General features: G+C 29.0%; 61 protein-coding genes, 1 tRNA gene and 1 pseudogene (1 of these 63 running past the window's edge). 24 read left to right on the top strand and 39 right to left on the bottom strand.

The window, feature by feature from the left end:
* Window positions 1–5 precede the first annotated feature (5 nt).
* Window positions 6–875 carry a restriction endonuclease gene (locus AMO19_RS04155; RefSeq protein WP_075507444.1) on the top strand — a complete coding sequence of 290 codons (870 nt, stop codon included), beginning with the start codon at window positions 6–8 and terminating at the stop codon, window positions 873–875.
* A gap of 5 nt (window positions 876–880) precedes the next feature.
* Here the strand turns inward: AMO19_RS04155 and AMO19_RS04150 are convergent, their stop codons facing one another.
* Window positions 881–1,285, bottom strand: coding sequence for an MAPEG family protein (locus AMO19_RS04150; protein WP_011818542.1), 405 nt, complete (start codon window positions 1,283–1,285; stop codon window positions 881–883).
* 375 nt (window positions 1,286–1,660) lie between these two features.
* Between AMO19_RS04150 and AMO19_RS04145 the strand changes: the two genes are divergently transcribed.
* The gene (locus AMO19_RS04145; protein ID WP_025962451.1) at window positions 1,661–1,954 is read left to right on the top strand and encodes a hypothetical protein; all 294 of its coding nucleotides are present in this window, start codon (window positions 1,661–1,663) and stop codon (window positions 1,952–1,954) included.
* Between the two features lie 9 nt (window positions 1,955–1,963).
* Here the strand turns inward: AMO19_RS04145 and AMO19_RS08840 are convergent, their stop codons facing one another.
* Together AMO19_RS08840 and AMO19_RS04140 are read right to left on the bottom strand one after the other, a co-directional pair.
* Window positions 1,964–2,125 carry a PAP/fibrillin family protein gene (locus tag AMO19_RS08840; RefSeq protein WP_306452417.1) on the bottom strand — a complete coding sequence of 54 codons (162 nt, stop codon included), beginning with the start codon at window positions 2,123–2,125 and terminating at the stop codon, window positions 1,964–1,966.
* Window positions 2,106–2,504 carry a hypothetical protein gene (locus tag AMO19_RS04140; protein ID WP_306452416.1) on the bottom strand — a complete coding sequence of 133 codons (399 nt, stop codon included), beginning with the start codon at window positions 2,502–2,504 and terminating at the stop codon, window positions 2,106–2,108. The genes AMO19_RS08840 and AMO19_RS04140 overlap by 20 nt, the downstream gene beginning before the upstream one ends.
* 79 nt (window positions 2,505–2,583) lie before the next feature.
* Between AMO19_RS04140 and AMO19_RS04135 the strand changes: the two genes are divergently transcribed.
* On the top strand, window positions 2,584–2,868 hold the full coding sequence (locus AMO19_RS04135; protein ID WP_011376579.1) for a DUF1330 domain-containing protein: 285 nt from the start codon (window positions 2,584–2,586) through the stop codon (window positions 2,866–2,868).
* 136 nt (window positions 2,869–3,004) lie between these two features.
* Window positions 3,005–3,184: a hypothetical protein gene (locus AMO19_RS04130; protein ID WP_011863071.1), complete on the top strand. Its 180-nt coding sequence runs from the start codon at window positions 3,005–3,007 to the stop codon at window positions 3,182–3,184.
* A 4-nt stretch (window positions 3,185–3,188) separates the two neighbouring features.
* Here the strand turns inward: AMO19_RS04130 and AMO19_RS04125 are convergent, their stop codons facing one another.
* Both AMO19_RS04125 and AMO19_RS04120 read right to left on the bottom strand, forming a co-directional pair.
* The gene (locus tag AMO19_RS04125) at window positions 3,189–3,368 is read right to left on the bottom strand and encodes a hypothetical protein (RefSeq protein ID WP_011818547.1); all 180 of its coding nucleotides are present in this window, start codon (window positions 3,366–3,368) and stop codon (window positions 3,189–3,191) included.
* Between the two features lie 7 nt (window positions 3,369–3,375).
* Window positions 3,376–4,116 (bottom strand): annotated as a pseudogene (locus tag AMO19_RS04120) (tRNA dihydrouridine synthase); the annotation flags it as partial.
* Window positions 4,117–4,288: 172 nt separating this feature from the next.
* Between AMO19_RS04120 and AMO19_RS04115 the strand changes: the two are divergent.
* The gene (locus AMO19_RS04115) at window positions 4,289–4,681 is read left to right on the top strand and encodes a hypothetical protein (RefSeq protein ID WP_075507452.1); all 393 of its coding nucleotides are present in this window, start codon (window positions 4,289–4,291) and stop codon (window positions 4,679–4,681) included.
* Window positions 4,682–4,728: 47 nt separating this feature from the next.
* The gene (locus AMO19_RS04110) at window positions 4,729–5,196 is read left to right on the top strand and encodes a hypothetical protein (RefSeq protein WP_075507443.1); all 468 of its coding nucleotides are present in this window, start codon (window positions 4,729–4,731) and stop codon (window positions 5,194–5,196) included.
* A 136-nt stretch (window positions 5,197–5,332) separates the two neighbouring features.
* Here the strand turns inward: AMO19_RS04110 and AMO19_RS04105 are convergent, their stop codons facing one another.
* Complete coding sequence (locus tag AMO19_RS04105) at window positions 5,333–5,812, bottom strand: glutathione peroxidase (protein ID WP_075507442.1); 480 nt, start codon at window positions 5,810–5,812, stop codon at window positions 5,333–5,335.
* A gap of 144 nt (window positions 5,813–5,956) precedes the next feature.
* Here AMO19_RS04105 and AMO19_RS04100 point away from each other — a divergent pair, with 144 nt between their 5' ends.
* The 3 genes from AMO19_RS04100 to AMO19_RS04090 all read left to right on the top strand — a co-directional run bounded on the left by AMO19_RS04100 (window position 5,957) and on the right by AMO19_RS04090 (window position 7,680).
* Window positions 5,957–6,199 (top strand): lectin subunit alpha, encoded by a 243-nt coding sequence (locus tag AMO19_RS04100; RefSeq protein WP_075507441.1) that lies wholly within the window; start codon window positions 5,957–5,959, stop codon window positions 6,197–6,199.
* 11 nt (window positions 6,200–6,210) lie between these two features.
* The gene (gene purT, locus AMO19_RS04095) at window positions 6,211–7,386 is read left to right on the top strand and encodes a formate-dependent phosphoribosylglycinamide formyltransferase (protein WP_075507440.1); all 1,176 of its coding nucleotides are present in this window, start codon (window positions 6,211–6,213) and stop codon (window positions 7,384–7,386) included.
* A gap of 93 nt (window positions 7,387–7,479) precedes the next feature.
* A complete protein-coding gene (locus AMO19_RS04090; RefSeq protein WP_075507439.1) occupies window positions 7,480–7,680 on the top strand; it encodes a hypothetical protein in 201 nt (66 codons plus the stop codon).
* Window positions 7,681–7,694: 14 nt separating this feature from the next.
* Here the strand turns inward: AMO19_RS04090 and AMO19_RS04085 are convergent, their stop codons facing one another.
* The 7 genes from AMO19_RS04085 to AMO19_RS04050 all read right to left on the bottom strand — a co-directional run bounded on the left by AMO19_RS04085 (window position 7,695) and on the right by AMO19_RS04050 (window position 13,156).
* Window positions 7,695–7,856, bottom strand: coding sequence for a hypothetical protein (locus tag AMO19_RS04085; RefSeq protein ID WP_025933616.1), 162 nt, complete (start codon window positions 7,854–7,856; stop codon window positions 7,695–7,697).
* 403 nt (window positions 7,857–8,259) lie between these two features.
* Window positions 8,260–10,866 (bottom strand): aminopeptidase N, encoded by a 2,607-nt coding sequence (gene pepN, locus AMO19_RS04075; protein WP_075507437.1) that lies wholly within the window; start codon window positions 10,864–10,866, stop codon window positions 8,260–8,262.
* A 50-nt stretch (window positions 10,867–10,916) separates the two neighbouring features.
* The gene (locus tag AMO19_RS04070) at window positions 10,917–11,198 is read right to left on the bottom strand and encodes a hypothetical protein (RefSeq protein WP_257008953.1); all 282 of its coding nucleotides are present in this window, start codon (window positions 11,196–11,198) and stop codon (window positions 10,917–10,919) included.
* A 154-nt stretch (window positions 11,199–11,352) separates the two neighbouring features.
* Window positions 11,353–12,069, bottom strand: coding sequence for an MBL fold metallo-hydrolase (locus AMO19_RS04065; RefSeq protein WP_075507435.1), 717 nt, complete (start codon window positions 12,067–12,069; stop codon window positions 11,353–11,355).
* 66 nt (window positions 12,070–12,135) lie between these two features.
* On the bottom strand, window positions 12,136–12,438 hold the full coding sequence (locus tag AMO19_RS04060) for a hypothetical protein (protein WP_075507434.1): 303 nt from the start codon (window positions 12,436–12,438) through the stop codon (window positions 12,136–12,138).
* Window positions 12,439–12,482: 44 nt separating this feature from the next.
* Window positions 12,483–12,668 carry a hypothetical protein gene (locus tag AMO19_RS04055; protein ID WP_011818521.1) on the bottom strand — a complete coding sequence of 62 codons (186 nt, stop codon included), beginning with the start codon at window positions 12,666–12,668 and terminating at the stop codon, window positions 12,483–12,485.
* A gap of 107 nt (window positions 12,669–12,775) precedes the next feature.
* Complete coding sequence (locus AMO19_RS04050; RefSeq protein ID WP_075507433.1) at window positions 12,776–13,156, bottom strand: DCC1-like thiol-disulfide oxidoreductase family protein; 381 nt, start codon at window positions 13,154–13,156, stop codon at window positions 12,776–12,778.
* A gap of 200 nt (window positions 13,157–13,356) precedes the next feature.
* Here AMO19_RS04050 and AMO19_RS04045 point away from each other — a divergent pair, with 200 nt between their 5' ends.
* Together AMO19_RS04045 and AMO19_RS08835 are read left to right on the top strand one after the other, a co-directional pair.
* Window positions 13,357–13,494, top strand: coding sequence for a hypothetical protein (locus AMO19_RS04045; protein WP_002806597.1), 138 nt, complete (start codon window positions 13,357–13,359; stop codon window positions 13,492–13,494).
* 164 nt (window positions 13,495–13,658) lie between these two features.
* Window positions 13,659–13,868 carry a hypothetical protein gene (locus AMO19_RS08835; protein ID WP_306452419.1) on the top strand — a complete coding sequence of 70 codons (210 nt, stop codon included), beginning with the start codon at window positions 13,659–13,661 and terminating at the stop codon, window positions 13,866–13,868.
* Between the two features lie 422 nt (window positions 13,869–14,290).
* On the opposite strand, the gene AMO19_RS04030 is transcribed toward AMO19_RS08835, so the two are convergent.
* The 3 genes from AMO19_RS04030 to AMO19_RS04020 form a co-directional block, all read right to left on the bottom strand.
* Window positions 14,291–14,608 carry a DUF3303 domain-containing protein gene (locus AMO19_RS04030; protein ID WP_025923271.1) on the bottom strand — a complete coding sequence of 106 codons (318 nt, stop codon included), beginning with the start codon at window positions 14,606–14,608 and terminating at the stop codon, window positions 14,291–14,293.
* 92 nt (window positions 14,609–14,700) lie between these two features.
* The gene (locus AMO19_RS08525) at window positions 14,701–14,850 is read right to left on the bottom strand and encodes a hypothetical protein (protein ID WP_167315823.1); all 150 of its coding nucleotides are present in this window, start codon (window positions 14,848–14,850) and stop codon (window positions 14,701–14,703) included.
* Between the two features lie 441 nt (window positions 14,851–15,291).
* Window positions 15,292–15,762 (bottom strand): GNAT family N-acetyltransferase, encoded by a 471-nt coding sequence (locus tag AMO19_RS04020; protein ID WP_075507429.1) that lies wholly within the window; start codon window positions 15,760–15,762, stop codon window positions 15,292–15,294.
* A gap of 20 nt (window positions 15,763–15,782) precedes the next feature.
* Between AMO19_RS04020 and AMO19_RS04015 the strand changes: the two genes are divergently transcribed.
* Window positions 15,783–16,463: a Type 1 glutamine amidotransferase-like domain-containing protein gene (locus AMO19_RS04015; protein ID WP_075507428.1), complete on the top strand. Its 681-nt coding sequence runs from the start codon at window positions 15,783–15,785 to the stop codon at window positions 16,461–16,463.
* A 22-nt stretch (window positions 16,464–16,485) separates the two neighbouring features.
* Here AMO19_RS04015 and AMO19_RS04010 read toward each other — a convergent pair whose 3' ends face one another.
* On the bottom strand, window positions 16,486–16,890 hold the full coding sequence (locus AMO19_RS04010) for a hypothetical protein (RefSeq protein ID WP_075507427.1): 405 nt from the start codon (window positions 16,888–16,890) through the stop codon (window positions 16,486–16,488).
* Window positions 16,891–17,331: 441 nt separating this feature from the next.
* Between AMO19_RS04010 and AMO19_RS04000 the strand changes: the two genes are divergently transcribed.
* The gene (locus AMO19_RS04000; protein ID WP_075507425.1) at window positions 17,332–18,135 is read left to right on the top strand and encodes a hypothetical protein; all 804 of its coding nucleotides are present in this window, start codon (window positions 17,332–17,334) and stop codon (window positions 18,133–18,135) included.
* 20 nt (window positions 18,136–18,155) lie between these two features.
* Window positions 18,156–19,322: an NAD(P)-binding protein gene (locus tag AMO19_RS03995; RefSeq protein WP_075507424.1), complete on the top strand. Its 1,167-nt coding sequence runs from the start codon at window positions 18,156–18,158 to the stop codon at window positions 19,320–19,322.
* Here the strand turns inward: AMO19_RS03995 and AMO19_RS03990 are convergent.
* Window positions 19,311–19,907 (bottom strand): uridine kinase family protein, encoded by a 597-nt coding sequence (locus tag AMO19_RS03990; protein WP_075507423.1) that lies wholly within the window; start codon window positions 19,905–19,907, stop codon window positions 19,311–19,313. The genes AMO19_RS03995 and AMO19_RS03990 overlap by 12 nt on opposite strands.
* A gap of 265 nt (window positions 19,908–20,172) precedes the next feature.
* Between AMO19_RS03990 and AMO19_RS03985 the strand changes: the two genes are divergently transcribed.
* Window positions 20,173–20,499, top strand: a complete 327-nt coding sequence (locus AMO19_RS03985; protein WP_075507422.1) for a helix-hairpin-helix domain-containing protein — start codon at window positions 20,173–20,175, stop codon at window positions 20,497–20,499.
* A gap of 76 nt (window positions 20,500–20,575) precedes the next feature.
* Here the strand turns inward: AMO19_RS03985 and rpsU are convergent, their stop codons facing one another.
* The 7 genes from rpsU to AMO19_RS03950 all read right to left on the bottom strand — a co-directional run bounded on the left by rpsU (window position 20,576) and on the right by AMO19_RS03950 (window position 23,146).
* Window positions 20,576–20,752: a 30S ribosomal protein S21 gene (gene rpsU, locus AMO19_RS03980; protein WP_002806486.1), complete on the bottom strand. Its 177-nt coding sequence runs from the start codon at window positions 20,750–20,752 to the stop codon at window positions 20,576–20,578.
* Window positions 20,753–20,838: 86 nt separating this feature from the next.
* Window positions 20,839–21,297, bottom strand: coding sequence for a nucleoside 2-deoxyribosyltransferase (locus AMO19_RS03975; protein ID WP_075507421.1), 459 nt, complete (start codon window positions 21,295–21,297; stop codon window positions 20,839–20,841).
* Window positions 21,294–21,689 carry a phosphoribosyltransferase gene (locus tag AMO19_RS03970; protein ID WP_082302701.1) on the bottom strand — a complete coding sequence of 132 codons (396 nt, stop codon included), beginning with the start codon at window positions 21,687–21,689 and terminating at the stop codon, window positions 21,294–21,296. Before AMO19_RS03970 ends, AMO19_RS03975 begins: the two co-directional genes overlap by 4 nt.
* Window position 21,690: 1 nt before the next feature.
* A complete protein-coding gene (locus AMO19_RS03965) occupies window positions 21,691–21,876 on the bottom strand; it encodes a hypothetical protein (RefSeq protein ID WP_075507450.1) in 186 nt (61 codons plus the stop codon).
* A gap of 74 nt (window positions 21,877–21,950) precedes the next feature.
* Window positions 21,951–22,454 (bottom strand): josephin, encoded by a 504-nt coding sequence (locus AMO19_RS03960; RefSeq protein WP_075507420.1) that lies wholly within the window; start codon window positions 22,452–22,454, stop codon window positions 21,951–21,953.
* A 224-nt stretch (window positions 22,455–22,678) separates the two neighbouring features.
* Window positions 22,679–22,903 (bottom strand): hypothetical protein, encoded by a 225-nt coding sequence (locus AMO19_RS03955; RefSeq protein WP_075507419.1) that lies wholly within the window; start codon window positions 22,901–22,903, stop codon window positions 22,679–22,681.
* Window positions 22,904–22,939: 36 nt separating this feature from the next.
* Window positions 22,940–23,146 carry a hypothetical protein gene (locus AMO19_RS03950; RefSeq protein WP_233119215.1) on the bottom strand — a complete coding sequence of 69 codons (207 nt, stop codon included), beginning with the start codon at window positions 23,144–23,146 and terminating at the stop codon, window positions 22,940–22,942.
* 182 nt (window positions 23,147–23,328) lie between these two features.
* Here AMO19_RS03950 and AMO19_RS03945 point away from each other — a divergent pair, with 182 nt between their 5' ends.
* Window positions 23,329–23,727, top strand: a complete 399-nt coding sequence (locus tag AMO19_RS03945) for a hypothetical protein (protein WP_075507417.1) — start codon at window positions 23,329–23,331, stop codon at window positions 23,725–23,727.
* A 9-nt stretch (window positions 23,728–23,736) separates the two neighbouring features.
* Window positions 23,737–23,931 (top strand): hypothetical protein, encoded by a 195-nt coding sequence (locus tag AMO19_RS03940; RefSeq protein WP_075507416.1) that lies wholly within the window; start codon window positions 23,737–23,739, stop codon window positions 23,929–23,931.
* An 87-nt stretch (window positions 23,932–24,018) separates the two neighbouring features.
* On the opposite strand, the gene AMO19_RS03935 is transcribed toward AMO19_RS03940, so the two are convergent.
* Window positions 24,019–24,360 (bottom strand): HNH endonuclease, encoded by a 342-nt coding sequence (locus AMO19_RS03935; protein WP_075440182.1) that lies wholly within the window; start codon window positions 24,358–24,360, stop codon window positions 24,019–24,021.
* Between the two features lie 141 nt (window positions 24,361–24,501).
* Here AMO19_RS03935 and AMO19_RS03930 point away from each other — a divergent pair, with 141 nt between their 5' ends.
* The 3 genes from AMO19_RS03930 to AMO19_RS03920 all read left to right on the top strand — a co-directional run bounded on the left by AMO19_RS03930 (window position 24,502) and on the right by AMO19_RS03920 (window position 26,236).
* A complete protein-coding gene (locus tag AMO19_RS03930) occupies window positions 24,502–25,314 on the top strand; it encodes a sulfite exporter TauE/SafE family protein (protein WP_075507415.1) in 813 nt (270 codons plus the stop codon).
* 428 nt (window positions 25,315–25,742) lie between these two features.
* Complete coding sequence (locus AMO19_RS03925) at window positions 25,743–25,970, top strand: hypothetical protein (RefSeq protein ID WP_025931952.1); 228 nt, start codon at window positions 25,743–25,745, stop codon at window positions 25,968–25,970.
* The gene (locus AMO19_RS03920) at window positions 25,970–26,236 is read left to right on the top strand and encodes a hypothetical protein (protein WP_075507414.1); all 267 of its coding nucleotides are present in this window, start codon (window positions 25,970–25,972) and stop codon (window positions 26,234–26,236) included. The genes AMO19_RS03925 and AMO19_RS03920 overlap by 1 nt, the downstream gene beginning before the upstream one ends.
* A 3-nt stretch (window positions 26,237–26,239) precedes the next feature.
* Here the strand turns inward: AMO19_RS03920 and AMO19_RS03915 are convergent, their stop codons facing one another.
* From AMO19_RS03915 to AMO19_RS03875, 10 genes are all read right to left on the bottom strand, one after another.
* Window positions 26,240–27,034: an ABC transporter permease gene (locus tag AMO19_RS03915; RefSeq protein ID WP_075507413.1), complete on the bottom strand. Its 795-nt coding sequence runs from the start codon at window positions 27,032–27,034 to the stop codon at window positions 26,240–26,242.
* Window positions 27,031–27,825, bottom strand: a complete 795-nt coding sequence (locus tag AMO19_RS03910) for an ABC transporter permease (protein ID WP_075507412.1) — start codon at window positions 27,823–27,825, stop codon at window positions 27,031–27,033. Before AMO19_RS03910 ends, AMO19_RS03915 begins: the two co-directional genes overlap by 4 nt.
* Entirely contained in the window at window positions 27,815–28,810 is a 996-nt protein-coding gene (locus AMO19_RS03905; protein ID WP_075507411.1) for an ABC transporter ATP-binding protein, read from the bottom strand. Before AMO19_RS03905 ends, AMO19_RS03910 begins: the two co-directional genes overlap by 11 nt.
* Before the next feature lie 78 nt (window positions 28,811–28,888).
* Window positions 28,889–29,278, bottom strand: coding sequence for a cytochrome b6-f complex subunit PetP (petP, locus tag AMO19_RS03900; protein WP_075507410.1), 390 nt, complete (start codon window positions 29,276–29,278; stop codon window positions 28,889–28,891).
* A gap of 70 nt (window positions 29,279–29,348) precedes the next feature.
* A complete protein-coding gene (locus AMO19_RS08520; RefSeq protein ID WP_179850506.1) occupies window positions 29,349–29,495 on the bottom strand; it encodes a hypothetical protein in 147 nt (48 codons plus the stop codon).
* A gap of 354 nt (window positions 29,496–29,849) precedes the next feature.
* A tRNA-Met gene (locus tag AMO19_RS03895) sits at window positions 29,850–29,926 on the bottom strand.
* Window positions 29,927–29,970: 44 nt separating this feature from the next.
* Entirely contained in the window at window positions 29,971–30,936 is a 966-nt protein-coding gene (locus tag AMO19_RS03890; RefSeq protein ID WP_075507409.1) for an asparaginase, read from the bottom strand.
* The gene (locus AMO19_RS03885) at window positions 30,937–31,431 is read right to left on the bottom strand and encodes a CGLD27 family protein (RefSeq protein WP_075507408.1); all 495 of its coding nucleotides are present in this window, start codon (window positions 31,429–31,431) and stop codon (window positions 30,937–30,939) included.
* 9 nt (window positions 31,432–31,440) lie between these two features.
* Window positions 31,441–31,785 (bottom strand): ribosome silencing factor, encoded by a 345-nt coding sequence (rsfS, locus tag AMO19_RS03880; protein WP_075507449.1) that lies wholly within the window; start codon window positions 31,783–31,785, stop codon window positions 31,441–31,443.
* Window positions 31,775–32,413 carry a DUF3318 domain-containing protein gene (locus AMO19_RS03875; protein ID WP_075507407.1) on the bottom strand — a complete coding sequence of 213 codons (639 nt, stop codon included), beginning with the start codon at window positions 32,411–32,413 and terminating at the stop codon, window positions 31,775–31,777. Before AMO19_RS03875 ends, rsfS begins: the two co-directional genes overlap by 11 nt.
* Window positions 32,414–32,520: 107 nt before the next feature.
* On the opposite strand from AMO19_RS03875, the gene carB reads away from it, so the two are divergent.
* A complete protein-coding gene (gene carB / locus AMO19_RS03870) occupies window positions 32,521–35,817 on the top strand; it encodes a carbamoyl-phosphate synthase large subunit (RefSeq protein WP_075507406.1) in 3,297 nt (1,098 codons plus the stop codon).
* Window positions 35,818–35,821: 4 nt separating this feature from the next.
* On the opposite strand, the gene AMO19_RS03865 is transcribed toward carB, so the two are convergent.
* Both AMO19_RS03865 and AMO19_RS03860 read right to left on the bottom strand, forming a co-directional pair.
* Complete coding sequence (locus AMO19_RS03865) at window positions 35,822–36,040, bottom strand: DUF6447 family protein (protein WP_075507405.1); 219 nt, start codon at window positions 36,038–36,040, stop codon at window positions 35,822–35,824.
* Between the two features lie 29 nt (window positions 36,041–36,069).
* On the bottom strand, window positions 36,070–37,716 hold the full coding sequence (locus tag AMO19_RS03860; RefSeq protein WP_257008954.1) for an ABC transporter ATP-binding protein: 1,647 nt from the start codon (window positions 37,714–37,716) through the stop codon (window positions 36,070–36,072).
* Between the two features lie 118 nt (window positions 37,717–37,834).
* Between AMO19_RS03860 and AMO19_RS03855 the strand changes: the two genes are divergently transcribed.
* The 3 genes from AMO19_RS03855 to folP are packed head-to-tail and all read left to right on the top strand — an operon-like array spanning window position 37,835 to window position 39,618.
* Complete coding sequence (locus tag AMO19_RS03855; RefSeq protein WP_002807913.1) at window positions 37,835–38,011, top strand: RNA-binding S4 domain-containing protein; 177 nt, start codon at window positions 37,835–37,837, stop codon at window positions 38,009–38,011.
* A 52-nt stretch (window positions 38,012–38,063) separates the two neighbouring features.
* The gene (gene tpiA / locus AMO19_RS03850) at window positions 38,064–38,789 is read left to right on the top strand and encodes a triose-phosphate isomerase (protein WP_075507448.1); all 726 of its coding nucleotides are present in this window, start codon (window positions 38,064–38,066) and stop codon (window positions 38,787–38,789) included.
* A complete protein-coding gene (folP, locus tag AMO19_RS03845; RefSeq protein ID WP_075507403.1) occupies window positions 38,773–39,618 on the top strand; it encodes a dihydropteroate synthase in 846 nt (281 codons plus the stop codon). Before tpiA ends, folP begins: the two co-directional genes overlap by 17 nt.
* Before the next feature lie 8 nt (window positions 39,619–39,626).
* On the opposite strand, the gene AMO19_RS03840 is transcribed toward folP, so the two are convergent.
* Window positions 39,627–42,251: the 3' portion of a magnesium chelatase subunit H gene (locus tag AMO19_RS03840; RefSeq protein ID WP_075507402.1), read on the bottom strand. It continues 1,386 nt past the right edge of the window; the window shows 2,625 of its 4,011 coding nt (coding positions 1,387–4,011); its start codon lies off the right edge, out of view — the gene reads right to left on this strand; the stop codon is at window positions 39,627–39,629.

The following is a 42,251-nucleotide window of genomic DNA, read 5'->3' as shown; positions in this document are numbered from 1 at the left end:
CGTTAATGAAAAATTTTTTTATTTTAATTATTTTTATCATTTTTTTAATTTTTATAATTATAAGAGATTATCAAATTAAGAAGAAAAAGTTAAAATTAAACAATGCCTTAAATTCCAATTTCTTTATTCAAACAATTAATAAATTGATTGACGAGAACAAATACAATTTGTTGGAGGAGAGGATCAGATTAAGGGAAATAGATGCTTACGGTAACGAGGATTATAAAAAATGGATTGGCAATCCACCTCTTGATGAAAAAGCCATTGAGAAAAATATATTTAATGGATCTAAGCAATTTAAAGAGGGTATACCATACTTCTATGAAAAAGTAATTTTAAAAGAATTTGGCAGTACGGAATTATTTTTCGAAAAGTGGAGATCCTATTGTAATGAAAATCCTACTATTGATGATGAGATAATTGGATCTATTAGAAAGCTCGAGACTGAAGATTGGTTTGTTTTCATAGCAAGTCAAATTGAGAAATCATGCTTGAACCTAATAGAAAAAAGCTACTCAAGTAAAAAAAAGGGAAACTACAAAAAAGGTATTAGATTTGAAAATCATTGTATGGAAATTCTCAAACAAAACGGCTGGGAAGTAAAAGAAACTCCTATTACAGGAGATCAAGGGGTTGACTTAATTGCTTCAATAAATGATTTGAGAATATGTATACAATGCAAAGATCATGAAAAAGCCATTGGGAATAAAGCAGTTCAGGAAATTTCAGCTGGTAAATTATTTTGGAAAGGTACACATGCAATAATAGTCTCAAAATCTGGCTTTACAAAGTCTGCTCATCAACTAGCAAAATCAAATAAAGTGGAACTAATCAATGAATATCAATTAAAAGATTTAGAAAAGTTTATTGTTTAAAAAGTTTATATCAATTGAGTTAAGCCCTCTTTATAAAGTAAAAGTGTTGTAAAAATTCCTGAGGCCCACATTAAACCTCTAGCTGTGGGGATATTAAATATATATGCACCAATATATAAAAAACGAAAAATAGGATGAATCAATGCTGCAATTATTGCAATATTAGAGTCAGTTAAACTAATCAAACAAAGAAGACATGCGGGTGCATGTAAAGAAATACTTTCCCAACAATTTTGATGACACCAAACTGCTCTTTTTCCAAAAGATGGTAATTCATCGAATAAAGCCCTTGGAGCAGACATATTTTCAACAGAATATCCCGCTTTAACCCTCCCTATAGTTAGTGGAATAATTGATAGTAAAACAACACCAACTGAAAGACAAAGGCTCCAGGCAAAAGCTACTTGCATTATGATTTAAATAATATTATTAGCTTAATAATTGAAGCTCGTTATCGCGATAAATGAAAAATCATTACCATAGATAAAACTTTGCAAAAAATGCTGTAATTTATAAAAAAAATCATTTATGGATATTTCAAAGATAGTTTTAATTTTTGGCATAAGTTTACTAATATATTTTGCTTTTCTGTTTTTAGGATTTTTTCTTAAGAATAAAAATCTAAAGGCACAGAATCTAAACAAAGAAGAATAGATTATTAATGCCACGAAAATTTACTATTTTCTCAATATTTTTATATCTTTTTGAATATATTTAATGGAAATAAAATTTGATCCAAATAATAATAAGGGATATTTGAAATTAAATAAGACAGTTGCTGGTATATGAAAAAATTTTATAAATTTCTTAAAAGTTTTCTATTTATATCACTATGGCTTATTTTATCCTCATTTTTAACCCAATATTGGAATACCTTTCATTGGGAATATGTTTACTTAAACTTCAGAATTATATTTGATAAAGAATTTTGGTTTGTTGTAGAAAAAATTCTTTTAGGATTTGATATTGGTTACTGGTTAGAAGAAGCACTAAAATTCTTAAGTTATGAAATACCTAAAGAATCATTTAAATATTTACCAATTTATTTCGTATTAAAGTCTATTTGGATAAAGAATTAATTTCTATTTTTAATAGATTTTAATAAATTCCTTGAAATTCTTGAATAAAGTCGGTGAATGTATTTTTCTTAAAACAAATAAAGTTCCTTTATCACCTCTACAGATTCTAAGCTTATTGCTTAAATAAGTTATCTCTAACCACCCTAATTGTTCATTTTTTATTTCTTGCATAGCCTTTATAATTTTTTTCCAAATTTAGGACCAATAACACCAGCATGTGTAAATTTGACCCCAATTTTTTTTCATTAACGTAATTAAGTCTTATTAAAATGCCAGTGCCAATAATTGATTTTATTCCTCTAGGTTTAAGTAAATTAAGACCATTAAAATTTAGGGGATCAAGAATTTGAAGGTTATCAATAAAAGGAGAATATTTTAAAAAAGGACTATTAGAACTACTCCACCTAAGCTCCCAAACACCCTGCAAATCATTTCTATCTTTGCTAAAGGAAAAATTATGATCAATTTCAAGTTGTTCGGCGATATTACGTATACTCTGTGAATTTGGAGATTTAAGAAGTGAATTTAATAAATCATTTTCGGTTTCCATTTAATCAAGGCTGGAGTATATAGCTAAGGATAAATACTTACCTCCATGTGCTATATTCTACCCAGAATATGTTGATTTGATGACAAAGAGCTATTGGCTAAAGAAAATTTCAATTCCAAATGCTGATTTATTTCTGGAATATATAAGGACAGTATTGCCTTGGATTAAATCTGTGGGAGGAGTAATAGTAAAAAGAGATTTAATACAAGAATCAACCTCAAATGAATGGGATGGAGGGCAGCTTGGATTAGTAATTGAATTCGAATCAAAATTTGCTGCTAAAAAAGCATTTTATTCTGAAGTATTTCAAAAATATCTGCAGTCCAGAGACTTAATGGAACTAGTTACTATAAGTACTCTTTAAAAAATCAACCAATAGCGATTTCACACAAACAATTTATAAGTATTTATTCCTATTAAATTATTTATGTAATATTTATAACTTCACTAGCAATAGCATATTTTGCAAAATTTAATTGTAAAAGTAATCCGTTAATCAAATGAACTATTCAACAGAAAAGGACGATTATTTGATGACAACTCCATATACAAAAAAAATTCAGCAAAAATTTGAAAAGGTTAAATCTTTTTTAGAGCAAAATGGATTTAATCCTTCATCAGAGAGCTTAATGCAAGATATAGTTAGCTCAGAAGAATATATTGCTAAAAATGGATTATAAAATATCAGAATATATTCAGAGTCCTTAAATAATAAAAACCGCCTATTAGAAAAGGTAATAATATTCCAATAAATAAAAATATGGATTTTTTTGATTCGCCTTCTGATATCGGGTTAATTTCTGGTTCAATTGCAAAACCATTTTGTCTACCACCGCTTTCGGTTGTATAACCTTTTTTATTCATAAGAAAAATAATCTATTTCTCCAATTTTCCATGGGGATCCTAAAATTCCTCGTCCAATCATTACACCATCAGCATTTGTTGTTTTTAAACAATTAAGAGCATCATCTGGATTTTTGATATCTCCATTAGCAATTACTGGAATTTCCAACAACTTTTTAAGTCTCCCGATCATTTCCCAATCTGACTTGCCTGAAAAACCCTGTTTTCTAGTTCTTCCATGAAGTGTGATCATCGTTGCTCCAGCATCTTGAAGTTTAAATAAGAAATCCTCTATATTTTCTTCTTTACTATCCCATCCGAGTCGTGTTTTTACTGTTACTGGAACCCTAACAGCTTTTACAACATTTTTGACTAATTCTATAGCAAGTTTTCGGTCTTTAATTAAAGCACTGCCTCCACCTTTCTTTGCAATTTTTTTTACTGGACATCCCATATTTATATCAATTAAGAAAGCTCCAGAGTCCTCAGCTTGTTTCGCAGCTTCAGAAACAGCATATGGCCTATTATCAAATATTTGTACTCCAATTGGACCTTCTTCTAAATCTATTTGATTGATTTTTTGTGTGCCATATCCTTTTTTAAGACTTGTGGCATTTATCATTTCTGTAAAAAGTAAAGAGTTTGGTGCCCATTTACGTACAAGTCGTCTAAAAATGTTATCTGTAACACCTGCTAATGGCGATAGCATGACCTTACTAGTAATTATCCTGTTAACTCCCCTTCCTTTTAGACTTATATTTGAAGACATATAATTTTAAATTTATTTAATCTTTCTTTATTATAAATTCAGATATGGAGCTGATTTTATGTTTTTTATTTATTTCTTAATTTATAATAAGAGCTTTTTCTTAAATAGGCCTAATTGATTACTTTTTTTGCTAGTTTATGTTGAGTTAAAATTTAAAAAGGAAATTTTTTTCTTGTTTATATTAGTATCTATTTTTCTTCCAATAATTATTTTTATTGCACCAATAAATGTAAATGCTATTCAAGGTAATTTAGATTTATCAAGTGCTCAAACTTCTGTAGGCAAAAGATTTGCTAAAGTTTTTTGTGATGCTAAGAGGGAAGGTTTAGATTCTGATTTTGCTAGTGAATATGCTTTGAATAATACATATTTGAAATTTGTAGCATTTCCAGATGATGACGAATATTTGGCTGATTTATGGAATTTCACCCATAAAAATATATTAGATAATTGTGGTGAATTTGTAGATATAAATGATCTAAAAGACCTAGAGATTTTTTTTAAAGAAGAAGGTTTAATTGCATCAAATAGGGAACTCTATTTACCAACTTTTGAGAATAATTAGATTAAATTTTTAGCATGTACTAAAATATAAATAGAATATGAAATTTTATGAAACTATTAGGTTTAAATTCACCTGAAATATTCATAATATTAGTAATTTTGCTTTCAATTTTAGGTCCAAAAAGAATTGAAAAAGGTTTATTATTATTCAAAAAACTATTAAAGTTCCTCTTAAGTAAAGATGAAGATCAAAGCTCAGTAAATTCAAAATTAAAACAAGAGGAAGCAGAAGAAAGTGAAGTGAAAGAAGAAATAGTAGAGCCAGAAGTTAAGGCAGAGGAAGCAGAAGAAAGTGAAGTGAAAGAAGAAATAGTAGAGCCAGAAGTTAAGGCAGAGGAAGAAGAAGAAAGTGAAGATAAAGAAGAAATAGTAGAGCCAGAAGTTAAGGCAGAGGAAGAAGAAGAAAGTGAAGATAAAGAAGAAATAGTAGATACAGAAGTAAAATCAATTAAACCTAAAAAAAGAACTGTTAAAGATGAAATAATAGACGTAAAAGTTGATTCTGATAATAAATAAGATTTAAAAAAAATAAAAGAATACTAGACAAATTTGAATCCTAAAAAAAGGAAATTTTAAGATAATTTGCTTATTTTTTAATTAAATATAAAAAGTCTTTATTTTTAATAATTTAATTTGAATTATAAGAAGGTTTTTATGAATCTAAAGCTACTTCTATAGCTGCTATTAAGTTTTCGTCAAACGGTTTAACACCTGGCTTGAATCTTGCAATTACTTTACTGTCTTTCCCTATCAGAAACTTCTCGAAATTCCATTCAACATCTCCTTCGGGTTCAACTTTGTTAAGGGTTGTGTATGGTTCTGTGGTGTTGCCTTTGGCATGAACTTTTTCATAGATTTCAAACTTAACTCCATATTTTGTTGTGCAAAAATCTTTTATTTCTGAAAGAGAGTCGGGTTCTTGTTTTCCAAAATCATTACAAGGGAATGCAAGTATTCTTAGGCCTTTGCTTGAATATAAATCATGTAGCTTTTGAAGATCCTCATACTGAGCTGTATTTCCACAATAACTAGCTACATTAACAACTAAAATGACCTCCCCTGAATATTCACCTAGTTTTATGGATGATCCGTCTGCGGAAAGAACAGCAGTATTTTGTACGTCAACTTGCATGTCAAAAAAAAATCACCCTTTGAAGATAGCATTGTATAGACTTTATTGTGTTTAATTTATATGGTAGTTTTGGTTATTCTTTTATAAGTTTTAATTTTTCATCTATTAAACCATTTATAATTAATATTATTAATCAGTTTAAATTTGGACCCTTTAGACCCACTTACTGAAATTATATATTCCGGTCAAGGCTTTTCACCCGCAATTGCTTTAGAAAGAATTATTTGGGCAATGATTGGAATCTTTTTTTTAGGAGCAATTTCAAGATCAATTACTAATAGCATTCGAAGTCGAAATTGGTATGGTAGAAATTTTTTATTTAGTTATTCTAAACATAAAAAAATTATAGATGATACATCTTCACAACCTTCTGGTGATGAGGAATAAGTTTTATATATATGAAAGAATCAATTTTTTCTAAAAAGAGAATTTTATTACTTGGTAGTGGCGAACTTGGCAAAGAATTAGTAATAGAATCCAAAAGATTAGGATTAGAAGTTATTGCAATTGATCGATATGAAAAAGCTCCTGCAATGCAAGTTGCTGATTATTCAAGAGTAATTGATATGGGAGATAAAAATATTTTAAAAAATGTTATAAAAGAATTTAAGCCTGATTATGTTGTCCCAGAAATAGAGGCACTTTCTATTGAAGCCCTAAAAGAACTCGAGCATGAAGGATTCAATATTGTTCCCAACGCAAGAACTGTAGAAATTACAATGAATAGAGATAAAATTAGAGACTTAGCTTCTAAAGATTTAAAAATTAAAACTGCAAAGTTTGAATATATTTTTGAATTTGACGATTTAGAAAAAAAGGCAGATGAAATTGGATTCCCACTTTTACTTAAACCTTTAATGAGCTCTTCAGGAAAAGGGCAGAGTTTGGTTGAAACAAAAAATGATTTACAAAATGCTTGGAAACAGGCACAAGCAAATTCAAGAGGAAAGGTTAAAGGTGTAATTATTGAAGAATTTATTAATTTTGATTTTGAGTTTACTCTTTTAACTGTAAGAACAGAAAATGGTGAAAATATTTTTTGTTTACCAATTGGACATCTGCAATCTAATGGAGACTATCAATGTAGTTGGCAACCTTTAGAGATCAAAGAATCCTTAATTATTGAAGCTAAGAGAATGACAAGTAGAATATTAAATAACCTTAATGGAGCTGGATTATACGGAGTAGAATTTTTCATAAGAGGAGGTGAGGTTATATTTTCAGAATTATCTCCAAGACCACACGACACTGGTATGGTTACATTAGTTAGTCAAAATATTAATGAATTTGAATTACATTTAAGGGCTTTTTTAAATTTACCAATACCACGTATAGATCTAATAGAGCCCTCTGCAACCAGAGTTATACTTTCTAATCAAGAGTATCCTAATCCTATTTATGAGGGTCTTAATAAAGCATTAGAATTTGAAAAGACCAAAGTGCTCATATTTGGCAAACCATTTTCCAGAAAAGGCAGAAGAATGGGTGTTGTTCTCTCATCAAATTCTGACATTAATTTGGCTAGAAAAAATGCAGATGAAGCTGCTCTTAAAATAAAAGTCAGTACTACATAAATGTTAAATAAAAATAACGAAAAAAATACTTATTTCCTTTGTTTTTGTTAAGTGTCTCTCAGAGTATTATTTGAGTATGTACTCTTTTTCTCAATGATAGAAAATTATAAAGGTTGGGATATAACTTTAAATTGGGATAATAAAGATTATCTCGAGAGGGATACCTCTAAAAATAATTTTTTTACTCAAAAGGAGAAATGGATTGGGGTTCACTTAAATGGTGAAAAAATCTATGGCTCTTCTCTGAAAGAAATTAGGCATATTATTGATTATCCTAGCTTGCATGCAAAGTAGGTTAAAAGATTTTTTTAATTATCCTGATTATTTTCATTATCTTCAATTAGTTCATTAGCAAGTTTTCTTAAATCTCCCTTAATCGAGACCCATGTAAAGGCTATGATAAAAATTGAAGCAGATATTGCAACAGTGATTTTTTCGACAGGGGACATTCCAAGTGCTATAGCAAACATTTCAAACCAAATAATAATTTTTTATTATATTGAAGTTTTTTAAATAGTTAGAAACTTTTTTTTTTTTTTGCAATGATATTTAATTAATCAAAATATAATAAATAAAATCTAAATTACTTATTTAATTTTTTGTTTTTGATTTCAATTTTATTCAGTAGGATTAAATTATGGAAAAAAAAAAGTGCCCCCAATGTAAAAATTTAATTTTAAAAACTTCTCCAACATGTTTATATTGTGGTAGACCTAATAAATTTATAACTAAGGAATACGTAAATAAAAAGTGGAATAAAGATAATAAAAAAAATGTATTTGATTATATTTTTATCAATAAGTATATTGTTTTTATTTTATTATTAATGTTTATAATCTTTATTATTAAATTTAGTTAAATATTATTAAAAAATCAATCTAATATTGAATCTAAAACTTCTTTAGTATTTTTTGATAGTTTATTTTTTTTAATATGCTTTATTGTTTCTATCATATTACTTTTGTAAGGTTCTGAATAATAATTATATCTACTAAATATTTTTACAAAACGGGAAATTACTATTGGATTTAATTTATCAAATTCAATTATCTTTTTTGCAATATATTTATAACCAGAACCATTAATTGCATGAAAAGTACTATTTCTTGTTACGAATGTATTTAATATAGCTCTTAAAGTGTTTGGTGATTTTGAATCAAAAAACTTATTTTCAAATAATTTTTCAATGTTGCTTGTTTTTTCATCAATTTCTATAGATGCATTAAATGAGAACCAACTATCCAAAACGACACTATTATTCTTCCATTTATTGAAGAATATATTTGAAATGATTTTTCTTTCAGGACAATTAATTCTACTGAAAGAATTCATTGCAGCTTTTGCTAGCGTCATCGAATTACTATCGACATAATTAATTATTTTGCCTTTAATTTCCCTATCATCACTGCTTAAGAGTAGTTTCCAAATAGTTTCGATTAGTTTTCTTTCGTTTTTACCTTCTGGCCAAACTTTATCTAGATTTTTCTCTATTTCTTGGAGCTTAAAATATAATTCTTCTTTTAATTTGGTACCGAATAAATGATTTAATTCGTCAATAGTTTTATATATCTTTAAAGGGTCTATATTTTCTATCTCCGATTCAATTTCAGCAAATGTCGGAATACTTAGTAATTCTGATAATAAGGATAAATTAATACCTTTATTTTTTATAAATGATATTAAGGTGCTTATTAATTTATTTTCAATTTTATGAGCAGGTTTTTCATCTAATCTGCATAAAATAATTTTTTTATAAAATACTTTTACAGTATTAGTTAGTGTAAAAAAATCTTTTTCATATTTTAAAATTAAAAATTTTTCATCCAAGGTAGTGTCTGATTCCCACTCAACAGGTGAAGAGAATTCGCGAAAATAAGTTACTAAAGGAATTTGGATGTGAGATCTTACATTTCTAAAAATGAATTCTTGTTTTTTTGTTTTTAAAACAACTGTTTTTTCTATCGTTTTATTATCACCGCAAAATATAGCCAGATTTATAGGAATTATTAGAGGTAAATCATTATATGGGTTCTTCTTTATTGGATTACTTTGAGAGGCTTCAATTGTAAGTTTTTTGCCTGTTTGATCCCAGATTCTATTGAATTTAATTTTTGGGGTCCCATTTTGCCTGTACCAGATCTTAAACTTTTCAGGATCTATTTCCTTATTGTGCTCTAAAATTTTATCGACAAATTGGTCTATTGTTGCTGCCTTTCCATCATATTCTGAGATGTAATTACTAAATCCTCTATAGAAATTTTCATCTTTTACAAGCTTATTAAGCATTCTAATTATTTCTGCTCCTTTCTCGTAAATCGTGGTCGTGTAGAAATTGTCTATTTCTTGGTATCTCTCTGGCATTACAGGATGTGATGTTGGACCAGAATCCTCTCTAAATTGATTTCTTCTAAGAAATTTGGCATCATCAAGTCTCTTGATTTCACGATTATGAACGTCTGCAGTGAATTGTTGATCTCTGAATACTGTTAAGCCCTCTTTTAGAGATAGTTGAAACCAATCCCTACAAGTTACTCTATTCCCTGTCCAATTATGGAAGTATTCATGGGCGATGACACCCTCTATTCTTTCTAATTCTTCATCAGTTGTTGTTTCAGAATTAGCGAGTATTAGTTTTGAGTTGAAAATATTGAGACTTTTATTTTCCATTGCTCCCATATTAAAGTGCCTGACTGCAACAATATTGAACAATGACAAATCGTATTCAAGGTTATATTTATCCTCGTCCCACTTCATAGATTTCTGTAATGAAGTTATTGCATGTTGAACATATTTTTCATCGCCATACTCAACATAAATATTTATTTTTACTTTTTTATTCGATTTTGTTATGAAATTGTCTTTTACACAATTAAGTTTCCCTGCTACCAATGCAAATAAATATGAAGGTTTCGGGTATGGGTCTTCCCAAATTATTTCATGTCGATTATTTTCAAGATTATTTTCTTTTACGACGTTACCATTTGAAAGTAAGACAGGGTAATCATTCTTGTCTGCCTCAATTCTCACGGTGTATTTGCTTAGAATATCAGGCCTATCAGAGTGAAAACTTATTCTTCTAAATCCCTCCGCCTCACATTGCGTAGTTATAATTCCATTGCTCTCATACATTCCTAAAAGGGATGTATTTTCCTTCGGTTTAATTATTCCTTCTATTTTTAATAAAAAATTATCTTTGTTTATATTTTCAATTTTTAAGTTATGTTTTTGCTGTTTGTAGTATTCCTTTCCCAGTAGTGAGTCATCTATAAATATTTTTTTTATTAATATATCCGTACCATCTAGAATTAGATTTCTGGTATTCTTATTTTTTTTTACCAATTTTAGTTTGGTCGTAACATTTACAATATTTTTCTTAATTACGAAGTCCAAAAAGATTTCTGGAATTTCATAATCAAAAACTTTGTAATCTTTAAGTTTCACATATCTTGAAATATTATTTTGGGTTTTTGGATTGTTCATCTCTACAAAGAAGTTCAGAAGTTAAAAGATCTAGAATACTTATTTTGAAACTATAAGTTTGGCTTATTATCATCTGTTTCACAAAAATGTGTTTTAATCTCCCCAGAAGGGAGTAGTTCGTATAGAGAAGGATTATTAATATCAGGCGAACCGTCCTTGTGAAATTGGTACCTCCAGTCCCATTTTTTATCTGTAAAGGAAATATAATCTTTTCTTAGAGAATATGGAAGCATAAGCGTTTTTTTATTCCAATTAATATTTATAAATGCTCCTGGCTTTAACTCAGATATCTCTTCTACTATGGAAAAGTCACCATTAATATTATTTCTCATCACAAGATTAAGTTTTGAATTTTCACATACATAGCTACTATTTAAAACTAATAAAAGTATTGAGGTAATAAAAAATGAATGAATTTTTTGGGCTCCTTTAAAGTAGATTTACTTTCAAGCTAAATGACTTAATTAAAGATCTTTTTGGATCAATTTAAATCATAATAGATTGCATACTCTTTAGATCTAGAAGATTACAATCTAATTCCTCTTCATAATCCTGAACTGAAATAAAATTATTTAAAAAACCTGAATATTTTGCATCTCCGCCTATGGTGCTTGAAAGTATATATTTTGGATTGAATTTGTTAATCAATTTAGGGATTACATCAGCACCTTTTACAAAAGAACCAACTATGGGTAATTCTAAATTTTTTGTAGGAGTAATGACTGCATCAAGGCTTTGTTTGCTTAAATTTTCATCAAGATATCCATGGGGTTCAATATAAAACCCATTATCTTGATCGTCTTTAACAATATATCCGTTTTCTATTTGTGGCACTGGAGCCCCAGCAGTCGCTTCAAAACTTAAATTTAAAAGATTTGTCTTTTCAGTTGGCTTAAGCACTTTAATTGAATTAAAACCAATTTTTTTTAATGTTTCAACAGCACTTTTAGGGCAAATTGTAGGAATATCCTTTCTGAACATTTCTAATGTTGGAATATGACAGTGGTCAGGTAATCCTTGGGTTAACAAAATAATATCTATTTTATTGTCTATTGAAATTTCTTCTTCTAATGATCCTTTAAAAAACCACTCACCTGGAGGAAATATTAAATCTCCCTTGAGCCAAGGATCAATTATTAAATTGGTTTTTTTAAATTTTATAAGCCAACCATTTGAACCAAGGTAGGTCGCTTCAAAAGTCATTAATAATTAAACGTTTTATTAGACTATAAGGTACTTTTAGCTTTATCGAGAAGTTATTAATTTAGATTAGTTTGCCTCATTTAAGATTTGAAATGACTTTCTCTTTAGATTAAATATTAAAACTTGATTATCTTTATAACTAATCTCAAAGTTCTCTTTTTCTAGCATTTGTATTGGTATTAAAGCTGATCCTCCTGTCCCTGAAAATATGATTGGCATGGTGCTATTTTTAGTCCCATTCATTTTTTGTAAGTCAATAGCTTGAGAAACTATTTTTCTGGCTTTATCAAATCCGTAGTCTTCTATTAATTCAGGCCATAAAAAGTTAACTAATTCATATTTCGAAAACTCAATTTGTAATGTTTTCATTAAAAAATAATAGATATATAGGATTAATTAATTACGATATTTACTTAATTACTATTTTTAAATCTATCCATGACTAGTTGCAACATATCAACTACATCACCATCAGTTAAATTTAAATCCTTCTTTAAATCATTGCAAGTTAAATTCATTTCAAGTGCTGCTTCAGCCATATGATTAACTTTTTGGTTATCACCACCCAATGAAATAAAGGGATTGAAGTTTTCTATCATTTAATACTTGTTGTTACCTCCTAGTTCTAGCTAAGAAATAATTAATTATCATTTATTGATACAGAAGCTTATAAATATGTTATTTAATATATAGAAAGTTTTTATTTTTAAATTAGAGATATTGATGTACCTTTTGATATCAATGCCAATCTTCTAGCTCTGACCAGTAAAGGAAATATCAAATTTGTTCGTTTATTAGATTTAAACACTCTAGAAAGAAACCAAAGTAAATTACTTGAAGGATTATTTATCTGATTGCAAATAGTATTAATTGCATCTGCCCCATGAAAGATTTCTTCATCTTTCAGAAGAATAGCACCTTTATCTAGGTCATAACCTTTATTTAGGAGAGATTTAATCAGAGTTAAATTTTTACGACCATCAAGAATTTTTATATTATTTAACTTGCTTTTGATCTCAAGGAGCTCAGCAAAATGATTGCAAAATGGGCATTCTCCGTCATAAATAAAGGTATAGTTGGAAATCATGATAAAAAACAGTTTTGATAGTCTTGAAGTGCGCTATCAAAATAGTAATTACTCGATAATAAAACAAATAATAAAAATTTTGTGGATTTTTTATAAATGGATAGTTAAACGATTCAAATAATTACGAAGAAATGTCTCAATATAGGTATATTTTTCATAAAAATCTGTATGCTAACTCGGAGATATTATGTTTTAAAATCATGAATTTATTAGCTTCTTTTGCTTTAGGTGGTTTCAATCCATGGGCAGCAGGCTTTGGAATTGGTTCTTTAGTCCTTTTTGGTCTTGTTGGTCTTGTGGCGGGTCCAAACTTAAAGAATTTTGACCCTGATGCATAATTCATCATATTTTATAAAGATTTAAAAGACTCATTTGAGTCTTTTTTTATGCAGTTTTTTAAATTTATTTTTAGAATTATTCCAAATTATATTCCTATAAAGAAATGTTGTTGAATCCTTTTAATCCATTTATTTTTTTAAAAATCTCTTCTCTTAAAGCTACTATTGTTTTTTTATCAATACTTTTAATTAAATCAAATTTGCTTAGATTAAAAGGGGGACTAATAGGAGGTCTTTTTGCCTTGATACTCATATCGGGGATTTTTGCCTCTAGTACCATAGCGTTAGGATCATTAGTCTATGCCTATCGATTAAAACAGAAATCTAATTCTGTTGATAATCAAGTGCAGGATTTAGAAACTGTTAATGTTTAAGATATTTTGTGAACCAAATTCAGTTCGATACCCTAAAATGGAGTTCCAGGTACAAAATGTAAGACTAAAAATCCAAAGCCGGCAGCAAAAACTATTGATACTGCGATGATTAGAAGGCCCGACGCCATCCCCCCTTCGTTAAACGCCATTTAGTTAGTTATTTTTAAATTAATAATAGAACATATTTGTTCCCAAGTAATAGTTCTAATTACTCATATATCATCCAAATTTATTATTAATTGTAAATAAGAGTAAAAAAATGGAACTTAATGAGAGGATAAAACCAAATATTATTAATGGTTTAGATTTGTTGTTTTCTTCTTTCTTGAGCTTATTTTTTGAAGAAGGAAAATTCTTATCTTTTTTTTTATAAATAAGATTGGGAAAAGGTTTAATCACGATAAATTTTAGATTTAAGCTTATTACCCTAAAGTTTTGAACAAATCTTTATGGTAATCAACAACATTTTGACAACTTATTACAGGAGTAAATTCCATATGAATGCCAAATTTGGCTCTCCATGGAGCGAAATGCTCGAAAATTTCTTTATCACTCTCTGCCTTACATAGACAAACTACTCTACCCTCCCCTGGAGCATGAACTCTAAATAACATCTCAAATTTATCTGTTTTATCTGATTTTGCAATTTCACCGTTTTCCCATGCTTCTACAAATAATTGATAAGCTTTCACTTGATTCTCAATATCTGGGAATTGGCAGTCAGCAAGAAATAATTGCATTGGAGTATTATTAAGGTTTTACTTATTATCACTTAAATACTTATTTATTAATGAGACTGTTTGAATTTGAAGATCAGAAAAAGAATATTTTCCTAAATAAAGTGAGAAGATAGAGTCTCAAGAAATTTTCCAATATCTTTTTTATATAAACTATCTGTGATTTTTAAAGAGAATAATTCATAATCATTTATATCTTTTTTTTTATCAAAATTAATATTTCCCTTTAATGAAATATTTTTCATGATTTTATTGATCTCTATTTAAAATTTAAACAAATATAAGTAAAAGACAAATTTCTTTACATTATGTTTTTTATGATAGAAATTTCTAAGTTTAATAAATAATTAATTTATTTAAGAGTTAATTAATTTTCCTAGGATATATAAGAAAGAATTAGTTAAAGTAAAAATTACAGTCAATAGAGATGCAATAACGGGTAATAAATTAAACCACAATTGCGAAGTCGTCATTTTTGAATCAATAGGCAGAAAATTGGTTCTTTTTTTAATTCTTATTTGTAACCAAAAAATAGATAATGGATAAATAATTCTTGAGAAAGTAATTATCAATGAAGGCAAAATACCTTGATTTGAATAAAGTACAAATCCTGAAAAAAAGTATAACGCCCAAATTAGAATCCTTTGAATCAGAATTAAGCTCTTGCTTTTGCTCGACATTATTAATTAATAAATTTTTATAATTTTAGTCATTTTATATCTTTCAAAAAAAATGTTATTTATAATGACTTTTTCTTTACGTATAATTTCCCATTCATTTTTAAGAAATAATTCATAACTTATTAAGCTCGCTTCAGTATAAAGAGAGTCTAAACCTTCTTTCTTTGCTTCATCTTCTAATTTATGAATTAACTTTGAGCCGTATCCTTTTCTTTGAAATTCACCTTTACAGTAAAATAGTGCAATTCTATCGGTGGGATATCTTGTAGCAAAAGCGATAATAATTCCTTGTTTACTTATAAGCCATCCTTTTCCTTTAATTATTGACTTATCAAAATTTGGGTTATTCCAAGCCTGGATTGACCAGGCTCTTTTTTGTTCTTTACTATAAATTTTTTCATCTAAAGATTGAATTGAATCAAAATAAACCTTCTTTAATTCCAGTTGATCTTTAATGGTGATTTGTCTTAAATTCATATATAAATCTTTTATTTAATATGCCTAGTAAAAATATAGTCGCTATTGGGGGAGGAGGGTTTGGACGTTCATTAGGCTCTCTTGAAATTGAAAAATATATAGTTTCTTTAAGTAATAAAAAAAGACCTAAAATTTGCTTTATTCCAACAGCATCAGGCGATAGTAGTTCGTACAAACTAAATTTTTATAGAGCATTTTCTAAACTTGATTGTATAACAAGCCATATTGATTTCTTCTCTAGAACAGAAAACTTAGAAGAGAAAGTTTTAACTCAAGACATCATTTATGTTGGCGGAGGAAATACAAAAAGTATGTTAGCTGTTTGGAATGAATGGAATTTACATAAAATTTTGCGAAATGCTTATGAAAAAGGAATTGTAATGAGTGGAGTAAGTGCTGGAGCTATTTGTTGGTTTGAAAAAGGCATAACTGATTCTTATGCTAAAGAATTAGCCATAATTGATTGCTTAGGCATAGTTGAAGGTATTGCTTGCCCGCATTTCGATGAAGAGAAAGAGAGGGAACCTTACGTTAATGATGTTATTCAGAGAGAAATTATTGAATCTTGTATATGTATTGAGGGCAATTGTGCCTTGCATATTAAAAATGATTTTGACTATTCCTCAATTGATTTTGGTAATGGTAAAAACTGTTTTAGAGTTGCTAAGGAAAATAATATTTTAAAGAAAGAAATTCTTTGAAAAGAAAATATTTTTAATATCTTTAGATCTCATCATTCTTTGAGATAGAAGTAAATTCAATCCCTTTGTATTTTATGAAAGATGCAGTCCATACTTCTTTTGAGAGATTGCCAAGGTATTTTAGAAACTGTTGTGTATCTCCATCTCTTATCCATTCAGATTTAATGAATGGAAGCTCTTTCTGCATTCTTTTAGGATGCATATGAACAAGGAGCAAACCTTTTTCTTCAGAAGACCTTTTTAAAGCACCTTCATCACTTCTTTGAAATACTCTCATTAAAAGATTTAAAATTACCTCTTCTCCAAGTTTCTTGAAATTTTCTGATTCTTCCAAATTATCTTTAATTTCTTTACCTCCAAGAGGCATCGCTCTAACTAAGTTTTGCTCAATTAAAGCTATTGCAATTAGATAATCTTGGCTAGCCATATTCTAAAATAATACTTTTTTGTTATTCTAACCTCTCGAGTTCATGAAAATCTTTAATGGATTAAATATCTGCGATAAGAAGAAAGGAAATAATTTATTTATTATTTTCCAATACAATTGAATTATTGTTTTTTATTTTAATTAGTAAAATTAAAAATTTTATTTGTCATGAGGTTTATTTTTATTTTTATTTTTATTTTTCGGTATTTTTGTAGGTCTTCTTCTGTCATGGCCCGGTTTATTAATACCAGAAAATTTGAAATGTTTTAATCAAATTATTACAAAATCTTCAGAAGATAAAATTTCTCTAAAAGCTGCATTAGAGATTTCCCCTAGTTATTTTCTAAAGGCTAAGAATAAAAAGACGACTTCCAAAATAAGAATCGTAGCAGACGCATGTTTTCGTTAATATGTTGAGTGAGTCAATGTGACTATTAAATAATGAACAATAATATAAGATTTGAATTGTCCTTTAAAAATATTTCTCAGTTAGACGATAAACTTAATTTTTGCAAATTAAATAATATCAAAAATATTAATATTCCATGTAAAGGACTTATAAAGAAGGATTTATTTAATTCAACTATTAAATATATATCAAAAAACTATAATGAATTTAATGTGACCTATCACTATAGTCTTTATCATCAATATTCAAAAAATAAAGAAAATTCGTATCAGGAATTTTTAGATTTTGTTAAAAGTTCTCAGACTAATAAAAATTTTGAAATTCTGCTTTTGTCGGGATCTAATAAGAAAAAAAACTTTGACTCAGTTGATGTATTAACTTATTTAAAAAAAGAAAAAAATTTAAAAGTTAAATTAGGTATAGCTTACAATCCATACTTAAAAAAATATTATAATATTTCTTCAGAAAGAGAAAGGTTCGAAAAAAAAATATCGACTGGGTTAATAAATTCAATTTGGTTTCAATATGGTACAGATATTAAAGTTCTTCAGAATGAAATGACTTATCTTAAAAACGTAGCAAAAAAAGAAAAATTAAATTTATTTGGAAGTTTATTTATTCCCTCTAAACAATTTATAGCACGTTTTAAATTTCGTCCTTGGAAAGAGGTATATATATCTGAAAAGTTTTTATATGCCATAGAGAATTTTTTTGATTTCACAAACGATTTAGTTAGTTTTTATAAAAATAATAATATTATACCTGTAATTGAATCTGATTTTTCTTCATCAGAGAAACTTGATTCTGTTTATAGTTTTTTAGAAAATAAAAGATAATTTATTTCAATATTAAACCTATGAGAAGTGATTTAACATATGACTTATTAATAATAGGTGGTGGTATATCTGCGTGTGTGTTTGCCTCGAAGTATCTGAAAAATAATATTACAAAAAAAGTTGGATTAATTGAAATTGGCCGTGGACTTGGAGGTAGATCAAGTACAAGAATAAGCAAAAAATATGAAGGATGGAAACTAAATCATGGTTCTCCAAATTTTAATATATCTAATAGTAAAAATAATTTTCTATTAAAAAGATATATTAATGAATTATTGGAAAATAAATATATAAAAATTGACGACTCAGAAATATTTTTTTTAAATGAAGATTCTAATTTAGAAACCAAAAAAAAATCTGAATTTTCATGCGGGGTTAATTATTTATCTTTAGATTCCATGAGTGAATTATCGAAAAAGATAATTGAGTCAAATAATTTAAAAGAGGAAATTGATTTTTTCTTTGAAACTTTAATAGTTGATATGAAGTTTAATGGTAAGGAATGGTTACTAACTTCCAAAAATGGCGACAAATTCAAGTCTAAATATCTAATTTGTTCAACTAATTTGTTGTTACATAAGAGGTCTTTAAAAATATTAAACGTAAATCAAATTCCATTAAGAAAAGCAATTCCTATTAATAGTGATAAAAAAATAGATTTATTATTAAATTTGTTAGAAGAACAAACATTTATTCCCAGGTTAACTTTTCTAATTTATACAAATAAAAATTATAGTTATAAAGATAATTATCCTAAAAAACAGAGGTATTTTTATTTAAAAAATAATTTAGAAAAAAAATATAGATTTGAAAGAATTATTTTTCAGCTTCAAGATAATAATAAATTAGGAATTGTAGTACATTCAAAAAACGCAGAGTTAATTAATTCTTATTTGAATATAAAAGAAGAAGAAGTTTTTAAACAAAAAATAATTAAAAATTTCAATAAATTGTTTGAAGAGAATTCTTTAGTACATAAATTAAGTTTTGATGAAAAAATATCTATTATGAAATGGAGAGCTTCACAGCCTTCTGGCCTTGCCGTACCATTATCTTTACAATTTAGTAGAAAATCTAAAATTGGATTTTGCGGAGACTGGTTTGAAGGAGATGGATTTGGCAGAATTGAAGGCTCAATTTTAAGTGCTTTAATATTAGAGAAAAAAATTAAAGACTTAATTAAATAATTTTTTCAGAATGTGATCTACATCAGTGGTTTTTTCAATAATGTATTTATTTTTATTATTTTTTATGCTATTAGGTTTGAATTTCTCATAATAAATGCTCCATGATTTTAAGAAATCATTCTCAGCTTGTTTTTTTTTCTTCCCCCTTTCTTTTATATCTCTTTGGACAACTCTTTTCATGCACTCATTTTTTTTAGTTTTTATTTCTAAAAAAAAATAATCCTTATTATTTAAAGTGTTTGAGAATTCTTGAGCAAATATACCCTCAACAATTAAAAAACTAATATTATTTGTCTCGTTTAAGATATTTTGAATTGTTTTCTTTTCGAAATTATAATAACGATCACAGATTGAAATTCCATTCTTATAAATAAAATCAAAATCTTTTTTGAATAGTTTGTTATTAAAACTAATACTTCTATCAAAAAAACCTTCTATAAATTTTGGTAGTAATTTACTTATTAATCCTGTCTTATAGTAATTGTCGGTACTTAATACAATACCATTTTTATTTTTTTTTATTATTTGATTTGATAAAGTTGTTTTCCCGCTTCCGGAAGGTCCACTTATAAAAATAAGCTTCATTTTTATGATCTGTTCTTTAATAAGATTTTAACTTTACTATTAATAAATACCTTTAGATTTTGAATATACATTTTAACTTATTAAATTTTTAAAATAATTTAGAATACCTTGCGATAGCTCGTAAGCTTGCATAAATATCAAATGTGTGTCTTTATATAATTGTAAATAAATTATTTCTATGCAGTTAGTTTTTATCTTGTAATTAATTCCTCTGGAATTTTATAATGTTAAACTAAATAGCTAATTTTATTACTTATATATTGCAATGATTTCTAAATTTCTCAGCAAACTAAAATCAATTTTATTTAAAAGTGCAGTAACTTCTGAAACACCTTTAAAGAAAGAAAAAAAAGTTGCAAAGTCTGCAAAAACAAAAACAAAAACAAAAACAAAAACCAAAGCAGCAAATTCCAAGAAAAATATTGAAACTTTGACTACACTTCCAGGTGTTGGAGCAAAAAGCGCAAAAGCCTTGTACGAGGCTGGATTTAAAACAACAAAGGCAGTTATCGCTGCAGATGAAAAAGATCTTCTTGCTGTGTCAGGAGTTGGGATAAATCTTGTTAAGAAGCTTAAAAGCTTAAGTAGTTAAAATTTTAATTTCAAACCTTTTTAAAAAAAATTTGTAATATCAACGATTTTTCAAAAAATTTATGAGGTATAGCAGACTATCTTCTTCTTGCTTTTCTTCTCTGTTGCAACTTTCTTTTATATTTTTCAATAGGCGTTTCGTGATGTCTAAGTCTTTTTAAATCTGCAAAGATACCTGACTTAGACACTTGTCTTTTAAATCTTCTAAGGGCAGACTCAATTCCCTCGTTCTCTCCAACTGTGACTTGTGTCAAAATTTTTCTAAATAAATATTATTATAGCACCTCAACATATATATTTAAACTCAAAACTTCTAATTGAGGGATAATAGTTTATTTGGCTAATTTTTTGCCCACTCCATAAATCTTTTTTTATTACTTTTTATTTCTTGTAATGATTCAAAATAATATTTTTCCCAATTATCTTTAGGTAAGCCAAGAAATAACATTAGATTTAATGGATATTGATCGCTATCAGAACAATTTCTAAAATCATCCCTGAATAAAAAGATTTCCTTTTTTAAAGCAATTGCGATACCCAATTCAATCATTACCCCTTCATCTGGAGGATTTCCATTAACAATCGCAAAAATACAATCACATTCTTTTAAATCGCGGAAATTACTATTTGCAACTTCATATGCCCATTGACTTTTTTGTTGTGTTAATGGTTTTGCTCTCCTAAAAGGTTCAAATACTTCTACATTTAAATCATTGAAGATTTGAATAAATTCATTTAAAAGTGTTTTAGTTTGTTTTGAAAATCCATATGGATTTGCCAAATATAATTTCTTCATCAACTTAAACCTCTTTTAATGATGTAATCTTCGCGGTCACTTTTTGAAGTTAAAGTATTTTCCCAAGGAAAAACTATCCAATGGCTTTTTTTAGATATGAATACTGTATTCCACCATGTAGGTTTGATTTTACTAAATAATACAAAAAACATTGCTCCTTCAATATCTTTGAAGCTCGTTAATGTAAGACCAGTTTCATAAACATCATCTACTATTAGTGAATTTTTTAGTGGTTCTGAAATTAATTTAATTTTTAATTTATGGCTTAGTGCTACAGCAAGACATAATCCACCACGAGGGACTCCATATATTCCAGAAAACTCCTTAAACCTACATTTATTGGCAATGTGTTCTACGCTCTCATCAAATTCGCTCCAGGTAAAATGACTTATCATCTTAATTTTCGTTGTTTTCTGTTTTAGTAGCGTAATTTGAAGCAATTACACTTAAAAGTGCTAATACTTGCTCATTTGGACAATTAGTATTTTTTTTTAAATTCTCACATTCATTTATTATCTTGGCGTATGTATCCTCAACTATCCCGTTCATTTGATCGATACTAAAAGAATATGGTTTATTCATTTTTAAATAATTGGTTATTTTATTTTTACTTAAATATCCAAGGAAGTAAATATTTTTAGTATTTAAAGATAAAATTATTCCCACATGGGTTCATTTAATTTTTCATTTTTAAGAGAAGAAGGAACATAAGTATGTAAAGTTTCAATTTTTATAGCCCATTTTTTTGAGTTTCCCTTTAAACTTTCGCTTTCAATTAGGTTTTTTAGGGGAATCCTTTTTCTAACTTTAAGAAGTCCTAAACAAGCTTCCCAGGCTTCATTATTTTTGTAAATATCTAACCAAAAATCAAAAATATTTTCCAAGATTTCTAGAGGGATATCAAATGGAATCCCCATTGAAGGTTTTGCAAATAAATAATTTTTGTTTCTTAGTTCATTTAATAAATTATTTACGTTTAAATTAATAACTAAAAGAACATCTTTTGCTGATTCATTACCTATTAATTCTTTTCTATGGCAATCTAAGAGATTTTCATCCTCAAGGATATTTTCATCGCAATTTTTTATTCCCACAATCCAAAACCCTTCTCCATTATTCACTCCACTAGCTAGAAATAGATATTGTGGTGAATTCTCCAAAATTTCAAATTATTTTTTCCATTTTTAACATTTTTTGCTTGATATGAAAATAATTTAGCTGTGCAATTAACAATATGAAGTCCTCGTAAAAAATTTTTTATTGTTATAGTTGAATTTTTAGAAAATGTTTGATTTAAGAGAACTAAAACTAATGTTTTTAGATCCTACCGATTTAATAATTAATAATATAAATAAATATCTTTATAGCAACAAAGCAATTAAATTTATTTTTTCTTAGGAAATAATTTTCCTATTTTCTCCTTTTGCAAGTACTCCTTTTTATTTCTTATTTTTTTGTCTTCTAAGGATTCTTTATTTGTACTTACAGCATAAATAATATAGAAAATCATACCAGTAAAAATTAATCCAACAAAAATTATGAATATTCCTATAGGTTCACTGGGACTGAATATTTTAAGATCTAAACCTGTATTTAGGGAAATTATCATCAATAAACTAATTCCTTAAATTAATTTTAAGTAAATCTAATTGATTTCCTCGTATCCAAAAAATGTTGCGTTATCTGAATTTTTATACCCATTAGCTGCATCCTGTGGATTTTGACTGTCAATTTTTCTTGCTTTAGCATGAATCATGTTGAATGGAAAAATCACAGCTCCTACAAAAAAATGAAGAATTAAGAAATCTGAAGGTAATCCATTTGTCCAATCAGGAAAAAATAGCAATGTCATCAAAGATTCGTACATATTTGTAATCAAATAAACCTCTGACTATTATTACTGAACTTATCGCAATACTTTTAATTATTAATAAATTGAAATTTAATTTGCTTTTAATAATTATCAGATTTAATTGAAAAGACAATTTTAAAATACTATTATATTATTTATAAACTATTGATTAATAGCTGTTTTTGAAATTATTTTTTGTCTTACTTTTATTTATAATTTTTCAATTACAACCTGCAATAGGTTTAGCTTTTGATACGTCCGATCCTAGTGTTAGTCTGCTACAAAATAGGATCTCTAATAATTTCTCTAAAAAATATTGCAATGCTATTCAAAATGGTCTTTCTAAGGATGAAGCAATGAAATCAGCTATTGTAAAAACTGAAAACATTATATCTTTCTCTTACAATCCTCAGAAAAAATGGATTGAGAAAAATGACTTGGCAAATCAAATTTCATCACAAGTAGTAAATGATTGCGGACGGTCAATTGGGTTGATTGGAAATGAGGGGATTAACTATTTTAAATCATATTTTCTAGAAATTTACGAAAAAACTACTCCTGACAAAAATTTTTCAAGATAGATTAGGTTAATGAATAATATTTCAGACAAATTAGTAATGACAATCATATTGATTACTATTCTTTTTGTATTTGGATTGATTTTTTCAGTAAAGTCTCCAGAGAGAAAGGTTATAGAATCACCAATAATGTGGAAAGATGATTATTCTAATATCTCGATTTTTAAAAGTAATAATATATATTCAGAAAGAATAAGAATAATTTGATAAAACATTGCTTACTAAAATAACGGATCCTATTCAAGGATATACAAAAATATTTTTTCGAATCTCAATCAATTTATCATTCATTTTTTAATTTAAGTATTTCAAAAGAACTGACGCTAATTTTAAATCATCATTAAACCATGCTCGTATCGCCATAGCTCTTCGAGGATCATAAAAATTTTGTTTTCTGTACCAACTAAGAACTTCTGAATCTGATTTCTTCCCATTACATGATAAACAACATGGTACGCAATTACTTGTACTGCTAATCCCTCCTTTTGACATTGGGTGAAGGTGGTCGAGTGATTCTGAGGGTTTACCGCAATAAATACATTTATAATTAGTAACTTTATTAAGTGACTCTCTCCAATTTTTATTACTTATCTTGGGACAAAACTGATCAAGGTAAATTGCATCTTGTCTATGCATAAAATTCTTGAAAATTTTTTCTGATAATAACAGTTTTTTTTAAAGTATGATTTAAAAAGATAAGATAAGACTTCTTAAGGCAAATGCTTCTTATTTAAAGGATAATTTTCACTTATTAATACAAGGAGCAAATTTTTGTAAATGCTTTATTTATTAACAATATTATCAGGAAATTTTGATCATTCTTTATTTAAAAGTATTTATATCTTTTTGATATCGTTTTTTTCTAATACGTTCTCAGCGATTTCTGGAGGAGGAGCAGGATTATTACAATTGCCAGCATTGATTTTATCTGGAGTTCCTTATTATCAGGCTCTGGCTAGTCATAAATTAGCAACAGTAGCACTAGGAATAGGGGGGTCCTTAAGAAATTATAAATCTTTAGGTAATGATATAAGTATTGCTTGGCAAATTTTAATTTTTGGATTACCGGGAGTAATTTTTGGGGCTTCTGTAGTTGAATATATATCAGAAAAGTACTTATACCTAATTTTAGGAATAATATCCATATTATTAGCTTTTTACTCATTCCTTAAACCAGATTTAGGCATGTCATCTGGTAATAAAAAGCTTAATTTTGTTCATAAAATTAGATTTTTAATTTTTATTTTTCTTATAGGTATATTAAATGGTTCTATTTCTTCAGGAACTGGATTGCTTGTAACAATCCTATTAATAAAAACTTTTGAAATGGATTTTCTACGTGCCATAAGTATGACATTTTTTACTGTTGGGATTTTTTGGAATTTTTTCGGAGCAGTATTTTTGGCAAGAATAGGATCGGTTCCATTTAATTTATTGATAGTTTTAATAATTGGTTCCTTTACAGGAGGATTTTTCGGAGCTCACCTGTCAAAATTAAATGGGAATATACTTATTAAGAAAACTTTTATAACGGTTTGTATTTCGGTTGGTATTAGCTTATTGATTAAATCCACAAAAAGCTTTTTATAAAATTATTGGGGGGGTAGTGGTACATTTTGGTAAAATCCTAAAGCAGGATTATAAATTAAAAAATAAATTAATTATTGAAGGGATTAATTTCTCGTTAAAAAAAACTTTTAAAGAAGCCTTATTTTAAATAAACAAAAAAAAGGCCTCACATAAGTGGGGCCGGGTGATGGGGAACCTTATTTTTAGACCAATTTCTTAAAAAATGCAACCCCCTATCTATAGCGCAATTATTATCATCGAAATACACTACAGATAGTGGTTTAATGATTTTCTTATATGTGAATTAATAAATTCTGAAATAATTTTGACACTTTAAAGTTTATCAATGAAAATCTAATTTCATAATTTCAAATGTTTCTGACAATTTTACTTGTTAAAAATGTCCTGCACAGTATCATTCGTAAGTACTTTGCTAGTAAAAAGTTTTAATGATTGAATTAACTTTACTAACTCTTTTGAATTATGTTGGGGATAATTTCTGTGAGTATAGAAATCTAGGTCATGATAACTATAAATCTTTACTTCTTTCCTACAGTGATGCGAGTAATAAATTTGGGCCATTAGAGGTTAAGAAGGTTATTGAGAAGTCTGATAATTTTAAAGTTACGGCTGTTGCTATTGCTGCAATTAAGTGCCCTCAGCATATAGTTAAGTAATGAAGTTTGAATTAAAAACTGAAAAAGAAAATTATTCAAAATCATTTTTACAATTTTTCGGGATATTTTTTTTTCTTACTTTAATAATTATCCTTAGTGATGTTGCACTCAAATTAGGAATCATATCTAGAAATCATAAAATTGAATACAACTGCAGGCTTTTATCTGTTGAAAAATCTAAACCTTATTTTAAAAAATTATCTAGACTTTCTAATCTGAAAAGTAAACAACAAATTTGGAAATTTTGCAGCGAGGTTATTCAATAATATTTAACTAGAGGCTGATGAATAGAATTTTAATGCAAATATCCAGAACTTTCTTGAATTAATAAGAAATATTGTCGCTACAATAATTTCAAGCAATATTTTCCAAAATACAGAAAGTCCTAGAAAAACTTCAGAAGGAATTGTAGTTATAAAAGCAATAGGAATAAAAACACTAAAAAAGATTCTTAAAGAAAATGAAAATGAACTTAAAGGAAATCTTCCAATATAAAGGAATGATCTTAATACTTCTATTGCATTCCAAGTCTTAACAAACCAAATAGTAGTAGTAGAGATAAAAAACCATAAGCTATATAAAATACAAATCGAGCAACTTATAGTAATCAAGGATAGGGTCAGAAAACTTAAATTTAAATTGATTTGATTTATTCTTATGCAGAAGAACAACAATAAAAATCCAAGCATTATTTCTAAAAATCCAGATGGATTTATTTTTTTTAATGAAATAAAAAATTGACTATCAATAGGTTTTAAAAGTACGAAGTCTAATGTTCCTTCTCTTATATGTTTAACTATTTCTGTAAGATTAGGATTGAACCATGTATTTGTTATCCCATTCAATATTGTATAAATAGCTTGGATTATTAGTGCCTGTTCAAATTTCCACCCTCCAATATATCCACTATTTTGAAAGAAAATAGATAATAGAAAAATACTCCCTACTAAACTTAAAATTGCAGTAATTAAATCAACTAATATATTTGCCTTATACTCCAATTCAGAAGCTAAAGAAGTATGTAAGAATTTTTTATAAACTTTTAGATATTTTCTTAAATTCATGACCCCATTGCTGTATATTTTTTTGTTCCTTCAGACCAGATTTTCTTAAATAATGGGAAAAGTATAAATATCCATAGAATTTGCATAATTAACCCTCCACTAATATTTGTTTCATTACCTGAAAGTAAGTTTGCAGGGAAATCAATTAGATATGGAAAAGGAGTCAAATAAATCCAAGATTTAACATATGCGGGAAATGAAACTACTGGTGCTAAAAGACCTGAGAGAAATAAAGTTGGAATAAATAACAATCTTTCTATCGATGACGCTTTCTCTGTCCAAAAACATAGACATGCTACTATTGACTGAATTAAAAATTGAATCAAGAAGGATAAGAAAGTAGATACTATCGATAAGAGTAAAATACCTAAATTTGGTATCCATATACTTTCTGGATTAAAAATAAAAAAGAAAAAAGCGATTATTAGTGCGAAAGGAAATCTTGTTATTTGTTCTGCAAGATGTTGTGCAAAATACCTGAAAAATGGATTTAAAGGTTGGATTAAATACGGAGATACCTTCCCCATAAGAGAATCTTCTTCAAAACTAAATACAACCCAAACAACAGAAAACTGCCTTACAAAAAAAGCACATAAGAAATACCTAGAAAGTAATGTATCACTAATGTTTAAGGATTCATTTAGATTATTATTTGTCCAAATGTTTAACATGAAAAAAGGAATAATCCCTGAAATTGCCCATAAAGCAATTTCTACCCTATACTCCAACATGTTTGAATATTGGACTTTTAATAAAGTGAATATTTTACGGTTAATTAAATTAGATATCATAATCTTTTTTGATTAATACCTGCCCAATAACTTCATCAATGGGTGGTTCATTTATAAAAAGGTCTTCAATATCAAAATTATTTAGGATAGTTTTTAGTGATGAGGTAATAGAGTTGTTTTCAATCTTTATAGTGATTTCATTCTTTATTTTATTTTTAACAGTAAAACCGGAATTTTCTAATTTAATTGCATCCTCTTCTGATCGACAAACTATTAATATTTCTTTAACAGGAGAAAGTTTTTTTAATAACAGGTCAAGTTTTCCATCATATGATATCTCCCCTTTATGCACACATATAACTCTCTTGCATAGCGATGTAATATCTTTCATGTAATGACTTGTTAGGCATATCGTTGCATTAGTTTCTTTATTATATTTTTGAAGGAATTTTCTTAAATTTCTCTGCGCATTAATATCTAATCCAAGTGTCGGCTCGTCTAAAAATAGAATATTTGGTTCATGTATCAAAGCTGCCAGTAATTCTGATTTCATACGCTGGCCCAGTGAAAGTTTTCTAACAGGTATGAAAAGCTCTTCATCAATTTCAAGCATTTCCGAAAGTTTTTTTATTCTCTTTTTAGCTTCCAACTTATCTAAGTCATATATTGAAGCATTCAAATAGAATGATTCAATTGGAGGAAGATCCCAAATAAGCTGTTGCTTTTGTCCCATTATTAAGGTTATATTCTTTAGGAAATTTTCTTTTCTCCTGAAAGGTAAATAGCCTGAAACCAAAATCGAACCTTCACTTGGATAAATTAAGCCACAAAGCATTTTTAATATTGTTGTTTTCCCAGCTCCATTAGCACCTAGAAAACCTACTATTTCTCCTTCTTTAATTTCAAAACTTATATCATTTATAACTTTTAAACTTTTTGTTTGTCTTCTAAAAAAATGTTGAATTGTTCCTTTTAAGCCTGGTTTTTTGGAAGAGATATCAAATGACTTAGATAAATTCTTTACATTGATAATATTTTGTACCATTTAAATTTTTAATTACTGAAATTTAACATTTAAATAAATTATTAAATTAATCTTATTTTAGAAAATTTTTTAACCAATTTAAAAAATATCTTTAAACGATACAACCAGCCAGATAAAAAAGTTTATTGGATTAAGTAACTCGCTTACGTTATTTTTATTTTCATAATTTAATCCTCTAAAAAAATTAAATATAAAATTACTATCCTCTTTTTTATCATAATTATTCTTTATTAAATTACCATTTTCGTCGAGAAGATCAATTTCATCCTCAAAAAACCATTGCTCTTTTCCATTAGATAATTGCAAAACAACTCCAATACCTTTGCCATCAGTTATTCTGAAATCACTTACCTTACCTAATGGAGAAACATTAATTGCATCAATAGTTTCTTTGGTGAGTCTATCCTTAGATAGTTCTAGGTTAACTTGAACAGAATTTCCTATCTTAACCTTTTCTAAAATTGACATTTTTAGGTCATTATACTTAGTGATAAAGGATTTATGCGATTAATTCAGAATTATTGATTTATTTCAATAATTAAGATTTTTTGAAAACAGCTTCAAGGATTCTCTTTATTGAAATTGTTAATACTCTCAAAAAAATAAAAAAAAGACCTAACCAACCTAAAATGACAGCTATTGATAACATGCTTGATCCTAAATCACGCTGTAAAAAATTCTGCATATAATTTTTCTAAATTTATATAAATTCTACTCTACTTAATTAAATTAATTATTAAAGATCTAAATGTTCAAAATTCAGATTTTTTTAAATTCTTTTTATTGGTTTATTTAATAAATGTGATTTGCGAGCTAAAATTCAGTTATACAATTAATTTAATATTTTGGACCTATCTTTGAATTCATACATTGGAATACTTTTTATTATTACTGGCTTAGTAGTCAGAGTGGACTTGAAATTCTCTATTCAAAAAGATCTTAAATAATTTTTAAAAAACTCTTTTTATTTAAGAAGTTATTTTTATATTGCTGTAACTACTGCAAATACTAAAAAAGCAGATTTGAAGCTGCTTCTAAATGGTGGCGGGGGGAAGATTTGAACTTCCGACCTTCGGGTTATGAGCCCGACGAGCTACCAGACTGCTCTACCCCGCGACATATACATAGCATACATCTGAAAGGGTAATTTTTCCTGTTTTTTAGGATTCTTGGAATTTTACTTTACCTTTAACTTCAAGTCTCACTCCTTCAGAAAAATTCAAAACCTTTTCTTCGATGTCTTGAATTCTTAAGTCAGATATCCACTCTAACTGTTTTAGTAAGTGAAGACTAACAGCATGCTTTGCTCTTTTTGAACCGTCTTCTACTTTTAAAGCTAAACCTATACCTTCATTGACTTTACATAGACACTGTATCCCCTCGGCTCCACCTTTACCTATAACGTTCCCATGAGAAGCTTTAATTATTTCTGTATCAAATTTATTTTTATCACTTATCATTATTGGGTTTATTGTCATTGCTCTACTGATTTGTTCTAATTCAGCATTTTCGGAACTGCTCAGAAGTGAATATAACCTCGACATTTCTAATAGTTTTAAATAAAGAGTGGGTGCACCGCAATCATCACGCTCTACGTTTATTTCAGATGACGGGATTTCAAGTAATTCAGAAACAATTCTGAATATTTCTATTTGAAGAGGATGATCCCCTTTTAAGTAACTATCTAATGGCCAATTCATTTTTTTGCATGTAGCTAAAAAAGCAGCATGTTTACCCGAACAATTATGTTCTAATGGACTTGTCTTTGATTTTGGGCACTTAAGATTATTAATGTCAATGTCATATTCCCATAAAATTTTGAATGCTTCCCTTGAATGAAGTTTTGATCCACTATGTGACCCGCATGCTAAAGCAATTGATTTTGATTCATTATTAAATTTTGATGAAGCTCCACTACTAACGAAAGGTATTGCTTGAAAGGGTTTTAGTGCTGACCTTATGAAACTTTTATATTCTGGATTTCCTGCACACATTAACACCCTCCCTTTTTTATCAGTAATAACAGCATGAATCTTGTGGATCGACTCAATATTTGATCCTCTCATTAAGGTTGCTTGTAAGGGAGGATTGTTAGAAGTGTAGAGGTTTTTGAAATTAGAACTCATTTAGAAATTGTTATATTGAAAAATCAAAATACCAGATAAAGCTAGAACTGAAATGATAGAAAAAACTTGAATTAAATTTTTTAAAATAGGTTTTACCTCGATTGAGGCAATAAGTGATTCTTTTTCTTTTAAAACTATTGGCTTTTCCCATACTTGACCGTCATACCAACCAGACTCCTCGTATTCGACTTTTTCAGATATTAATCTATTAAATATGTGATTCCAACCTAGATATAATCTTATTGAAATTAAAAGAGGTATTGATAAGCTGCTAAAAAAACTTAATAGAATATATTTTAACAGGGACGTTTTGAAATATACACTACCCGAAGAAATAACGAGAAATAGAACAAAAGCACCTACCCAAAACTTTATCAATATGAGAATTAGTGACTTTTTTGTTTTTGGCCAAGAAAAAATTTTAGATTTTGATAATTCTATGAATTCATTTGTGGGTTGCTGCTCTCTAGGGACAGGACATTTAGATTGATTCATAAAATAAAATTATGGAAATACAAGATTATCTCCATTACTCCAGAATGATTCAAGGTCATAATATTTTCTTATTTCTGGTTGAAAAATATTTACTATCAAATCACCATAATCGAGTAAAGCCCATTTCGCTTCGTTTATCCCTTCTTTTCGGATAGGTTCAACTTGAGCCTTTTCTCTAAGCTCTCCCTCTACAGAGTTAGTTATAGATCTAACCTGTACATCAGATAATCCTTCTGCAATCAAAATCCATTCACTTATAAATGATACTTTGTCAATTTTTATAAGTTTTATATCTCTTGCCTTTTTTTCATCACATGCTTTAGCTGCTATTAAAACCAAACTTTTATTGTCCATAAACATTTTCACTTGAAACTGATTTTTCTGAGCCTTCTTGCTGAGATAATTCTGATCTCGCTTTTTCTGCACTTTTTCTTAAGGCATCTAATCTATCTTCAAAGAAACTTCTTTTTTTCTTTTTTCGTGTCTTCTCTATTAACTCCTTTAAAGCTCCTCCAAGACTTTTATAAGCATTTGGAATGCTGTATCCAAATCTACAAGCAAGATCTATAGCTCTTTCATCTGCATAAATTGCATCTTGAAGCTTTTTTTCAGAATTATTTTTTAAATATAATCTATATCCTGCAAAACTTGATAAACCCAGAGCAAGTAATAAAAGTAACCCATCTTGTACCCACAACTCTCCTATCGCCCCTCCAAGTCCTATGGCAAGAGCTGCCATTTCCCATCCATCTCTGGGAATTGTGTCATTTTGGATTTTCCCAACCTCGTGCCAAAATAATAAATTTCTATGGTCAATAGCCAAGTTATCCCATTCATCTAAATCTACTTGAATTTCTACTTCGTCACGACCTATTTCCTCAAGTGTTATTAAAGGTGGATCTATAGCCGCAGCCGCTTCAACAAATACCCAACTTTCATTCTCTGGAGGCAACAAACTTTTAAGTCGCTGAAGTTCGCTCATAAAAAATTAATTTCTTCCAATACTATAGAAACAAATGTTGCTTTTCAAGTAACTTGATTAACATCTGATGATTTATAAGTAGCATGAAGTAAATGAACGTTTAAATTATGCCTCAAAGAGGTGATCTTAAAAAAATTCTTATTCTAGGTTCGGGACCGATTGTTATAGGGCAAGCATGCGAATTTGATTACTCTGGTACTCAAGCTTGCAAAGCATTAAGAAATGCTGGTTATGAAATTGTCTTGATAAATTCAAATCCAGCATCAATAATGACTGATCCTGATATCGCAAACAAAACATATATTGAACCATTGACTCCTGAAATAGTTTCTCAGATCATTCTAAGAGAAAAACCTGATGCGATTCTTCCCACTATGGGAGGTCAAACCGCCTTGAATCTTGCCGTTAAATTATCAGAGTCAGATTTTTTAAAACAAAATAATATTGAATTAATTGGAGCTGATTTAAGAGCTATTAATAAAGCTGAAGATAGGAAATTATTTAAAGAATCGATGGAAAAAATAAATGTAAATGTTTGTCCATCTGGCATTGCATCTAACCTAGATGAAGCTATTGATGTATCAAAAACAATTAGTTCCTATCCTCTCATAATAAGACCTGCTTTTACTTTAGGTGGAGTTGGGGGTGGAATTGCTTTTAACCTTGAAGAATTTGTCGAGTTGTGTAAATCAGGTTTAGAGGAGAGTCCAAGTAATCAAATATTAATTGAAAAATCACTTATTGGATGGAAGGAGTTCGAACTAGAGGTAATGAGAGATACTGCTGACAATGTGGTAATAGTTTGCAGTATTGAAAATTTAGACCCAATGGGTGTCCACACTGGAGATTCGATTACTGTAGCTCCTGCACAGACCCTAACAGATAAGGAGTATCAGAGGTTGCGGGATTTGTCATTGAAGATTATTAGAGAGGTGGGAGTTGAAACGGGAGGGAGTAATATTCAATTTGCAATAAATCCATCTAATGGAGAAGTAATTGTTATAGAAATGAATCCTCGTGTAAGTAGATCTTCTGCTTTAGCAAGTAAAGCAACTGGATTCCCAATAGCTAAGATTGCAGCTTTATTATCTGTTGGGTATACACTTGATGAGATTATTAATGACATTACAAAAAAAACACCTGCATGTTTTGAGCCATCAATTGATTATGTAGTTACTAAGGTCCCCAGATTTGCTTTTGAAAAGTTTAAAGGCTCATCTAATATTTTAAGCACTGCTATGAAATCTGTTGGTGAGTCAATGGCAATAGGTCGTTCTTTTGAAGAGTCATTTCAGAAAGCATTAAGGTCATTAGAAGTAGGTGTTTTTGGATGGGAATGTGATTCACAAGATGAATTTAAAGATGAGAGTCAAATTAAAAATAGTTTAAGAAATCCTACATCTGAAAGAATTCTCCTAATTAAAAAAGCTATGCAGATTGGGAAAACTAATAATTATATTCAAGAAATTACAAATATAGATTTATGGTTTATCGAAAAATTACGTAATATCTTTAATTTTGAAAATGATTTTTTGAAAGATAAGGAACTTTATACTTTAGATAGGGATTTGATGTTACACGCTAAACAATTAGGCTTTTCAGATCAACAGATAGCAAAGTTAACTAATTCTGAGTTTTTTGAAGTAAGAAGGTATAGAAAAAAACTTAATATAATTCCAATTTATAAAACTGTTGATACTTGTTCAGCAGAATTCTCGTCCTCAACTCCCTATCATTATTCAACTTACGAAGAATCTTTCATTAATTTTAATTCTCAAATTTTTGATAGTGAGATTTCAGAAAATAGTAAATCAAAAAAAATTATGATTTTAGGAGGAGGTCCAAACAGAATTGGTCAGGGAATAGAATTTGATTACTGTTGTTGTCATGCATCATATCAAGCTTCTATAAATGGCTATAAAACAATAATGGTTAATAGTAATCCTGAAACTGTATCAACAGATTATGATACTAGCGATATTTTATATTTTGAGCCTGTAACTTTGGAGGATGTGCTTAACATAATAGAAGCTGAAAATCCTTATGGTTTGATTGTTCAATTTGGAGGTCAAACTCCACTTAAATTATCATTACCTTTATTTGAATGGCTTAAATCTAATGATGGGACCAGAACTGGATCAAAAATTCTTGGGACTTCTCCAATATCTATCGATTTAGCAGAGGATAGAGAGGAATTTACAAAAATTCTTGAAGAATTAAGTATTAGACAACCCTTAAACGGTATTGCACGTAATCAAAATGAAGCAGAAATAGTAGCAAAAAATATAGGATTTCCCTTGGTTGTAAGACCTTCTTATGTTTTAGGTGGAAGGGCAATGGAAATTGTTAAGGATGAGAATGAATTATCGAGATACATTTCTGAAGCAGTTAAGGTATCACCTGATCATCCAATCCTTCTTGATCAATATTTGAATAATGCAATTGAGATTGATGTTGATGCATTATGTGATTCAGAGGGTTCGGTTGTAATTGCTGGCCTAATGGAACATGTGGAACCTGCAGGCATTCATTCAGGAGATTCAGCTTGTTGCTTACCATCCATTTCACTTTCAACATCCACAATAGAAAATGTCAGGAACTGGACTAAATTAATTGCACAAAGATTAAATGTAGTTGGTTTAATTAATTTGCAATTTGCAGTAATAAATACAAATAATAAAGAAAATAAATTATTTATTCTCGAAGCAAATCCAAGAGCATCCAGGACAGTTCCTTTTGTTTCAAAAGCCATAGGTAAACCAGTTGCAAAATTAGCTACTCAGTTAATGCAAGGTTTTACATTAGAAGATCTTAATTTCACAGAAGAATTTTTTCCAAAATATCAGGCAGTAAAAGAGGCTGTTTTACCTTTTAAAAGATTTCCTGGGTCTGATACATTACTTGGTCCTGAAATGAGATCTACTGGAGAAGTAATGGGTTTAGCTAAAGATTTTGGAATCGCTTATGCCAAGTCGGAATTGGCAGCAGGTAATGGCGTTCCTTCAGAAGGAGTTGCTTTTTTATCTACAAATGATTTAGATAAAAAAAATCTTGAGGAAGTTGCTAGAGAACTTTTGAATTTAGGATTTAAATTAATTGCAACAAGAGGTACAGCGTCATATTTGGTGAATTTAGGAATTCAAGTTGAAGAAGTGCTAAAAGTTCATGAAGGAAGACCAAATATTGAGGACCTAATTCGTTCGGGACTTGTTCAATTAATAATTAATACTCCAATTGGCTCACAGGCTCTTCATGATGATGCTTATTTAAGACGTGCCGCTTTAGAATATAATATTCCAACTTTTACAACTATTCCTGGAGCAAAGGCAGCCATTAAGGCGATCAAAGCTTTACAGTGCAATAAAATTAATACTTACTCTCTACAAGAAATCCATAATTATTAATATTTTATTCTATGTTTTCTAGTTTTTCTCTTAATTGATTAACTAAAGAGTTTCTACTAATTGAAAGTAATTTGAGAGTATCTTGATGCATCTTAAGTTGAGTCTCTGCTATTTGTAGTACTTTTATAGATTCTTTTATTTCATTAGAGAGTTCATTTATTAAATATTTTTTGCCTTCAAAGGTTAAAACTGGATTTGCAGAATCATTTGTGTTTTCGCTCATGGATTTACTTTTTAATAAATAAAATAGAACTATAATTTTTTAATCAATTGTTTTTCACATAATTCTTTATAAATTCCAGGTTTATTTATTAAATCAATGTGTTTCCCAACTTCAATAATTTCACCTTTATCGAAAACAACTATTTTATTGGCCTCTTGAGTAGTGGCTAATCTATGAGCAATTACAATAACTGTTCTATCTTTCATAGCTCTATTAAGTCCTTTTTGTACTTCAGATTCTGATTCTGCATCTAATGCACTTGTGGCTTCATCTAAAAGAAGAATCGAGGGGTTCCCAAGTATTGCTCTTGCAATGGCGATCCTTTGGATCTGACCACCTGAAAAATTTGATCCTCTTTCAGTTATCTCAGTTTCATATTTCTCAGGAAGCTTTTGAATGAAGTTATGAGCGTTTGCTTTTCTTGCTGATTCTATAACTTCTTCTTTGGTAAAATTTCTGCCCATTCTTATTACATCAATAATTGTTCCTGAAAACAAAAAAGGCTGTTGTTGTACTAATGCAATATTTTTTCTAATATCTTTTGTATTTAATATTTTGAGATTTTTATCATCTATAAAAATGTCTCCATTATTCGGAGCTATAAACTTTAATATCAAAGCCAACATTGTACTTTTACCAGCTCCAGAAGCTCCAACAAATGCTGTGACTTCCCCTCTTTTAATTTCTAAATTGATATTTTTAAGTATTTGATTATCTTTTTTGTAAGAGAAATTTACTTTCTTGAAACTTATTTTGCCTCCAAAATTGGATATCCTTCGTAAATTTTCTTTATCATCTTCGACAGGTTCTTGATTTATGTTTTTCAACCTTTTTATTGAGGCTTCTGCCTGTTTATAGTCATTAAAATTTGTACTTACGTGGCTTATTGGATCAATAAGCATTAATATTGCCGCAAAAAAACTACTAAATTCTTCGCTTGATAGAAGGCCTAAATTTATTCTTGCAGCTCCTAAACCTAATATTGCTAATATTCCAAATGCTTCAACAAAGCCTACAACTGGATGTTGAAATGCAAGTAGTTTTAATGTTTTATATTTTGCTTTTTTATTTGTATTTAATCTTTTAAAAAATCTTTTCTCAATCCAATTTTCTGCAGCAAAAGCTCTTATCGTTGACATTCCATTTATAGATTCACCTATTAAACCTGCTAAATTACTTGTTGATTCTTGACTTTTTTCGGATGCGATTAAAACTCTTCTTCCAAAACTGTTAACCGAAAGTATAATCAATGGGGCTAAAATGAATGTTGATAATGTTAGTGACCAGTCTAAATAAAACATATAAATTATTACTGCTAACAACTGTAAAGTGCATGGAATAGTATCTTGAGCTGTTTTATAAATAACTTCGCTTACCCTGTCTGCATCTTCTGTAAGTCTATATGTGATGTCCCCTGCTGAAATATTTTCAAAGGAATTCATCTTTATTTTTTGAATTCTGCTAAATAAACTTCCTCTCATCACTTCACTAATTTCTAAAGATGGTTTTGCTATGAATACATCCTGTCCAAATTGAGCGGTTTTCTGAACTAAAAATACAAATAAAGACCTAGTTATTATGCTAGAAACTTTTGAGAGATCACCAGACCCAATTGCTGGGATTAAGTTCCCAGCCAAATAAGCTAATAAAGGCCAACAAGCTACATAAATAAGCATGCATATAAAACCCTTTATAAACCTATTTGAATATGGTCTGACTGGTGGTATTAGTCTCAAGATATTATATGTTTAATTGTTTATCCTACTTTATCAATATCTTTGGTTATAAAAAACAATGAAATTGGATCAATTCTTAAAATGGAAAAATTTGGTATCTTCTGGTGGCGAAGCAAAAATTTTTATTAAATCAGGTTCTGTTAAGGTTAATGGTGTAATTGAGACTAGGAGAGGAAGGAAGTTAAATAAGGGAGATAAAGTAATATTTCTAAAAAATGAATTAATTTTTGAATAGTTAGCTTATTCCACTCGCTTTGTATTATTATATTTTTCTTGGAGATAGTATTTTGAGAAAATCTGTAATTGCTGGTAATTGGAAAATGCACATGACTTGTGCTGAAGCTAAATCCTATTTAGATGAGTTTATTCCTTTAATAAAAAACATAAAAGACGATCGAAAAATCGTTATTGCTCCACCTTTTACAGCTATTTCAACCTTTTCTGATCATTCTGATTTTAATTATTTAGGTATTTCTAGTCAAAATATTCATTGGGAAGATCAAGGAGCATTTACCGCAGAAATATCTCCAAAAATGCTACTTGAACATGGTGTGTCATATGCAATCGTTGGACATAGTGAACCAAGGAAATATTTTAGTGAAAGTGATGAACAAATTAATAAAAGAGCAGTTTTTGCTCAATCTAGTGGACTTACTCCAATAGTTTGTGTAGGAGAAACATTAGAACAAAGAGAAAGAGGAGAAGCAGTTAGAGTTATTACTAGACAAGTTGAACAAGGATTAGAAAATACAGATCCATCTAATTTAATTGTTGCCTATGAACCAATATGGGCTATTGGCACTGGTAAAACATGTGAGGCAGAAGACGCTAATAAGATATGTTCTTTGATTCGGAAATTAATTGATTTTGATGATGTAATTATTCAATATGGAGGATCTGTTAAACCTAATAATATCGACGAGATCATGTCAATGAGTGATATAGATGGAGTGTTAGTTGGAGGAGCATCATTAGATCCGAATAGTTTTGCGAGAATTGCAAATTATCAATAAGAAAAATCCATGGCCCAAAGGCTGGGGACAAAAAACTTCAATTATGGGAGTTATTAATCTAACTCCTGATTCATTTAGTGATGGTGGGGAATTAAACTCTTCAAAAAAAGTTTTAGATCAAGTAAATCATTTCTTGAGTAATGGTGTTGATATTATTGATCTTGGTGCTCAAAGTACGAGGCCTGGGGCTGAAGAAGTTGGATCAAGTATTGAAATAAAAAGATTGATCCCATATCTAAATTTAATAAAATCTGAATTTCCAGATGTTTTAATTTCTATTGATACTTTTAATTCTGAAGTTGCTTACGAAGCTCTTTTAAATGGTGCTAATTGGATAAATGATGTCACGGGAGGAAGAAGAGATATAAAAATTTTGGATGTTGTATCAAAATTCAACTGTCCATTCGTCATAACTCATAGTCGTGGTAATAGTCAAAATATGAATCAACTTTCTAATTACCAGAATGTTTTGAGTGATGTTAAGTGCTCGCTTGATAATTTAATAAAGAATGCTTTGGAAAAAAATATATCTGAAAGAAATATAATAGTGGATCCTGGAATTGGTTTTTCAAAGGATCTAGTTGATAATTTGGAAATCTTGAGAAACTTAGATGAATTTAAAAAATGGAATTTGCCAATTTTGATAGGTGCATCTAGGAAGAGATTTATAGGAGAAATATTGAATGAGAAAAATCCAAAAGAAAGGGATATAGGAACACTTGCAATAAGTTGTCTTTGTTCTCAATTTAATATTGACATTGTGAGGGTTCACAACGTCAAATTAAATTATCAAATCCTGAAAGTAGCTGATAGGATTTACAGAAAATAATAAATTTATTATTCTTTAACTCCTTCGATTTTATCCTCTACCTCTTGGTATAGTTCTTTCAACTGTTCTATATTCTCATCTGAAGTTTCCCAATATCCCCTACCATTGACTTCTAGCAATGTTCCAACAATTCGTCTGAAACTATTAGGATTAAGATCCATTAATCTTTTCCTCATCTCCTCATCATTTATAAATGTTTCATTGGTTTCTTCATATACAAAATTATCTACTTGACCACTTGTCGCACTCCAACCAAGAGTATAATTAAGTCTGTTTGAAAGCTCTCTAACTCCTTCGTAGCCAGATTTGAGCATACCTTCATACCATTTAGGATTTAAAAGTTTTGTTCTTGAGTCTAATCTAATAGTTTCTCCAAGTGTTCTAACTTGAGCATTAGAAGTGGTTGTATCCGCTATGTAGCTACTTGGTTCTTTACCGTCATCTCTTAATGTCTTGATCAATTTTGTTGGATCCGAATCAAAATAATGACTTACATCTGTTAATGAAATCTCTGAAGAATCAAGGTTTTGAAAAGTAACATCTGCTGTTTTCATTACTGACTCAAATACTTCTCTTTTTTGATTCATCTCACCTGGATTATCGGCATTAAAAGCATATGTTTTGCGTGATAAATACATTTCTTGTAATTCATTCTCTTCCTCCCATGTTGAATTTTCCACCGCTAAATTAACATTTGAACTGTAACTTCCACTTGCATTAGAGAATACTCTCGCTGAAGCTTCTCTGATAGAGGTGCCTTCTTTTTCTGCTTGTTCTTGTGAATGTTTTCTTACAAAATTAGATTCCAATGGTTCATCAGCTTCAGCTGCTAATTTGACTGCTTGATCTATTAATGCCATTTGATTGATAAATAGATCCCTAAATACTCCTGAACAATTAACTACTACATCTATTCTTGGCCTCCCTAATTCTTCTAAAGGGATCAATTCTAGTTTGTTAATTCTTCCAACAGAATCTGGTTTTGGTTTTACCCCAACAAACCATAAAATTTGTGCCAGTGATTCTCCGTAAGTTTTGATGTTATCAGTACCCCATAAAACACAAGCTATTGTTTCAGGCCAAGTTCCTTGCTCTTCCTTTTGTCTTTCAATTAATTTGTCAACAACAGACTTTGCTGCAGCTACTGCTGCTGTAGTTGGGATTGATTGAGGATCAAGTGCATGGATATTTTTACCACTGGGCAAAACACCTGGATTTCTTATAGGATCTCCACCTGGTCCAGGTAAAACATAATTTCCATCAAGTGCTTTAATGAGGCTATCCATTTCTTTGTCTGCGCATACCTGTTCCAGACAGAAAAGTAAGTAATCAAATAATTTATTTAATTCTTTCTGATTAACTTCATTAAACCCACTTAATCTACAAACTCTTAGCCAAGGGGTAGGTAGATTTATACCAAAAACTTTAAGTAAATCGAAAAGTTTGGAAAGAAGTGATTTTTCTAAATAAACTCTGCCATCAACAATTTTTAAAGAGTTGACCATCGCAAAAATAGACTCTCTTGCTGTCTTTATGATTTTTTCATTTAACTCAACAAATTTAAGTTCACCTTTATTATTACCATCATAAATTTGTTCAATAGTTAGACCGATGGATTCTGCGAGTAATCCAGGAAGAGATCTTAATTCTTCTTGTTCTCTCTCTAAAGATGCAATATTTACAAGTGTTGCAACAGCTTCTTCTGCTGTTGGAGCTTCTCCAATAGTATGAAGACCGCAAGGTAACAATCTGCTTTCAATTTCCATCAACTGTTTATAGACATTACCAACAAATAAATCTCTTTCATCTATTGATAGTTCTTCTACGTCTTTTGAAGGAAGCTCTACATCTTTGTCAAGGTTACATTGTTTAGAAGTCTCAACTATTGCATTAACAATTTGAATACCCCTGCTATTTTCTCTTAATTGTTGATAAGAACCAACTAGTTCACTTAGTTCTTTAAGTCCTTTGTAGAGTCCTGCATTTTCCGCTGGAGGAGTCAGATAACTAATAGTTGAGGCATATCCTCTTCTCTTCGCAATTGTTGCTTCAGAAGGATTATTTGCAGCATAGTAATACAAATTAGGCAATGATCCAATAAGAGAATCCGGATAACAAGTTTCACTCATGCCCATCTGCTTACCAGGCATAAATTCAAGTGAGCCGTGAGTTCCAAAATGAAGAACGGCATCCGCTCCCCAGATTTTTTCTACATACGTGTAATAAGCAGCAAAACCATGATGAGGACTAGCACTTCTTGAATAGAGCAATCTCATGGGATCACCTTCATAACCGAATGTAGGTTGAACTCCTATAAAAACATTTCCAAAATGTTTTCCATAGATAAGAAGATTTTGGCCATCACTATTGAGGTTCCCTGGAGGTTTACCCCAATTCTCTTCAAGTCTTTGTGAATATGGTGTGAACTCTTCGTATTCTTTAACTGTCATCCTATGAGCAATATTTAACTCTGGAGAGCCATCCATCGCTTCAGGGTTATTAATTACTTTTTCCATTAATTCTCTTGAATTACTTGGAAGTTCATCTATTTGATATCCTTTCGATTTCATTTCAAGAAGTACTCTATAAATTGAACCAAAAACATTCAAGTATGCTGCCGTACCGACATTTCC

The organism is Prochlorococcus marinus (assembly GCF_001180245.1).
In the GTDB taxonomy this organism is placed as follows: domain Bacteria; phylum Cyanobacteriota; class Cyanobacteriia; order PCC-6307; family Cyanobiaceae; genus Prochlorococcus_A; species Prochlorococcus_A marinus_F.
This window is presented reverse-complemented; position numbering and strand designations above follow the sequence as displayed.

What these genes read in the sequence shown, in the direction of transcription:
- AMO19_RS03985 (WP_075507422.1), top strand. Translation starts at nt 20,173, where the DNA reads ATGATTTCTAAATTTCTCAGCAAACTAAAATCAATTTTATTTAAAAGT.
- AMO19_RS03885 (WP_075507408.1), bottom strand. Translation starts at nt 31,431, where the DNA reads ATGAATCAATCTAAATGTCCTGTCCCTAGAGAGCAGCAACCCACAAAT.
- AMO19_RS08525 (WP_167315823.1), bottom strand. Translation starts at nt 14,850, where the DNA reads ATGAAAAATATTTCATTAAAGGGAAATATTAATTTTGATAAAAAAAAA.
- AMO19_RS03940 (WP_075507416.1), top strand. Translation starts at nt 23,737, where the DNA reads ATGAATAATATTTCAGACAAATTAGTAATGACAATCATATTGATTACT.
- AMO19_RS08520 (WP_179850506.1), bottom strand. Translation starts at nt 29,495, where the DNA reads ATGCAGAATTTTTTACAGCGTGATTTAGGATCAAGCATGTTATCAATA.
- AMO19_RS04020 (WP_075507429.1), bottom strand. Translation starts at nt 15,762, where the DNA reads ATGAATTTAAGACAAATCACCATTAAAGATCAACTGGAATTAAAGAAG.
- AMO19_RS04085 (WP_025933616.1), bottom strand. Translation starts at nt 7,856, where the DNA reads ATGTTTGCTATAGCACTTGGAATGTCCCCTGTCGAAAAAATCACTGTT.
- rsfS (WP_075507449.1), bottom strand. Translation starts at nt 31,785, where the DNA reads ATGGACAATAAAAGTTTGGTTTTAATAGCAGCTAAAGCATGTGATGAA.
- AMO19_RS03920 (WP_075507414.1), top strand. Translation starts at nt 25,970, where the DNA reads ATGAAGTTTGAATTAAAAACTGAAAAAGAAAATTATTCAAAATCATTT.
- AMO19_RS04090 (WP_075507439.1), top strand. Translation starts at nt 7,480, where the DNA reads ATGATAGAAAATTATAAAGGTTGGGATATAACTTTAAATTGGGATAAT.
- AMO19_RS04060 (WP_075507434.1), bottom strand. Translation starts at nt 12,438, where the DNA reads ATGAAAACATTACAAATTGAGTTTTCGAAATATGAATTAGTTAACTTT.
- AMO19_RS03930 (WP_075507415.1), top strand. Translation starts at nt 24,502, where the DNA reads ATGCTTTATTTATTAACAATATTATCAGGAAATTTTGATCATTCTTTA.
- AMO19_RS03925 (WP_025931952.1), top strand. Translation starts at nt 25,743, where the DNA reads ATGATTGAATTAACTTTACTAACTCTTTTGAATTATGTTGGGGATAAT.
- AMO19_RS03890 (WP_075507409.1), bottom strand. Translation starts at nt 30,936, where the DNA reads ATGAGTTCTAATTTCAAAAACCTCTACACTTCTAACAATCCTCCCTTA.
- pepN (WP_075507437.1), bottom strand. Translation starts at nt 10,866, where the DNA reads ATGAACAATCCAAAAACCCAAAATAATATTTCAAGATATGTGAAACTT.
- AMO19_RS04135 (WP_011376579.1), top strand. Translation starts at nt 2,584, where the DNA reads ATGACAAAGAGCTATTGGCTAAAGAAAATTTCAATTCCAAATGCTGAT.
- AMO19_RS03865 (WP_075507405.1), bottom strand. Translation starts at nt 36,040, where the DNA reads ATGAGCGAAAACACAAATGATTCTGCAAATCCAGTTTTAACCTTTGAA.
- AMO19_RS04105 (WP_075507442.1), bottom strand. Translation starts at nt 5,812, where the DNA reads ATGCAAGTTGACGTACAAAATACTGCTGTTCTTTCCGCAGACGGATCA.
- AMO19_RS04145 (WP_025962451.1), top strand. Translation starts at nt 1,661, where the DNA reads ATGAAAAAATTTTATAAATTTCTTAAAAGTTTTCTATTTATATCACTA.
- AMO19_RS08840 (WP_306452417.1), bottom strand. Translation starts at nt 2,125, where the DNA reads ATGCAAGAAATAAAAAATGAACAATTAGGGTGGTTAGAGATAACTTAT.
- AMO19_RS04055 (WP_011818521.1), bottom strand. Translation starts at nt 12,668, where the DNA reads ATGATAGAAAACTTCAATCCCTTTATTTCATTGGGTGGTGATAACCAA.
- AMO19_RS03915 (WP_075507413.1), bottom strand. Translation starts at nt 27,034, where the DNA reads ATGAATTTAAGAAAATATCTAAAAGTTTATAAAAAATTCTTACATACT.
- AMO19_RS03875 (WP_075507407.1), bottom strand. Translation starts at nt 32,413, where the DNA reads ATGAGCGAACTTCAGCGACTTAAAAGTTTGTTGCCTCCAGAGAATGAA.
- AMO19_RS04050 (WP_075507433.1), bottom strand. Translation starts at nt 13,156, where the DNA reads ATGATTTCCAACTATACCTTTATTTATGACGGAGAATGCCCATTTTGC.
- AMO19_RS04015 (WP_075507428.1), top strand. Translation starts at nt 15,783, where the DNA reads ATGCCTAGTAAAAATATAGTCGCTATTGGGGGAGGAGGGTTTGGACGT.
- AMO19_RS04000 (WP_075507425.1), top strand. Translation starts at nt 17,332, where the DNA reads ATGAACAATAATATAAGATTTGAATTGTCCTTTAAAAATATTTCTCAG.
- carB (WP_075507406.1), top strand. Translation starts at nt 32,521, where the DNA reads ATGCCTCAAAGAGGTGATCTTAAAAAAATTCTTATTCTAGGTTCGGGA.
- AMO19_RS03990 (WP_075507423.1), bottom strand. Translation starts at nt 19,907, where the DNA reads ATGAAGCTTATTTTTATAAGTGGACCTTCCGGAAGCGGGAAAACAACT.
- petP (WP_075507410.1), bottom strand. Translation starts at nt 29,278, where the DNA reads ATGTCAATTTTAGAAAAGGTTAAGATAGGAAATTCTGTTCAAGTTAAC.
- AMO19_RS04130 (WP_011863071.1), top strand. Translation starts at nt 3,005, where the DNA reads ATGAACTATTCAACAGAAAAGGACGATTATTTGATGACAACTCCATAT.
- AMO19_RS03995 (WP_075507424.1), top strand. Translation starts at nt 18,156, where the DNA reads ATGAGAAGTGATTTAACATATGACTTATTAATAATAGGTGGTGGTATA.
- AMO19_RS03935 (WP_075440182.1), bottom strand. Translation starts at nt 24,360, where the DNA reads ATGCATAGACAAGATGCAATTTACCTTGATCAGTTTTGTCCCAAGATA.
- AMO19_RS03965 (WP_075507450.1), bottom strand. Translation starts at nt 21,876, where the DNA reads ATGAATAAACCATATTCTTTTAGTATCGATCAAATGAACGGGATAGTT.
- AMO19_RS03855 (WP_002807913.1), top strand. Translation starts at nt 37,835, where the DNA reads ATGAAATTGGATCAATTCTTAAAATGGAAAAATTTGGTATCTTCTGGT.
- AMO19_RS03910 (WP_075507412.1), bottom strand. Translation starts at nt 27,825, where the DNA reads ATGATATCTAATTTAATTAACCGTAAAATATTCACTTTATTAAAAGTC.
- AMO19_RS04155 (WP_075507444.1), top strand. Translation starts at nt 6, where the DNA reads ATGAAAAATTTTTTTATTTTAATTATTTTTATCATTTTTTTAATTTTT.
- AMO19_RS04065 (WP_075507435.1), bottom strand. Translation starts at nt 12,069, where the DNA reads ATGACTTTTGAAGCGACCTACCTTGGTTCAAATGGTTGGCTTATAAAA.
- AMO19_RS04030 (WP_025923271.1), bottom strand. Translation starts at nt 14,608, where the DNA reads ATGCAATTATTTCTTGCTGACTGCCAATTCCCAGATATTGAGAATCAA.
- AMO19_RS04140 (WP_306452416.1), bottom strand. Translation starts at nt 2,504, where the DNA reads ATGGAAACCGAAAATGATTTATTAAATTCACTTCTTAAATCTCCAAAT.
- AMO19_RS03905 (WP_075507411.1), bottom strand. Translation starts at nt 28,810, where the DNA reads ATGGTACAAAATATTATCAATGTAAAGAATTTATCTAAGTCATTTGAT.
- AMO19_RS04010 (WP_075507427.1), bottom strand. Translation starts at nt 16,890, where the DNA reads ATGGCTAGCCAAGATTATCTAATTGCAATAGCTTTAATTGAGCAAAAC.
- AMO19_RS03970 (WP_082302701.1), bottom strand. Translation starts at nt 21,689, where the DNA reads ATGATAAGTCATTTTACCTGGAGCGAATTTGATGAGAGCGTAGAACAC.
- purT (WP_075507440.1), top strand. Translation starts at nt 6,211, where the DNA reads ATGAAAGAATCAATTTTTTCTAAAAAGAGAATTTTATTACTTGGTAGT.
- AMO19_RS03950 (WP_233119215.1), bottom strand. Translation starts at nt 23,146, where the DNA reads ATGACATTGCTATTTTTTCCTGATTGGACAAATGGATTACCTTCAGAT.
- AMO19_RS03860 (WP_257008954.1), bottom strand. Translation starts at nt 37,716, where the DNA reads ATGCTTATTTATGTAGCTTGTTGGCCTTTATTAGCTTATTTGGCTGGG.
- AMO19_RS04125 (WP_011818547.1), bottom strand. Translation starts at nt 3,368, where the DNA reads ATGAATAAAAAAGGTTATACAACCGAAAGCGGTGGTAGACAAAATGGT.
- AMO19_RS03955 (WP_075507419.1), bottom strand. Translation starts at nt 22,903, where the DNA reads ATGATAATTTCCCTAAATACAGGTTTAGATCTTAAAATATTCAGTCCC.
- AMO19_RS04070 (WP_257008953.1), bottom strand. Translation starts at nt 11,198, where the DNA reads ATGAGAAATAATATTAATGGTGACTTTTCCATAGTAGAAGAGATATCT.
- AMO19_RS04150 (WP_011818542.1), bottom strand. Translation starts at nt 1,285, where the DNA reads ATGCAAGTAGCTTTTGCCTGGAGCCTTTGTCTTTCAGTTGGTGTTGTT.
- AMO19_RS04110 (WP_075507443.1), top strand. Translation starts at nt 4,729, where the DNA reads ATGAAACTATTAGGTTTAAATTCACCTGAAATATTCATAATATTAGTA.
- AMO19_RS04045 (WP_002806597.1), top strand. Translation starts at nt 13,357, where the DNA reads ATGAATTTATTAGCTTCTTTTGCTTTAGGTGGTTTCAATCCATGGGCA.